At 64.4% G+C, this 52821-nt stretch carries 58 protein-coding genes; 43 read left to right on the forward strand and 15 right to left on the reverse strand.

What is annotated here, in order from left to right; all coding sequences use genetic code 11:
* From LCF60_RS14330 to LCF60_RS14365, 8 genes are all read left to right on the forward strand, one after another.
* Positions 1-273 (forward strand): phage major tail protein, TP901-1 family (locus LCF60_RS14330; protein ID WP_292292674.1); only part of this gene is annotated, 273 nt, incomplete at its 5' end.
* A gap of 2 nt (positions 274-275) precedes the next feature.
* The gene (locus tag LCF60_RS14335; RefSeq protein ID WP_292292676.1) at positions 276-596 is read left to right on the forward strand and encodes a gene transfer agent family protein; all 321 of its coding nucleotides are present in this window, start codon (positions 276-278) and stop codon (positions 594-596) included.
* Positions 593-787: a rcc01693 family protein gene (locus LCF60_RS14340; protein WP_292292677.1), complete on the forward strand. Its 195-nt coding sequence runs from the start codon at positions 593-595 to the stop codon at positions 785-787. The genes LCF60_RS14335 and LCF60_RS14340 overlap by 4 nt, the downstream gene beginning before the upstream one ends.
* Positions 780-1430 (forward strand): phage tail tape measure protein, encoded by a 651-nt coding sequence (locus LCF60_RS14345; protein WP_292292679.1) that lies wholly within the window; start codon positions 780-782, stop codon positions 1428-1430. The genes LCF60_RS14340 and LCF60_RS14345 overlap by 8 nt, the downstream gene beginning before the upstream one ends.
* A 12-nt stretch (positions 1431-1442) precedes the next feature.
* The gene (locus LCF60_RS14350) at positions 1443-2075 is read left to right on the forward strand and encodes a DUF2460 domain-containing protein (protein WP_292292680.1); all 633 of its coding nucleotides are present in this window, start codon (positions 1443-1445) and stop codon (positions 2073-2075) included.
* Positions 2072-2959, forward strand: coding sequence for a DUF2163 domain-containing protein (locus LCF60_RS14355; RefSeq protein ID WP_292292682.1), 888 nt, complete (start codon positions 2072-2074; stop codon positions 2957-2959). Before LCF60_RS14350 ends, LCF60_RS14355 begins: the two co-directional genes overlap by 4 nt.
* On the forward strand, positions 2956-3399 hold the full coding sequence (locus LCF60_RS14360) for a peptidase (RefSeq protein WP_292292683.1): 444 nt from the start codon (positions 2956-2958) through the stop codon (positions 3397-3399). The genes LCF60_RS14355 and LCF60_RS14360 overlap by 4 nt, the downstream gene beginning before the upstream one ends.
* A gap of 5 nt (positions 3400-3404) precedes the next feature.
* Positions 3405-7310 carry a glycoside hydrolase/phage tail family protein gene (locus LCF60_RS14365; RefSeq protein ID WP_292292684.1) on the forward strand — a complete coding sequence of 1302 codons (3906 nt, stop codon included), beginning with the start codon at positions 3405-3407 and terminating at the stop codon, positions 7308-7310.
* A 274-nt stretch (positions 7311-7584) separates the two neighbouring features.
* On the opposite strand, the gene LCF60_RS14370 is transcribed toward LCF60_RS14365, so the two are convergent.
* Entirely contained in the window at positions 7585-7923 is a 339-nt protein-coding gene (locus LCF60_RS14370; protein ID WP_292292685.1) for a TraR/DksA C4-type zinc finger protein, read from the reverse strand.
* An 83-nt stretch (positions 7924-8006) separates the two neighbouring features.
* On the opposite strand from LCF60_RS14370, the gene cysE reads away from it, so the two are divergent.
* Positions 8007-8816, forward strand: coding sequence for a serine O-acetyltransferase (cysE, locus tag LCF60_RS14375; protein WP_292292686.1), 810 nt, complete (start codon positions 8007-8009; stop codon positions 8814-8816).
* Between the two features lie 117 nt (positions 8817-8933).
* On the opposite strand, the gene LCF60_RS14380 is transcribed toward cysE, so the two are convergent.
* The 4 genes from LCF60_RS14380 to pdhA are packed head-to-tail and all read right to left on the reverse strand — an operon-like array spanning position 8934 to position 12883.
* The gene (locus tag LCF60_RS14380) at positions 8934-10235 is read right to left on the reverse strand and encodes a pyruvate dehydrogenase complex dihydrolipoamide acetyltransferase (protein ID WP_292292687.1); all 1302 of its coding nucleotides are present in this window, start codon (positions 10233-10235) and stop codon (positions 8934-8936) included.
* 1 nt (position 10236) lies between these two features.
* Positions 10237-10491 carry a hypothetical protein gene (locus LCF60_RS14385; protein ID WP_292292688.1) on the reverse strand — a complete coding sequence of 85 codons (255 nt, stop codon included), beginning with the start codon at positions 10489-10491 and terminating at the stop codon, positions 10237-10239.
* On the reverse strand, positions 10488-11870 hold the full coding sequence (locus LCF60_RS14390; RefSeq protein ID WP_292292689.1) for a pyruvate dehydrogenase complex E1 component subunit beta: 1383 nt from the start codon (positions 11868-11870) through the stop codon (positions 10488-10490). The genes LCF60_RS14385 and LCF60_RS14390 overlap by 4 nt, the downstream gene beginning before the upstream one ends.
* Complete coding sequence (gene pdhA, locus LCF60_RS14395) at positions 11870-12883, reverse strand: pyruvate dehydrogenase (acetyl-transferring) E1 component subunit alpha (protein ID WP_292292690.1); 1014 nt, start codon at positions 12881-12883, stop codon at positions 11870-11872. The genes LCF60_RS14390 and pdhA overlap by 1 nt, the downstream gene beginning before the upstream one ends.
* 280 nt (positions 12884-13163) lie before the next feature.
* On the opposite strand from pdhA, the gene LCF60_RS14400 reads away from it, so the two are divergent.
* Positions 13164-14933, forward strand: coding sequence for a hypothetical protein (locus LCF60_RS14400; RefSeq protein ID WP_292292691.1), 1770 nt, complete (start codon positions 13164-13166; stop codon positions 14931-14933).
* Between the two features lie 16 nt (positions 14934-14949).
* On the opposite strand, the gene LCF60_RS14405 is transcribed toward LCF60_RS14400, so the two are convergent.
* Together LCF60_RS14405 and LCF60_RS14410 are read right to left on the reverse strand one after the other, a co-directional pair.
* Entirely contained in the window at positions 14950-15252 is a 303-nt protein-coding gene (locus LCF60_RS14405; protein ID WP_292292692.1) for a septum formation initiator family protein, read from the reverse strand.
* A 140-nt stretch (positions 15253-15392) separates the two neighbouring features.
* Positions 15393-16568 (reverse strand): phosphoglycerate kinase, encoded by a 1176-nt coding sequence (locus LCF60_RS14410; RefSeq protein WP_292292694.1) that lies wholly within the window; start codon positions 16566-16568, stop codon positions 15393-15395.
* Positions 16569-16694: 126 nt separating this feature from the next.
* Between LCF60_RS14410 and LCF60_RS14415 the strand changes: the two genes are divergently transcribed.
* From LCF60_RS14415 to LCF60_RS14425, 3 genes are all read left to right on the forward strand, one after another.
* Complete coding sequence (locus LCF60_RS14415; RefSeq protein WP_292292696.1) at positions 16695-17201, forward strand: peptidylprolyl isomerase; 507 nt, start codon at positions 16695-16697, stop codon at positions 17199-17201.
* The gene (locus LCF60_RS14420; RefSeq protein WP_292292698.1) at positions 17194-17742 is read left to right on the forward strand and encodes a peptidylprolyl isomerase; all 549 of its coding nucleotides are present in this window, start codon (positions 17194-17196) and stop codon (positions 17740-17742) included. The genes LCF60_RS14415 and LCF60_RS14420 overlap by 8 nt, the downstream gene beginning before the upstream one ends.
* Positions 17743-17988: 246 nt before the next feature.
* A complete protein-coding gene (locus LCF60_RS14425; protein WP_292292699.1) occupies positions 17989-18954 on the forward strand; it encodes a DUF3179 domain-containing protein in 966 nt (321 codons plus the stop codon).
* On the opposite strand, the gene LCF60_RS14430 is transcribed toward LCF60_RS14425, so the two are convergent.
* Positions 18912-19775 (reverse strand): GNAT family N-acetyltransferase, encoded by an 864-nt coding sequence (locus tag LCF60_RS14430; RefSeq protein ID WP_292292700.1) that lies wholly within the window; start codon positions 19773-19775, stop codon positions 18912-18914. The genes LCF60_RS14425 and LCF60_RS14430 overlap by 43 nt on opposite strands.
* A gap of 81 nt (positions 19776-19856) precedes the next feature.
* Positions 19857-21107 (reverse strand): tyrosine--tRNA ligase, encoded by a 1251-nt coding sequence (tyrS, locus tag LCF60_RS14435; protein WP_292292702.1) that lies wholly within the window; start codon positions 21105-21107, stop codon positions 19857-19859.
* Between the two features lie 19 nt (positions 21108-21126).
* On the opposite strand from tyrS, the gene LCF60_RS14440 reads away from it, so the two are divergent.
* Positions 21127-22257: an anhydro-N-acetylmuramic acid kinase gene (locus LCF60_RS14440; protein ID WP_292292703.1), complete on the forward strand. Its 1131-nt coding sequence runs from the start codon at positions 21127-21129 to the stop codon at positions 22255-22257.
* Between the two features lie 220 nt (positions 22258-22477).
* Here the strand turns inward: LCF60_RS14440 and moaA are convergent, their stop codons facing one another.
* A complete protein-coding gene (gene moaA, locus LCF60_RS14445) occupies positions 22478-23482 on the reverse strand; it encodes a GTP 3',8-cyclase MoaA (protein WP_292292704.1) in 1005 nt (334 codons plus the stop codon).
* Positions 23483-23562: 80 nt separating this feature from the next.
* Between moaA and LCF60_RS14450 the strand changes: the two genes are divergently transcribed.
* Entirely contained in the window at positions 23563-24048 is a 486-nt protein-coding gene (locus tag LCF60_RS14450; protein ID WP_292292708.1) for a hypothetical protein, read from the forward strand.
* Here the strand turns inward: LCF60_RS14450 and LCF60_RS14455 are convergent.
* Genes LCF60_RS14455 through glmU form a run of 3 tightly spaced genes read right to left on the reverse strand, consistent with a single transcriptional unit; the run spans position 24037 to position 27890 of the window.
* On the reverse strand, positions 24037-24720 hold the full coding sequence (locus tag LCF60_RS14455) for a DNA alkylation repair protein (protein ID WP_292292709.1): 684 nt from the start codon (positions 24718-24720) through the stop codon (positions 24037-24039). The genes LCF60_RS14450 and LCF60_RS14455 overlap by 12 nt on opposite strands.
* Entirely contained in the window at positions 24717-26534 is a 1818-nt protein-coding gene (gene glmS, locus LCF60_RS14460) for a glutamine--fructose-6-phosphate transaminase (isomerizing) (protein ID WP_292292710.1), read from the reverse strand. The genes LCF60_RS14455 and glmS overlap by 4 nt, the downstream gene beginning before the upstream one ends.
* 6 nt (positions 26535-26540) lie before the next feature.
* Entirely contained in the window at positions 26541-27890 is a 1350-nt protein-coding gene (gene glmU, locus LCF60_RS14465; protein WP_292292711.1) for a bifunctional UDP-N-acetylglucosamine diphosphorylase/glucosamine-1-phosphate N-acetyltransferase GlmU, read from the reverse strand.
* A 104-nt stretch (positions 27891-27994) separates the two neighbouring features.
* On the opposite strand from glmU, the gene LCF60_RS14470 reads away from it, so the two are divergent.
* The gene (locus tag LCF60_RS14470; RefSeq protein ID WP_292292713.1) at positions 27995-28657 is read left to right on the forward strand and encodes an HAD-IA family hydrolase; all 663 of its coding nucleotides are present in this window, start codon (positions 27995-27997) and stop codon (positions 28655-28657) included.
* Here the strand turns inward: LCF60_RS14470 and LCF60_RS14475 are convergent.
* Together LCF60_RS14475 and LCF60_RS14480 are read right to left on the reverse strand one after the other, a co-directional pair.
* A complete protein-coding gene (locus LCF60_RS14475; protein ID WP_292292715.1) occupies positions 28654-29109 on the reverse strand; it encodes a CreA family protein in 456 nt (151 codons plus the stop codon). The two genes, LCF60_RS14470 and LCF60_RS14475, sit on opposite strands and share 4 nt — an antisense overlap.
* 8 nt (positions 29110-29117) lie before the next feature.
* Positions 29118-29588: a pyridoxamine 5'-phosphate oxidase family protein gene (locus LCF60_RS14480; protein ID WP_292292716.1), complete on the reverse strand. Its 471-nt coding sequence runs from the start codon at positions 29586-29588 to the stop codon at positions 29118-29120.
* A gap of 141 nt (positions 29589-29729) precedes the next feature.
* Here LCF60_RS14480 and LCF60_RS14485 point away from each other — a divergent pair, with 141 nt between their 5' ends.
* The 27 genes from LCF60_RS14485 to LCF60_RS14615 form a co-directional block, all read left to right on the forward strand.
* The gene (locus tag LCF60_RS14485; RefSeq protein WP_292292718.1) at positions 29730-30893 is read left to right on the forward strand and encodes an acyl-CoA dehydrogenase family protein; all 1164 of its coding nucleotides are present in this window, start codon (positions 29730-29732) and stop codon (positions 30891-30893) included.
* Between the two features lie 101 nt (positions 30894-30994).
* Positions 30995-31294 (forward strand): hypothetical protein, encoded by a 300-nt coding sequence (locus tag LCF60_RS14490; protein WP_292292719.1) that lies wholly within the window; start codon positions 30995-30997, stop codon positions 31292-31294.
* Positions 31291-32853, forward strand: a complete 1563-nt coding sequence (locus LCF60_RS14495; protein WP_292292720.1) for an AMP-binding protein — start codon at positions 31291-31293, stop codon at positions 32851-32853. The genes LCF60_RS14490 and LCF60_RS14495 overlap by 4 nt, the downstream gene beginning before the upstream one ends.
* On the forward strand, positions 32850-33338 hold the full coding sequence (locus LCF60_RS14500) for a lysozyme inhibitor LprI family protein (protein ID WP_292292721.1): 489 nt from the start codon (positions 32850-32852) through the stop codon (positions 33336-33338). The genes LCF60_RS14495 and LCF60_RS14500 overlap by 4 nt, the downstream gene beginning before the upstream one ends.
* Position 33339: 1 nt before the next feature.
* Positions 33340-34944 carry a carboxyl transferase domain-containing protein gene (locus LCF60_RS14505; protein ID WP_292292722.1) on the forward strand — a complete coding sequence of 535 codons (1605 nt, stop codon included), beginning with the start codon at positions 33340-33342 and terminating at the stop codon, positions 34942-34944.
* A 231-nt stretch (positions 34945-35175) separates the two neighbouring features.
* Positions 35176-37119: a biotin carboxylase N-terminal domain-containing protein gene (locus LCF60_RS14510; RefSeq protein WP_292292723.1), complete on the forward strand. Its 1944-nt coding sequence runs from the start codon at positions 35176-35178 to the stop codon at positions 37117-37119.
* Positions 37116-37790: a glutathione S-transferase family protein gene (locus LCF60_RS14515; protein ID WP_292292725.1), complete on the forward strand. Its 675-nt coding sequence runs from the start codon at positions 37116-37118 to the stop codon at positions 37788-37790. The genes LCF60_RS14510 and LCF60_RS14515 overlap by 4 nt, the downstream gene beginning before the upstream one ends.
* 47 nt (positions 37791-37837) lie before the next feature.
* Complete coding sequence (locus tag LCF60_RS14520) at positions 37838-38689, forward strand: hydroxymethylglutaryl-CoA lyase (RefSeq protein ID WP_292292726.1); 852 nt, start codon at positions 37838-37840, stop codon at positions 38687-38689.
* On the forward strand, positions 38686-39462 hold the full coding sequence (locus tag LCF60_RS14525) for a crotonase/enoyl-CoA hydratase family protein (protein WP_292292727.1): 777 nt from the start codon (positions 38686-38688) through the stop codon (positions 39460-39462). Before LCF60_RS14520 ends, LCF60_RS14525 begins: the two co-directional genes overlap by 4 nt.
* Positions 39459-39830, forward strand: a complete 372-nt coding sequence (locus tag LCF60_RS14530; protein ID WP_292292728.1) for a hypothetical protein — start codon at positions 39459-39461, stop codon at positions 39828-39830. The genes LCF60_RS14525 and LCF60_RS14530 overlap by 4 nt, the downstream gene beginning before the upstream one ends.
* A gap of 421 nt (positions 39831-40251) precedes the next feature.
* Positions 40252-40617: an NADH-quinone oxidoreductase subunit A gene (locus LCF60_RS14535; protein WP_292292729.1), complete on the forward strand. Its 366-nt coding sequence runs from the start codon at positions 40252-40254 to the stop codon at positions 40615-40617.
* Positions 40617-41141, forward strand: coding sequence for an NADH-quinone oxidoreductase subunit B (locus tag LCF60_RS14540; RefSeq protein WP_292292750.1), 525 nt, complete (start codon positions 40617-40619; stop codon positions 41139-41141). The genes LCF60_RS14535 and LCF60_RS14540 overlap by 1 nt, the downstream gene beginning before the upstream one ends.
* The gene (locus tag LCF60_RS14545; RefSeq protein ID WP_292292730.1) at positions 41138-41749 is read left to right on the forward strand and encodes an NADH-quinone oxidoreductase subunit C; all 612 of its coding nucleotides are present in this window, start codon (positions 41138-41140) and stop codon (positions 41747-41749) included. The genes LCF60_RS14540 and LCF60_RS14545 overlap by 4 nt, the downstream gene beginning before the upstream one ends.
* On the forward strand, positions 41749-41922 hold the full coding sequence (locus LCF60_RS14550; protein ID WP_292292732.1) for a hypothetical protein: 174 nt from the start codon (positions 41749-41751) through the stop codon (positions 41920-41922). Before LCF60_RS14545 ends, LCF60_RS14550 begins: the two co-directional genes overlap by 1 nt.
* Positions 41923-41995: 73 nt before the next feature.
* Positions 41996-42937, forward strand: a complete 942-nt coding sequence (locus tag LCF60_RS14555) for a sulfotransferase (RefSeq protein WP_292292733.1) — start codon at positions 41996-41998, stop codon at positions 42935-42937.
* A 230-nt stretch (positions 42938-43167) separates the two neighbouring features.
* Entirely contained in the window at positions 43168-44397 is a 1230-nt protein-coding gene (locus tag LCF60_RS14560) for an NADH-quinone oxidoreductase subunit D (RefSeq protein WP_292292735.1), read from the forward strand.
* Positions 44394-44681 (forward strand): hypothetical protein, encoded by a 288-nt coding sequence (locus LCF60_RS14565; RefSeq protein ID WP_292292736.1) that lies wholly within the window; start codon positions 44394-44396, stop codon positions 44679-44681. The genes LCF60_RS14560 and LCF60_RS14565 overlap by 4 nt, the downstream gene beginning before the upstream one ends.
* Positions 44678-44989, forward strand: coding sequence for a hypothetical protein (locus tag LCF60_RS14570; RefSeq protein WP_292292738.1), 312 nt, complete (start codon positions 44678-44680; stop codon positions 44987-44989). The genes LCF60_RS14565 and LCF60_RS14570 overlap by 4 nt, the downstream gene beginning before the upstream one ends.
* A gap of 8 nt (positions 44990-44997) precedes the next feature.
* Positions 44998-46251 carry an NADH-quinone oxidoreductase subunit E gene (locus tag LCF60_RS14575; protein WP_292292739.1) on the forward strand — a complete coding sequence of 418 codons (1254 nt, stop codon included), beginning with the start codon at positions 44998-45000 and terminating at the stop codon, positions 46249-46251.
* 50 nt (positions 46252-46301) lie between these two features.
* Positions 46302-47162 (forward strand): endonuclease, encoded by an 861-nt coding sequence (locus tag LCF60_RS14580; protein WP_292292740.1) that lies wholly within the window; start codon positions 46302-46304, stop codon positions 47160-47162.
* Positions 47163-47181: 19 nt separating this feature from the next.
* Positions 47182-47400 (forward strand): DUF5337 domain-containing protein, encoded by a 219-nt coding sequence (locus tag LCF60_RS14585; protein ID WP_292292742.1) that lies wholly within the window; start codon positions 47182-47184, stop codon positions 47398-47400.
* Positions 47401-47403: 3 nt separating this feature from the next.
* Complete coding sequence (gene nuoF, locus LCF60_RS14590; RefSeq protein WP_292292743.1) at positions 47404-48702, forward strand: NADH-quinone oxidoreductase subunit NuoF; 1299 nt, start codon at positions 47404-47406, stop codon at positions 48700-48702.
* 192 nt (positions 48703-48894) lie between these two features.
* The gene (locus tag LCF60_RS14595) at positions 48895-49227 is read left to right on the forward strand and encodes a hypothetical protein (RefSeq protein ID WP_292292744.1); all 333 of its coding nucleotides are present in this window, start codon (positions 48895-48897) and stop codon (positions 49225-49227) included.
* 98 nt (positions 49228-49325) lie between these two features.
* A complete protein-coding gene (locus LCF60_RS14600) occupies positions 49326-49721 on the forward strand; it encodes a DUF5333 domain-containing protein (RefSeq protein WP_292292745.1) in 396 nt (131 codons plus the stop codon).
* A 197-nt stretch (positions 49722-49918) separates the two neighbouring features.
* On the forward strand, positions 49919-51943 hold the full coding sequence (gene nuoG / locus LCF60_RS14605) for an NADH-quinone oxidoreductase subunit NuoG (RefSeq protein ID WP_292292746.1): 2025 nt from the start codon (positions 49919-49921) through the stop codon (positions 51941-51943).
* 44 nt (positions 51944-51987) lie between these two features.
* Positions 51988-52350 carry a hypothetical protein gene (locus LCF60_RS14610; RefSeq protein ID WP_292292752.1) on the forward strand — a complete coding sequence of 121 codons (363 nt, stop codon included), beginning with the start codon at positions 51988-51990 and terminating at the stop codon, positions 52348-52350.
* Between the two features lie 7 nt (positions 52351-52357).
* Positions 52358-52821: NADH-quinone oxidoreductase subunit H (locus tag LCF60_RS14615; protein ID WP_292292748.1), on the forward strand; the 464-nt coding region annotated here is incomplete at its 3' end.

The following is a 52821-nucleotide window of genomic DNA, read 5'->3' on the forward strand; positions in this document are numbered from 1 at the left end:
GGGTGGCGCGAATTGCTTGCGGGGGCCGGGGTGCGGAGTGTCGCGATCTCGGGGGCCGGGGTGTTCAAGGATGCCAGCACGGACGAGCGCGCGCGGCAGATCTTCTTCGACAGCCAGACGCCCGCGTTCCAGGTGATCATCCCGGATTTCGGCGTGGTGCAGGCACCGTTCCAGGTGACGGGGCTGGACTATGCCGGGTCGCATAATGGCGAGGCGACCTATGAGCTGTCGCTGGCCTCGGCCGGTGTCGTGGCGTTCACGGCGGCGGTCTGAGCATGGCGAACCCCTGGCGCGGAGAGGTGACGCTGGTGATCGACGGTGAGCCGCATGTGCTGCGGCTCACGCTGGGGGCGCTGGCGGAGCTGGAGGCGGGCCTCAAGGCCGATACGCTGGTCGATCTGGTGGCGCGGTTCGAGGGCAGCGCCTGTTCGAGCCGGGATGTACTGGCGCTGATCGTCGCCGGATTGCGCGGCGGGGGCTGGCGCGGGACGGCGGCGGATTTGCTGGCGGCGGAGATCGAAGGCGGGCCGCTGATGGCGGCGCGGGTGGCGGCGGAATTGCTGGCGCGGGCCTTTGTGCCGGTGGGTGAGGCGTGAGCCGGTTCGACTGGCCGTCGCTCATGCGCGCCGGAATGCGCGGATTGGGTCTGCGTCCGGCGGAGTTCTGGGCGCTGACCCCGGCAGAGTTGCATCTGCTGTTGGGAGGCGGGTCAGCGCCTTTGGGGCGAAGCGGGTTGGACGCGTTGATGGCGGCCTATCCGGACAAGCGGGGAAACCGAGATGATTGAACTTGACGGGATCGACGGCTTCGAGGCGCAGGTGAGCGCTTTGGAAGAGGCGCTTGCGGGTGCGTCGAGCATGGCGGGCGGGTTTCAGGCCGAGATGGCGAAGGTGCGCGGGGCGCTGTCGGAGACCGGCAAGGATGCGTCCAAGCTGGAAGGCGCGCTGAACCGGGGTTTGAGCCGGGCGATCGATGGCGTGGTGTTCGACGGGATGAAGCTGTCGGATGCGCTGGGTTCGATCGCGCAGTCGATGATCGGGGCGAGTTACCGCGCGGCGGTGAACCCTGTGAAGGAACACCTGAGCGGGATGGTCATGCAGGGGATCAGCAACCTGCTGCCCTTTGCCGATGGCGCGAGCTTTGCGCAGGGTCGCGTGATGCCGTTTGCGGATGGCGGCGTGATCAGCGGGCCGACCACATTTCCGATGCGGGGCGGTGTTGGGTTGATGGGCGAGGCCGGGCCGGAGGCGATCATGCCACTGGCGCGCGGGCCGGATGGCAAGCTGGGTGTGCGCGGCGGTGGCGGGGGGCGTCCGGTGAACGTGGTCATGAACATCTCGACGCCCGATGTGCAGGGCTTCCGGCGGTCGCAGAGCCAGATCGCGGCGCAGATGGGCCGGGTTCTGGGTGCTGGCCAGCGCAACCTGTAAGGAGGGAAGAGCATGCAGTTTCATGAGGTGCGGTTTCCGACGGCGCTGAGTTTCGGCTCCATTGGCGGGCCGGAGCGGCGGACGGACGTGGTCACTCTGGCCAGCGGGTTCGAGGAGCGCAACACGCCCTGGGCACATTCGAGCAGGCGGTATGATGCGGGGATCGGGCTGCGGTCGATGGACGACATCGACACGCTGATCGCGTTTTTCGAGGCGCGACGCGGGCAGATGTACGGGTTTCGCTGGAAGGACTGGGCGGATTTCAAGTCGTGCAAGCCTTCGGCGCAGGTGTCGGCCACGGATCAGGTGATTGGGACTGGGGATGGTTTGGTCACCGAGTTTGCGTTGCGAAAGGCCTATGTGTCGGGAGATGCGGTGTATCTGCGCCCAGTGGCCAAGCCAGTTGCGGGCAGCGTTATCGTTGCCTTGGGCGGGGTGCTTCAGGTCGAGGGGGCGGATTTTGCGGTTGATGCGGCGACAGGTGTCGTGTCGTTCTTTGCGGCACCTGCATCGGGTGTGTCGGTGACCGCAGGGTTCGAATTCGACGTGCCGGTGCGCTTTGACACGGATTGCATCCAGACCAGTGCGGCGACGTTTCAGGCGGGTGAGGTGCCGGATGTGCCGGTGGTGGAGCTGCGCGTATGAGTGGCGCAGAGGCGCTGGGCGCGCATCTGGCCATCGGGGTCACGACGGTTGCGCGGGCCTGGGAGGTCCGGCGCAAGGATGGGCGGCGGTTCGGGTTTACCGATCACGATCTTGACCTGAGCTTTGACGGCTTGGTGTTTCGCGCCGATACCGGAATGAGTGCCGCAGCGGTGCAGCAGGGGACGGGGCTTGCGGTGGACAATTCCGAAGCGGTTGGCGCGCTGTCCGATGCCAGCGTAACCGAGGCGGATATCGCTGCCGGGCGCTTTGACGGGGCCGAGGTGACGGCATGGCTGGTCAACTGGGCGGATGTAACGGCGCGCAAGGTGCTGTTTCGGGGATCGCTGGGTGAGATCACGCGGAGCGGTGGCGCGTTCACGGCAGAGTTGCGGGGGCTGACGGAATGGCTCAACCGGCCTGTGGGACGTGTTTACCAGGCGCCATGTTTGGCGGTGCTGGGCGATGCGGCCTGCGGGGTGGATACCGAGGCGGAGGGAATGTGGGCCGAGGCCATCGTGACCGAGGTCAGCGATCAGGGTGCGCTGATTTTGGCCGGAGCGTCGGGGTTCGAAGCTGCGTGGTTCCAGCGGGGGCGTTTGACGGTCTTGGATGGCTCTGCCGAAGGCTTGTGGGCAGCGATCAAGCGCGATGTGCTGTTCGAGGATGGCGCGCGCGCGGTTGATCTGTGGGAACCATTACGGGCTGCGGTGGCTGTCGGAGATCGGGTCAAACTGATCGTGGGGTGTGACAAGCGGTTCGAGACCTGTCGCGCCAAGTTCGACAACGTGGTGAATTTTCAGGGGTTTCCGGACATTCCGCAGGAGGAGTGGGTCTTGATCCATCCGACGGCCACCCGGTCACGCGGTGGTGGGAGCCTGCGATGACGGGGGATGTCATCGTGGCCGAGGCGCGGCGCTGGATCGGGACGCCTTACGTGCATCAAGCAAGCTTGCGCGGAGCGGGCGCGGATTGTCTGGGGCTTCTGCGTGGGGTTTGGCGTGGATTGTACGGCGCGGAGCCGGGCGATGTGCCGGCCTACACCCCGGATTGGTCGGAACCGCAGGGCGACGAAGCGCTGTGGCGCGGGTTGAGCGCGGTGATGGTGAGCAAACCCGTGGATGACGACGCGCGGGGCGATGTGATCCTGTTTCGGATGCGGGATCGCGGTGTTGCGAAACATTTGGGGCTTCAGGCGCGTGTCGGTGAGTTCGCAAGCTTCGTGCACGCCTATTCCGGGCACGGGGTCCTGGAAACGTCGCTCAGCGCGCCGTGGCAGCGGCGCATCGTGGCGCGGTTCGGGTTCCCGGCCCTTCAGGAAGGATAATTCTCATGGCAACTCTGGTTCTTTCTGCGGCGGGCGCGGCGCTGGGCGGCAGCCTTGGCGGATCGGTGCTTGGCCTGTCGATGACGGCGGTGGGCCGGTTCGCAGGCGCGACGCTTGGTCGGGCCATCGACCAGCGCATCCTCGGGGCCGGGGGACGCACGATCGAGACCGGGCGGCTGGACCGTCTGCGGTTGAGCACGGCGGGCGAAGGTCAGCCGATCCCGCAGATTTACGGACGCATGCGGGTCGGCGGGCACATCATCTGGGCGACGCAGTTCAAGGAGGCCGTATCGACCTCGGGTGGCGGCAAGGGGTTGTCGCAACAGCCGAAGATCAAGGAATACAGCTATTCGGTCAGCCTGGCGGTGGCGCTGTGTGAAGGTGAGATCACCAGCGTGAACCGGATCTGGGCCGATGGGGCCGAGATCTCGGTCTATGATGTGAACATGCGGATGTATCCGGGGTCGCGCGACCAGTTGCCCGATCCAAAGATGGAGGCGGTCGAGGGAGCGGGTACAGTGCCTGCCTATCGCGGAACCGCCTACGTGGTGTTCGAGGACCTCGATCTGGAGAGGTTCGGCAACCGGGTGCCGCAGTTTTCCTTCGAGGTGACGCGGCCGGTGCAGGACGATCCCGAGGATGTGCCGTTCAACATTCGCGCGGTGGCGATGATCCCGGGCACGGGGGAGTATTCATTGGCGACCGAGGCGGTGGCTTTGGACGGTGGCGCGGGCAAGTCCAGCGTCGTCAACGTGAACAGCCCGTCGGACCGGCCGGACTTCGTCACTTCGCTCAGGCATCTCCAGGACGAGGTGCCCGATTGCGGGGCCGCGTCGCTGGTGGTGAGCTGGTTCGGCAGCGACCTGCGGTGTGGCGATTGTGTGATCCAGCCGAAGGTCGAACAGACGACACTGGATTCAGCCGAGATGCCTTGGAGGGTCAGCGGTTTGGCGCGGGTTGATGCAGATGTGGTGCCGGTGGACGAAGGCCGTCCGGTCTATGGCGGCACGCCCTGCGACGCGTCGGTGGTGCAGGCGATCCGCGACATGACGGCCAAGGGGGTGGAGGTTCTTTATTACCCGTTCATCCTGATGGAGCAGATGCCGGGCAATGTGTTGCCCGATCCCTGGACCGGAGAAGTGGGCCAACCCAAGCTGCCTTGGCGGGGCCGGATCACGGCAAGCGTGGCACCGGGGCAGGTGGGGGATTTGACCGGGACCAGCATGATCGATGACGAGGTGGCGGCGTTCTTCGGGGCTGCCTTGGTTTCGGATTTTGCAATCGAGGACGGGGCGATCGTCTATTCCGGGCCGGAGGCGGAGTGGGGCTATCGGCGGTTCATCCTGCATCAGGCCCATCTTTGTGCGGTGGCAGGAGGTGTCAGCGCGTTTTGCATCGGGTCGGAGATGCGCAGCCTGACCCAGTTGCGCGGCGCGTCCGGTTTTCCGGCGGTCGAGGCGCTGCGGGTGCTGGCGGCGGAGTGTCGCGCGATCCTCGGGCCGGAAGTGAAGATCGGATATGCCGCCGACTGGTCGGAATATTTCGGGTATCATCCGCAGGATGGCAGCGGCGACGTGTATTTCCACCTCGACCCGCTTTGGGCCGATCCGAATATCGATTTTATCGGGATCGACAATTACATGCGGCTTTCGGATTGGCGGGATGGCGAAGACCATGCCGATGCGGGTTGGGGGGCGATCTACAACCTTGAATACCTGCGGGCGAATGTCGCCGGTGGCGAGGGCTATGACTGGTATTATCCGTCGCAGGAGGCGCGCGATCTGCAGGCGCGGGAGCCGATCACCGACGGCGCCCATGGCGAGCCTTGGGTGTACCGCTACAAGGACATCCGCAACTGGTGGTCGCAGCCGCATCACAACCGGATCGGCGGGGTCCGGCAAGCGGCTTCAACGGAGTGGGTGCCGGAAAGCAAGCCGGTCTGGTTCACGGAGATCGGCTGCGCGGCCGTCAACAAGGCGACGAACGAGCCGAACAAGTTTCTTGATCCCAAGAGCTCCGAGAGCACATTGCCGTCTTATTCCAACGGGTTGCGAGACGAATTGATCCAGCACCAATACCTGCGCGCGATGCTGTCGTATTGGGGGGATCCGGCGCATAACCCTGTGTCCGGTCTCTATGGCGACCCGATGATCGACATGGGGCGGGTATTTGTCTGGGCCTGGGATGCGCGGCCTTATCCGTGGTTTCCCAATGTGGACGAGATGTGGTCGGATGGGCCGAACTACCGGCGCGGCCACTGGATCAACGGGCGTGTGTCGGGGCGGACGCTGGCGTCTGTCGTCGCCGAGATCTGCGAACGGTCGGGGCTGCGCGATTATGACGTCAGCGCGCTGTACGGGTTTGTGCGCGGCTATCTCGCGCCGGATGTGGCGGATGCGCGGCGGGCTTTGCAGCCGCTGATGATCGCCTACGGGTTCGATGCGATCGAACGGGACGGGGTGCTGGTGTTCCGCAATCGCGACGGGGCGCGGGCGGTTTCCCTCGACATGGCGCAGTTGGCGCAACATCCCGAGCTTGGCAGCGAGATCACGCAATCGCGCAGCTCCGAGGCCGAGATGTCGGGCCGGGTGCGGTTGAATTTTGTCGAGGCGGATGGCGATTATCGCAATATTGCCGAGGAATCCGTGCTTCCGGACGAAGACACGCACGCCGTAGCCGAAAGCGAGGTGCCGCTCTTGTTGACGCGGCCCGAGGGGCGGCAGGCGGTCGAGCGCTGGCTGAGCGAAGCGCGGGTGTCGCGAGATGCTGTGCGCTTTGCCTTGCCGCTGTCGCAAAGTGCGCTGGGCGCAGGTGATGTCGTTCGGCTGCCGAATGAGGCCGGCGACATGACCGTGCGCATCGACCGGGTGGAGCAGACGACGCATCAGCTGATCGACGCGGTGCGAGTCGAACCGGAGGTGTACCATCCGGCGGATTTTCCCGACGATCCGACACCGTCGCGGCGGTTCGTGGCAAGTGGGCCTGTTCTCCCGCTTTTCCTCGACCTGCCGCTGATCCGGGGCGACGAGCTGCCCCATGCGCCGCATCTGGCGGTGACGGCCGATCCCTGGCCGGGCGATGTGGCGGTGTATGACGCGGCCGAGGATGCGGGCTATGTGCTGAACACGCTGATCGCGACGGCTTCGACCATCGGCGTGACAATGACCGCGGTGCCCCGGGCACGTGCAGGATTGATCGATCTCGGCACGCAGATCGAAGTGGCCTTGACCAGCGGTACTCTGGCGTCGGTGTCCGAGACGGGGCTGCTGGGCGGCGCAAACCTGGCCGCCGTCGGCACCGGTGAGCCGGATCAGTGGGAGGTATTCCAGTTCCGGACCGCCACGTTGATCGGGGACGGGCTGTGGCGTCTGGGCCAGCTATTGCGCGGACAGGTCGGTACGGATGCCCTGATGCCCGAGAATTTGCCCCCCGGAGCCTATTTCGTCTTGCTGGACGGCACGCCGCGCCAGATCGACCTGTCCTTGGCGCTGAGGGGACAGGAGCGGCATTTCCGGATCGGGCCTGCCGACAAGCCTTATGATCACGCGGCGTATGGACATAGCCTGCATGCGTTCACGGGAATTGGATTGCGGCCGTACAGCCCGGTGCATCTGTCCGTTGAACGCGACGCGGCGGGTCTCGCGGTCCGCTGGGTGCGTCGCGCGCGGATCGAGGCGGACGGCTGGGATTTGCCGGACATCCCCTTGGGGGAGGATACCGAGGCATATCGCATCGGGGTCGTGTCTGAGGGGGCACTGCTGCGCGAGGTCGAGGTCGGAACGTCAGCCTGGACCTATACGTCGGACATGCAAGCCGAGGACGGGATCGCAGGGAGTGTGGAATTCGAAGTCGCACAGGTGTCGTCGCGTTTTGGTCCCGGGCCAAAGGCAACGATCTCGGTATCGGTATGATGCCGGTGATCTACAATGATGTGCTGGCCGCCGTCGCGGTGGTGTCGGCGGTGCCGCCGGTCCTGCGGCACAAGACGATGGCCCGGCTGCTGCACGAGGCTGCGCTGGCCGAAGCGTATCGGCGAACACAGAATGCGGCGCATCCGATCTATGGTGATGGCAGCCTGCTGGCGAGTGCGCAGAGACATGCAGGCAAGGGGGATACGTCGTTCCAGACGCGTCACGCGCTGGGCGCCTGGGTATGTGTTCTGTCGGCGTTGCTGGAGAGGGTGGATCAGCCAGAGGCGCAGCTGATGCAGCGGGTGGCGGTCGGGTCGAGTTCGAGCCGCTTGGCGGCAATGTCTTCGCCACAGTCTTCACAATAGCCGAATTCGTCTTCGTCCAAGCGCACCAGAGCCGCCAAGAGCGCTTTGCGCTGACCGTCCCGGCGGGCTTGTGCGGCTTTGGCCATGGACTGGCTGAGCAGCGCATCCTGCCGCGAGAGCCGCCCCACCGCCTGCTGATCGAGCGAAACGACGGACTGGCTGTCGCGCCCGAGGTCGTCCTCGGCATCAAGCTCTTGCAGGCGTTTCAGGATCAGGCCCCGAAACCGGGTTCGGCCTTTTTCATTCAATCGGTTGATCCCTTCAATCACAGCTTTGCGTTTTCGCTCTTCGATCCTATCTGCTATATTCGGCACGTCAAAGGAGAGATGGCATGGCTGAAACGCGCGCAAAACTTGCTTCGGTGGACCCGGTCTGGGCCCGGATCGTCAGGGAAGCCGACGAGGCTGTGGCCAAGGAACCGCTTTTGGGCGGGATGATCCATTATTCGGTGCTGCACCATCCGAGCCTCGAGCGGGCGTTGAGCTACCGGATTTCGCTCAAACTGGCCAATGGCGAGATGACCGAGCAGATCCTGCGCGAGATTTGCGACGAGGCCTTTGCATCCGATCCAAGCCTTGCCATGGCGGCGCGGGCCGACATCGTGGCGGTCTACGAGCGTGACCCGGCCTGCCACCGGTTCCTGCAACCGCTCTTGTTCTTCAAAGGGTTCCAGGCGATCCAGTGTTATCGTCTGGGCAATTGGCTCTATCGGCAGGGTCGGCACGATCTGGCCTTTTTCGTCCAGATGCGCTGTTCCGAGGCGTTTGGCGTCGACATCCACCCGGCGGCGAAGATCGGGCAGGGGATCATGATCGACCACGCCCATTCCATCGTGATCGGCGAGACGGCCGTGGTCGGCGACAACGTGTCGATGCTGCATTCCGTGACGCTGGGCGGGACCGGCAAGGAAGAGGAGGACCGCCATCCCAAGATCGGCGACGGTGTGCTGATCGGGGCCGGGGCCAAGGTGCTGGGCAATATCCGCGTCGGCAATTGTTCGCGCGTGGCGGCGGGCTCCGTGGTGCTGGAGGAAGTGCCGCCCTGCAAGACCGTGGCGGGGGTTCCTGCGCGCATCGTCGGTGAGGCGGGCTGTTCGCAGCCATCGATCAGCATGGACCAGATTCTGCGCTCCGGCGCGTGAGGTGAGGGTGGCGATGCGGTGACGCATCGCCTGTTTCCGTTGACGGAAACAGGGGGCGCTGCCCCCGTCGCCCATGGGCGACTCCCCCGGGATATTTCTGAACCGGAGAAACCGGAATCAGGCCAGCATGGCCATCGGGTTTTCCAGGTTGTCGACGATGGCTTGCAGCAGCTCTGCGCCAAGCGCGCCGTCGATCACGCGGTGATCCACGGACAGGGTCATCGACATCATGGTTGCCACGGTAATGGTGCCGTCTTCGCCGACCACCGGTTTTTTCATCCCCGCGCCGACGGCGAGGATTGCCCCGTGCGGCGGGTTGATGACCGCGTCGAAATTCTCGATCCCGAACATGCCGAGGTTTGAAATGGCAAAGCTGCCGCCCTGGTATTCATGGGGTGCGAGCTTGCGGTCGCGGGCGCGGGTGGCCAGATCCTTCATCTCGGCGGAGAGGGCGGACAGGGATTTCTGGTGCGCGTCCTTGAGGACCGGCGTGAAGAGTCCGCCTTCGATGGCGACGGCCACTGCGACGTCGGACGGTTCCAGTTGCAGGAGGCGGTCACCGGCCCAGACGGCATTGGCGGCGGGCACCTTTTGCAGGGCCAGCGCGCAGGCCTTGATGATGAAATCATTGACGCTGAGTTTCACGCCGCGCTTTTCCAGCTGAGCATTGAGTTGCGACCGGAAGGCCATGAGCGCGTCGAGGGTCACGGACCGGCGCAGGTAGAAATGCGGGATGGTCTGTTTGGCCTCGGTCAGACGTGCGGCGATGGTCTTGCGCATCCCGTCCAGCGGCACTTCGGTATAGGCGCGGCCCTCGTACATGCGGGCCACGGCGCTGGCATCTGCGGGTTGGGGGGCCGTCGGGGCGGCGGATGTTGGAGCCGGGGACGCTGCGGAAGCCTGAGGCGTTGCCGCCTCGACATCCGCTTTGACGATCCTGCCGCGCGGGCCGGAGCCGTTGATCTGGGCCAGGTCAAGACCCTTGTCGGTGGCGATCCGGCGCGCCAGAGGGGAGGCGAAGATGCGATCGCCTGCAGGGCTTTGTGTCTGCGGAGCCGCGCCGCGGCCATAGCCCTGTGCCGGCGCTGTCGCCTCGGACGCCTCGGCGGGTGCGATGTTCGAAGAGGCGGGGGCCTCTTTCGGCGTGGCGGGCGCACCCAGATCATCGACGCTTTCGCCGTCTTCGAGCAGCATCGCGATCGGGGCGTTCACCTTGACGCCCTCGGTGCCTTCGGCCACCAGCAGCTTGCCGATCACACCTTCATCGACGGCTTCGAATTCCATCGTCGCCTTGTCGGTTTCGATCTCGGCGATCACGTCGCCCGAAGACACCGCGTCACCTTCCTTGACCAGCCATTTCGCCAGCGTGCCGTCTTCCATCGTGGGGGACAGGGCGGGCATGAGGATTTCGATGGGCATGTCAGGTCTCCTCGATCAGGGTGATGAGGTCATAGGGGTCCTTGGGCCTGCGCCCCGCCTTGAGCGCCGCGACCGCCCCGGTGATCTGACGCCGATGTGCGCCGATCCATTCATAGGCGGATTGATGCGATGGGCGCGCCTCGTTCGGGAACTTGTCCATCAGGCATTCCGGCACGAAGGCGGCCCCTGCTGGGGTTTCCACGTGATACGCCTCGCGGGCGACATCGCGGGTGCGGACGATCAGGTCATCACTCATCGGTAGCAGACCTTTTTCGCCGCCTCGACCACCTCGGACGTGGTCACCAGAGCGTGCTTTTCGAGGTTCGCCGCATAGGGCATCGGCACGTCCTTGCCGGTCAGGTTCAGCACCGGCGCATCCAGATAGTCGAAGGCGCGTTCCATGATCACCGCCGACAGGTGGTTGCCGATGGCACCGACGGGAAAGCCTTCTTCTACCGTGATGCAGCGGTTGGTTTTCTGGACCGACGCCAGCACCGTGTCATAGTCGATGGGGCGCAGGGTGCGCAGGTCGATCACTTCGGCCTCGATCCCGTCTTTTGCAAGCTTTTCAGCGGCTTCGAGCGCGTAGGCCATTCCGATGCCGAAGCTGACGATGGTCACGTCCGACCCTTCGCGCCAGATGCGAGCCTTGCCGAAGGGCACGGTGTAATTCTCGATCTCGGGCACTTCGAAGCTCTTGCCGTAGAGGATTTCGTTCTCGAGAAAGATCACCGGGTTCGGGTCGCGGATCGCGGTCTTGAGCAGCCCCTTGGCGTCCGAGGCCGAATAGGGCATTGCCACCTTGAGCCCGGGGATATGCGCGTACCACGCCGCGTAATCCTGTGAGTGCTGCGCACCGACGCGGGCGGCGGCGCCGTTGGGACCCCGGAACACCATGGGTGCGCCCATCTGTCCGCCGGACATATAGAGCGTCTTGGCGGCGGAATTGATAATCTGGTCAATGGCTTGCATGGCGAAGTTGAACGTCATGAATTCGACGATCGGGCGCAATCCGCCAAAGGCGGCCCCCACGGCAATGCCGGTAAAGCCATGTTCGGTGATCGGTGTGTCCATCACCCGGCGCGCGCCGAATTCGTCGAGAAGCCCCTGGCTGATCTTGTAGGCGCCCTGGTATTCGCCGACCTCTTCACCCATGAGGAAGACGTCCCCGTCGCGGCGCATTTCCTCGGCCATGGCGTCGCGCAAGGCTTCGCGGACGGTTGTCTGCCTGGTCTTGGTGCCCTCGGGCCATGGCGTCTCGGCCTTGGCGATGGCGCGGGCGGGTTCGGGGTGCGACATGCCCGCCGCCGCCTGATCTTCAGAGCTTTGCGCCTTGTCCTTTGCCACCAGTTGTTGTGGCGGCGCGGTCTGTTCCGCGTCTTCGACGCTTTCCCCTTCCTCGACCAGCACGGCGATGGGGGTGTTCACGCGCACGCCCTCGGTGCCTTCCGCGATCAGGATCTTGCCGACGATCCCTTCGTCCACAGCTTCGAATTCCATCGTGGCCTTGTCGGTTTCGATCTCGGCCATGATGTCACCGGCGGAAACGGTGTCGCCTTCCTTGACCAGCCACTTGGCCAATGTGCCTTCTTCCATCGTCGGCGAGAGGGCGGGCATGAGAACTTCGGTCGCCATCACACGGCCTCCTCGGCATAGATATCGGTCCACAGCTCATCGAGGCCGGGTTCCGGGCTTTCGCGGGCGAAATCGGCGCTGGCGTTGACGACGGCCTTGATCTCCTTGTCGATGGCCTTGAGGTCTTCCTCGGTCGCGTGGCCGCCCTGAAGCAGCATCTCGCGCACATGTTCGATGCAGTCGCGTTCCTCGCGCATTTTCTGGACCTCTTCGCGGGTGCGGTACTTGGCCGGGTCCGACATGGAATGGCCGCGATAGCGGTAGGTCTTGATCTCGAGGATATAGGGCCCCTTGCCGGAGCGGCAGTGTTTCACGGCCTTGTCGCCCGCCGCCTTGACCGCCAGCACATCCATGCCGTCGACCGCTTCGCCGGGGATGCCGAAGGCTTCGCCGCGGGTGTGCAGGTCGGGGGTCGAGGTCGAGCGTTTCTGGGCGGTGCCCATGGCGTACTGGTTGTTTTCAATGACGAAGATCACCGGCAACGCCCAAAGGGCGGCCATGTTGAAGGTCTCGTAGACCTGGCCCTGGTTGGCGGCACCGTCACCGAAATAGGTGAATGTCACGCGGTCGGTGCCCTTGTACTTGTCGGCAAAGGCCAGCCCGGCGCCCAGAGGCACCTGCGCGCCGACGATGCCGTGGCCGCCGTAGAAATCCTTTTCCTTGGAGAACATGTGCATGGAGCCGCCCTTGCCCTTGGAATAGCCGCCCTCGCGTCCCGTGAGTTCGGCCATCACGCCGTTCGGGTCCATCCCGCAGGCCAGCATGTGCCCGTGGTCGCGGTAGGAGGTGATGCGCTTGTCACCCTCCTCGGCGGCGGCCTCCAACCCGACGACGACCGCTTCCTGGCCGATATAGAGGTGACAGAACCCGCCGATCAGGCCCATGCCGTATAGCTGGCCGGCCTTTTCCTCGAACCGGCGAATGAGCAGCATGTCGCGGTAATATGCGGTCAGGTCCTCTGCCGAGACATTCGGCTGGCCGGTTGGCTTTGCCGATGTTTTGCGTGCCGCCATGGGGCGCCTCCCTGCAAGAAGTTTAGCGTTAAACCTTTTAGGGAAAGCCTACGATCAAGGCCCGGCGAAACGCAAGAGCCGATCTGCGCAACACAAGGCGATTCGGGGGAACCGGAGGAGCCCGGCGAGGTTATGTCAAAACAATGGCAGCCCTTGCCCCCGGACTGTTCCGAAGCACCGGACAATCATGGCCGAATTTGGGCGGGATTAACCAATTCTAGAGACATCAAGGCGGAAATAAGGACAGATTGGGGCCTCACCGTCTGCAAGGAACACATTCATGCCAGAAATCGCTGCATATGGATTCATGGGATCCGAGGCGTCTCAGGGCCTGTTCGGGGCGAATGTCCTTGCAACGCGGTCGACCCTGGAACAGGGCGGCGATTATGACCGGTTGATCGAGGAATTGGGCGTCGGTTCGTTCCGCTATCCGGGCGGGTCGCTGACCGAACGCTATTTCGACATCACCGATCCCAACGCATCGGTGGTCACCGACCGCGACACCGGCGAGACGCGCGACTTCATCCCGCTGAACGAAGCGCTGACCTATGCCGGAGAAGAGGGGCTGGCGGTCACCATCGTGATCCCGACGCGCAACCTGCTCTCGGACACCGCCGATACCAATGGCGACCGCTTTGCCGCCATCGACGAAGATGCGCTGCGCGGGTTTGTGCGCGACGTGGTGACCGGGGTGCACGGCGATGCCGAGGTCGAGGCTTTCGAGCTGGGCAACGAATACTGGGGCAGCGGCCAGATGTCCTCCGTGGAATACGGCCGCCTTGCCAGCGAAATGGCCGTGATCGTCAATGACGAGCTGGATGCGCAGAATTCGGATGCGGACATCATCGTGCAATCGGGCACGAACTTCAATTTCGCGCGCCTGTCGGACCTCTATGGCGATGACATGAGCAGCGCCGATATCCTTGCCGCGCTGAACGAAAGCCACGGCCTGTCGCTTGGCGAAGACAGCCTCTTCAGCTCGGGAGAGATCAACTGGACCCATGTCGCGAACGAGATGATCCTGTCAGAGTTCGACAGCGAGGCCGAACAGCAGGCGGTGGACCAGGTCGCGGTGCATGTCTATTCGCGCGGCCAGGTGAACGAGAGCCAGCGCAGTTTCTTCCTCAACAACACCGACGAGACATGGGGCGAACAGATCCCCGAGGCGCAGATCGCGGTGACCGAATGGAACACCGCCGGAAACACCGGATCGCTTGACCGCAACAGCGATTACGGGCTGCACCAGTCGCATGAAATGATCAATGTCATGGAAGAATTCCTGCGCTACGACGTTGAAAACGCGCATGTCTGGCCGCTCATCCAGAACACGCCCAACACGCTGAGCCTTGATGACGGTCAAGCCGACCTGACCCCCGGTGGCGCGATCTTCAACATGATGCAGCAGGCGCTTCCGGGCAAGACGACGCTTGATCTGACGCCCGAAGCCGGGGCCGATACCGAGGTCGAGGAAGACGGCATCGCCCTGCACGGCTTCTGGGAACCGGACGAACTCCTGTTCTACGTCGCCGCAACCGAAGCGGGCGGCGCGGACACGACGGTCGATTTTTCCGGCCTCGTGGCGGATGCGGGCAGGGTGGAAATCACGGTGCTGGGCGTGGCCGAGGGCGATGCCATCGGGTCGAACAGCTCGGACGCCCTGGTCGAAAGCATCGATCCGGCGTCCGTGATGGAGGGCACCAGCCTGTCAGTCCAGATGGACGAGGGCGAGATCATGCAGGTCCGCATGTTCGGCTTTACCCCGTCGCGCGACTTTCAGGACGTGATTTCCGAAGGCGCGGCCGACGAACTGCCGGCCCCGATCATCGATCCCTTCGCCGAAGACGCCCCGGTCGAGACAGAAGAAGCACCGGTCGAATCCGAAGAGGCCGAGTTTCCGTTCCCGACCGTGCCCGCCACGTCATTTGCGGATGAAATGCTCGCGGAAGAAGAGGCGGCGGCGATGGAGGATGAAGATAGTGCAGGCGATGACGGCATGGCCGACATCCTTGCGGCGCTGCCGTTCCTGGGGCTTCTGGCGATGTTCGCGTAAACCGCGCAGGTCCGCCTCAGCGCACCACGATCTCGTCAGTGCGCACCAGGCCCAGCATGTCGCGGGCGCGTTCGTCCAGCAAATCCAGATCGAGATAGGTGTCGGACAGGCGCCGCGTGAGGTTTTCCATCCGCGCCACCTCGACCCGGAGATCCGCCAGTTCTGCCTGAAGCTCGCGTGTTTCCACCACGATTTCGGCCCGGCGGAACACGCCGTAATCGCCCTGAACGGCGGCAAAGATGAAATAGGCCCCAACGCAGAACGAGCCTGCGAAGAACACAAGCCCCCCAAGGGCCGGTCGTGAGCGGTGTTGCGTCATCAGTTACCTCGAACCGCGCCTCTTGTCGGGCGCGTGGCGGAAGGATTGCACAGGGCAACCCCGGATGGAATTCCCCGCACCGGGTTTTGATGTGGCAAGCAGGCCAGTGTGGCTTTCAGGACTCGCCCGGCCGGCGGGCTTCAGCCCAAAGCGGCCACACCCGGCAAGGTCTTGCCTTCCATCCACTCCAGGAAAGCGCCGCCGGCGGTCGAGATATAGGTGAAGCTTTCCGACGCATCCGCCTTGTTGAGCGCAGCCACCGTGTCGCCCCCGCCCGCCACCGAGACCAGCTTGCCGGAACTGCTCAGCCCGGCGGCATAGGCGGCGGCGGCGTTGGTCGCCGCATCGAAGGGTGCGATTTCGAAGGCGCCCAGCGGACCGTTCCAGATCAGGGTTCTGGCCCGATCGAAGGCCTGGCAGATATGCGCGACGCTGTCGGGGCCGGCATCGAGGATCATCGCGTCGGCGGGGCAGTCCTCGGTCTTGACGGTCTCGGACTCTGCGCCTTCCTTGAATTCGCGGGCCACGACCACGTCGCGGGGCAGCAGCAATTCGCAGCCGGTCGCCACGGCCTTGTCGGCAATCTCGCGCGCAGTGTCGGCAAGATCATGCTCGCACAGCGACTTGCCGACGTCGATGCCCTGGGCGGCAAGAAAGGTGTTGGCCATGCCGCCGCCGATGATCAGCATGTCGACCTTTTCCACCAGGTTCGACAAAAGATCGAGCTTGGTCGACACTTTCGCGCCGCCGACGACCGCCACCACGGGGCGCACCGGATCCCCCAGCGCCTTTTCCAGCGCGCGCAGTTCCGCCTCCATGGAGCGCCCGGCGCAGGACGGCATCAGATGCGCCACGCCCTCGGTCGAGGCATGCGCGCGATGGGCTGCCGAAAAGGCATCATTGCAATAGACATCCCCCAACGAGGCCAGGAACTGGGCCATCTTGGGATCGTTCGCCTCTTCCATCGGGGAAAAGCGCGTGTTTTCCACCAGCACCACCGCATTGGTCGGCAAGGCGTCGATCGCATCGCGGCTGGGGCGTTCCATGAAGGTGACGTCGCGGCCAAGCGCCTCTTGCAGGGCCGGCAGCACCAGTTTCAGGCTCATTTCGGGGTCCGGTTTGCCCTTGGGCCGACCGAAATGCGCCAGAAGGATCGGCGTGCCGCCCTTGTCCAGGATGTCGGTGACCGTGGGCAGGATCCGGGTGATCCGCGTCGCGTCGGTGACGCGTCCCTTGTCCACCGGAACATTGATATCGACCCGCGTCAGCACGCGCTTGCCCGCAAGGTCCATGTCGTCGAGCGTTTTCCAGGCCATGTGCCCCTCCTGATCTGCTGGTCTCCCTGTGATGGCCGTGCAGCGTGCAGAGGTCAATGCGGTCCTTGGCAATCGGCGGGACGCACTTTAAGTCTTGCGCCAAGTTTCAATGCAAAGGAAAGCCACATGGCCGAGATCAAAGACCCCGAAAACACGATCCTGATGGAACTCAAGGATGGCACCGTCATCATCGAACTGTTGCCGGATGTGGCGCCGAAACATGCCGAGCGGATGAAGGAACTGGCCCGGTCGGGCGCCTATGACAACGTGTGTTTCCACCGCGTGATCGACGGCTTCATGGCCCAGACCGGCGATGTCGAGCATGGCGACATGGAGGACGGGTTCAACATCCGCCGCGCCGGCACGGGCGGGTCGGACCTGCCCGACCTGCCAGCCGAGTTTTCCAAGCTGCCGCATGATCGCGGTACGCTGGGCGCGGCGCGGTCGCAGAACCCGAATTCCGCCAATTCGCAGTTCTTCATCAACTTTTCCGACAATCATTTCCTGAACGGTCAGTACACGGTCTATGGCCGGGTCATGTCCGGCATGGAGCATGTCGATGCGATCACCCGCGGCGAGCCGCCTGCAAACCCGGACCGGATGATCTCGGTCAAGGTGGCGTCCGATGCGTAATCTGGCGTTTGTCTTTTCGCTCTTGGCGTCCCCGGCGCTGGCCACCGGATTGCAGATCGAGGTCGCCGGCGAGGCCAATGGCACCGTGACCATCGACCTGTTCGAGGACGTGGCACCGCAGCACGTCGAACGGATCACGACCCTGGCGGAAGAGGGTGCCTATGACGGCGTCGTCTTTCACCGCGTGATCGACGGCTTCATGGCGCAGACCGGCGACGTGGAGTTCGGCAAGCTTGACGGTGGTGACATGGGCATGGCCGGGCGTGGCGGGTCGGACCTGCCGGACCTGCCGGCGGAGTTTTCCGACCTGAGCTTTGATCGGGGTGTCGTTGGCATGGCGCGCTCGCAGAACCCGAACTCGGCCAATTCGCAGTTTTTCATCATGTTCCAGGAAGGTGCTTTCCTGAACGGTCAATACACGATTGTTGGCGAAGTCACCGAAGGCATGGACGTGGTGGACGCCATCAAACGGGGCGAAGGCCGCAATGGTGCGGTGGTCGGTCAGCCTGACGTGATGGCGGACGTGACGGTGATCGAGTGATCTGAAGGTGCGTGGCCCTGCGGGGCCACGCGCAGTTTGAGCCGCCGCCGCCTTCGGGCGGCATCGGCGATGGGCGCGGGGTGCACCGGAGCGCGTCTGTCCGGACGGTTTGCGTGTTTGCAGCGTCGTGTTTGCATATTTGCAAAGAGAAGAAGCAGGGGATCGCGCGCTGTCACAGCTGCGTGTGACGGGCTGTGCAGGGCGGCCTGTTTGCGGCAAGCTGATCGCATCAGAGGGAGTGTTCCGATGCGTGTTCCGGTCTTGTCGTTCTTTCTTGCGGTTTTTCTAGCCTCGGCGGCTCTGGCCAGTCCCGAATTCTGGCGCAACGAGTGGCCGGAGACGGATTTCGAAAAGACCACCGTGCCGAACTGGGTCGAGATCATATCGGGCGGGCCGCCGAAAGACGGCATCCCCGCGATCAGCGATCCGTCCTTCGTGCGCGCCTCCGGCAAGACCGGAATCGACCCGGCCGAGCCGGTCATCACGCTGGAGATGGGCGGACAGGCGCGGGCCTATCCGATCCGGTATCTGACATGGCATGAGATCGTCAACGATGTGGTGGGTGGCGTGCCGGTGGCGGTGACGTTCTGTCCCCTGTGCAATTCGGCCCTGAGTTTTGACCGACGGGTGAATGGCCGGGTTCTGAGTTTCGGCGTGTCGGGCAAGCTGCGCAATTCGGACATGATCATGTATGACCGCGAGACCCAGAGCTGGTGGCAACAGGCCATCGGCGAGGCCATTGTCGGCGATCTGACCGGTGTCGAATTGAAGACGCTGCCAAGCTGGATGGAAAGCTGGGCCGAGTTCACCGCGCGCCATCCTGACGGGCTGGTGATGGCGGAGCCGGATTTCAACCGCGATTACGGGCGCAATCCGTATCGCGGCTATGACAGTTCAACGCGACCGTTCCTGTATTCCGGTGAGATGCCGCCACATGGGATCGACGCGCTCGAGCGGGTGGTGCGGGTTGGAGACCGCGCCTGGCCGATGGCGCGTCTGGCGCGCGAAAACGAGGTGCGCGAAGCCGGAGTGGTGATCTCGTGGCGGGCCGGTCAGGCATCCGCCTTGGACACCGGCCGGATTGGCGACGGGCGCGATGTCGGGTCGATCCGGGTGCGCGACGCGCAGGGTCGGGATGTGCCGCATGACGTGCTGTTCGCCTTTGCCTATCACGCCTTCTGGCCGGACGGGGAATGGATGCTGGGGAACTGACGACGGAACGGGCGCGGCAGGCGGAGCCATGTGCCGCCGAGGTGCTGTTTCGTGGCACCGGTGCGGAGTTTGAACCGGTCGAGGCTGTCCGGACCGGTGAGCAGGCCCAGATCGAGCATGTCGAAGCCGCGCCGTGCCAGCCAGGACATCGCATGCCAGAGGGTCAGGTTGTGGGCCTTCGCCTTGCGCCCGGCATCGGTGGTGACGCCCAGATGGTAGGTCGCCCAGGGACGGTGGCAGAGGATCAGCATTGCGGCGACAGGTGTCTTGCCCGCGCAGGCAGTGACGACGCGTGCCTGGCCGGGGTTTTCAGAAGCGAAGATGTCGAGCAGTCGCCTGGGCCAGTTGCGGAAGCGGTTGGCCTTTTGTTGTGCGTGCTCGGCGTCGATCAGCCATGCATGCTGAATCGGGTGGTACGGCGCATTGGTGATCCGCAGGGTGCCGCGTTCGGCCCGTTTCAGCGCGTTGCGCCAGTTCTGGTGCAGATTTGTGCGCATTTGGCGCGGTTCGGAGAGCGGCAAAAGGGCCACGGTTCTGGGCGCGATAAGGCGGATATGCCCATTTGAAGCGAGACCGGTGTCTGCGGTGTTCACGACAAGCGGACCCTTGAGCGCAAGGTCGCTCAGGTAATTTGCAGTGTCCGACGGGCAAAGCCCAACGGGCCCGCGCGAAATCAGGTTGACCGGACCCAGAAGCGGCAAGTGGCGCGTCTGGATCAGGCAGCGGCCCTGATCGCCGACATGGTCGATCCGTACCCGCGTGCCAAGGGCGCGCAGGGTGTTGGCGTAGGCGTCGGATTGGGCGAGCGGGCAGGGCGTCATGCCCGGAGCATGGCAAGGCCGGGTTGCCGATTGATTAACGCGCGCCCGGCACCATCAAGGCCCCGGGTGCGGCGTATCGCGTCAGCCCATCTTCACCAGCGCGTGGCGTTTCTTTCCGGCGCTGAGCTTGATGGGGGTGGACAGCGCGCCAGCGTCGATCATCAGCCCCGCATCGGTCAGCGGTGCGTCGTCGATCCGCGCGCCGTTTTCGGCGATCAGGCGCTTGGCCTCCTTGCCGGTCCTGGCCAGACCTGAGCGCACGATCAGTTGCACGATCGAGATGCCGCTGCCGATGTCCTCGGCGGTAAGGGTCACGGTGGGCAGGTCATCCCCGATGCCGCCTTTCTCGAACACCTCGCGCGCCGTGGCCTCTGCCGCTGCTGCGGCCTCGGCCCCGTGGCAGAGGGTTGTCACGGCGTTGGCAAGGACGATCTTGGCGTCGTTGATCTCGGACCCGGCAAGCGCACCAAGGCGCACACATTCCTCGATCGGCAGTTCTGTATAGAGCTTGAGGAACCGGCCCACATCGGCATCGGTGGTGTTGCGCCAGAACTGCCAGAATTCGTAGGGCGAGCGCATGTCGGCATTCAGCCAGACCGCGCCATCGGCGGATTTGCCCATCTTCTTGCCGTCGCTCGTGGTCAAGAGCGGCGAGGTCAGGCCGAAAATCTGGTGATCGAGCACCCGGCGCGTCAGGTCGATCCCGTTGACGATATTGCCCCATTGGTCCGATCCGCCGAACTGGATCAGACAGCCGTAACGGCGGTTCAGTTCAAGGAAATCATAAGCTTGCAGGATCATGTAGTTGAATTCGAGGAAGCTGAGGCTTTGCTCGCGGTCGAGGCGCGATTTGACCGACTCGAAGGACAGCATCCGGTTGACGCTGAAATGCCGCCCGATGTCGCGCAGGAAATCGAGGTAGTTCAACCCGTCCAGCCATTCGGCGTTGTTGAGCATCAATGCGCCGGTATCGCTGTCATCATACGAAATGTACTTGGCGAAGACTTGCTTGATCCCGTCGATATTGTCGTCGATCTGGGCAGGCGTCAGCAGCGGGCGCTCGTCCGCGCGGAAGCTCGGGTCGCCTACCTTGGTTGTCCCGCCGCCCATCAGCGTGATCGGCTTGTGGCCGGTCTTCTGAAGCCAGCGCAGCATCATGATCTGGATGAGACTTCCCACATGCAGTGACTTGGCCGTCGCGTCGAACCCGATATAGCCCGGCACCACCCCTTGCATCAGCGCCTCGTCGAGCCCCTGATAATCGGTGCAATCGGCCAGAAAGCCACGCTCCATCATGACGCGCATGAAGTCCGATTTGGGATGGTAGGTCATGGGGTTGCCTCGTTATAGAATGGTGAGGGCAGCTATACGCAGGGCAGGGGAAAAGGTGAAGGGCAAGTTGGCAGATCCGATCTGGGCCTTGGGGGCGATGTCGGGCACGTCTCTGGACGGGGTCGATGCGGCGCTGGTCCTGACGGACGGGGTGACGATTTCGGAGTTCGGGTCATCAGGCTATCGCGGCTATTCCGAGGCTGACCAGGCTGTGCTGCGCGCGGCGTTGGGCAAATGGCCGGGCGACGATCTGGACGACGCGGCGCAGGTTGTGCTGGAGGCGCATGTTGCAGCGCTGCAGGGGTTTGACGCGGACGTGGTCGGGTTTCACGGCCAGACTTTGGCGCATGACCCGCAAGGGCGCGGAACACATCAACTGGGCGATGGCGCAGCACTGGCCGAGGCGCTGGGGCGCACGGTGGTCTGGGATTTCCGGTCAACGGATGTCGAGATGGGCGGCGAGGGGGCCCCGCTTGCGCCGTTCTTTCACTGGGCCTGTGCCAAATGGATCGGGGCAACCGCGCCTGTGGCCTTCCTGAACCTTGGCGGTGTGGGCAACCTGACATGGGTCGATCCCCTGTCTGACAAGCCAGATGCGCCGGGGGCCTTGCTGGCCTTCGACACCGGGCCCGCCAATGCGCCCATCAACGACCTGATGATGGAGCGGCGCGGGCTGGCCTATGACAAGGGCGGCGCGCTGGCCGCACAGGGGCAGGTGGTGGACGGCGCGCTTGAGCTGTTCCTCGAAGAAGGCTATTTCCGCAAGATGCCGCCCAAGTCTCTGGACCGGAACGACTTTTCCCTGATGCTCGATCTGGTGCGCGAATTGGAGGACGCCGATGCGGCCGCCACGATGACGGCGATGGCGGCGGCGGCGGTGATGCAGGGGATGGAGCATTGCCCGGTGCCGCCGGACCGGGTGCTGGTCACGGGGGGCGGGCGGTTGAACCCGGTGACGATGGCGATGCTCACCTCCGCGCTGGATTGCCCGGTAGAGCCAGTCGAGGCGGTCGGGCTTAACGGCGACATGCTCGAGGCGCAGGCCTTTGCCTATCTCGCGGTGCGGGTGATGCGGGGCTTGCCGACCTCTGCGCCCGGCACGACCGGGGTGCGCGCGCCGGTTGGCGGTGGGCAGATTTCACGGGTCTGACGATCTCGGGCACCTTCGGCGCATGGCCTGTGCGTGCCGCGCTTGCGCGCGGCACCCGGTTGGGGGCTCTGCCCCCAAACCCCCGGGATATTTCGAAACCAGAGAAGACGTGAACACGGGCGGTTGACCGAGACCGCGCTGTGCGGCTTTGGTCGATGCTTCTCTGGTTCAAAAATATCCCGGGGAGCGCGAGGGGCTGGCCCCTCGCTGGCGCGACGGTTCAGCCGCCGGTATGGCTCATGTGACGCGACACGCGGCCATCCACGGACTGGCGCGAATAGTCGAAATCGTGACCCTTGGGTTTGAGCGTGATCGCGTCGCGGATCGCCTGTTCCAGCGGCGCATCGCTGTGCGGGTGATTGCGCAGGGCCGAGCGCAGGTCGGCATTGTCTTCCTGACCGAGGCACATGAAAAGCTCGCCGGTGCAGGTCAGGCGCACGCGGTTGCAACTTTCGCAGAAATTATGCGTGAGTGGCGTGATGAAGCCGATCTTCTGGCCGGTTTCCTCGATCCGGACATAGCGGGCGGGGCCGCCGGTGCGTTCGGGCAGGTCGGTCAGGGTATATTCCTTGCGCAGGTCGTCGCGCAGGTCGCTGAGTTTCCAGTACTGGCCCAGACGGTCCTCATTGCCGATATCGCCCATCGGCATGACCTCGATGAAGGTGAGATCCATGTCGCGGCTGTGGCACCATTCGGTCAGGGTGAAAAGCTCGTCTTCGTTGAAACCCTTGAGCGCGACGGTGTTGATCTTGACCCGGAGCCCGGCCTTTTGCGCCGCATCGATCCCCCTGATCACCTGCGGCAGCCGGCCCCAGCGGGTGATGTCGGCGAATTTCTGCTCGTCCAGCGTGTCGAGCGAGATGTTCACGCGGCGCACGCCGGCATCGTAGAGATCGTCCGCGAAGCGTTCGAGCTGCGAGCCGTTGGTCGTCAGGGTCAGTTCCCTGAGCGACCCGGCGTCCAGATGCCGCGTCATCGACCGGAAGAAGGTCATGATGTCGCGCCGCACCAGAGGTTCGCCGCCGGTGATCCGGAGCTTTTCCACGCCCAGCCCGATGAAGGTCGAACACATGCGATCGAGTTCTTCCAGCGTCAGAAGTTCCTTCTTGGGCAGGAAGGTCATGTTTTCCGACATGCAATAGACGCAGCGAAAATCGCAGCGGTCGGTGACGGAAACGCGCAGATAGGTGATCGCGCGCTGGAAGGGATCAATAAGCGGTGTCATGCCCATGAACCTAGTCTTTCGGCAGAGACTCAGCAAGTATGGTCGCGAGATGATTTACGGGACGAAGGTCGGAGGCAAGAGTGCATAAGACATTGGGAATTCTGGGAACCTGCCTCGTGCTGGCGGGCTGCGGGCAAATGGGCCTCGACATGCGGGTGCCGTCAGGCCCGGGCGACGGGCAGACGCGGCCGCAATCCCGCCCGGACGCGATGGATGCCGGGGCGCGGCGTCCACCGGCAACGGCGCGCACGGCCGAGGAGTTCGACACCACCACCGCAGAAGAGCGTCAGGCGGCGGCGGCTCCGGCGTCAGAGGCGCAGGCGCGATCCCTGGGCCTGACGGTGGTATCGCTGGGCGATCCGGCCCGGCCCGGTTTCTGGATCGAAACGCCGCTGGCGACCAGCGTGGGGCGCGGGCGCGTGATCAACCCGGAGACCGGGCAATCGGTGCAGCTCGATCTCATTCCCGTCGATGGCTCGGGCAGTCGCATGTCGCTTGCGGCCCTGCGGGTGATCGGCGTTCCCCTGACCGGTTTGACCGAGGTCGAAGTGGTTTCAGGCGGGTAGGTGCCGCGCGGCCTCTTTGCGGGCAAAGGGTTTCATCTGTGCGCCATGGGCTGCCAGAAAGGCGCTGGTGCGGTCCGGGTCGTGTTTGGACAAGTCGCGCAGCCACCATGCCACGGCTTTCTGGATGAACCAGTCGGGATCGGTCACGTATCCTGCCGCCCAGCCTAGGATGCGGTCGCGGGCCGCGGTCTCATCGGCGTCTGGATGGTTCTGCCTGGTCCAGGGCAGGGTGATGACCAGGGCTGCGCGCCGGGTCCACATATGGTCGCTTGTTGTCCAGGTCTCGATCCTGTCGAGGCGGGTCGGATCGGCGGTCACGCGGCGTTGCCCGGCCATGCAGGCGTGATCGGCGATGGCCCAGCTGTCGAATTCGGGCACCCAGGACGTGATGAGCCGCCAGGCGCCCGAGTCCGACGGCTTGATCCGTGCCTGTGTCAGCAGTTTCGCCGCGCCAACCCGCGCTTCGAAGATATTCGTCTGCCAGAGTGCCTCTGCCAGTTTCAGCCGCGTGTCGAGGTCCAGTTTCTGTCGCCAGTCGCGGACCAGGATATCGGTGTCGGGATTGGCGACGCCAAGGTAGGGCCGGTCGATCTTGTGATAGGTCGCCATCTGCTGCGCCCGCGCCGGATCCGCCTTTGCCCGCAATTGGCCGAGGGCGTCGTCGAGTGTCATTCCACGGTGACGGATTTGGCGAGGTTGCGGGGCTGGTCGACATCGGTGCCCTTGGCGATCGCGGCGTGATAGGCGATCAACTGCGCGGGCAGCGCATAGAGCAGCGGCGTCAGGACAGGATCGACCTCGGGCAGGATGATCGTGCGCCAGACATCCGACCCCGCCGCTTCGGCACCGGCGGCATCGGTGACAAGGCAGACCTTGCCGCCGCGCGCCATGACTTCCTGCATGTTCGACACGGTCTTTTCGAACAGCGCGTCGCGCGGCGCCATGACGATGACCGGCACGGTCTTGTCGATCAGCGCGATGGGTCCGTGCTTGAGTTCGCCCGATGCATAAGCTTCGGCGTGTATATAGCTGATTTCCTTTAGCTTCAACGCGCCTTCTAGGGCGAGTGGAAACATCAGGCCACGGCCGAGGAACAGCACGTCGCGGGCTTCGGCGATCTTGCGGGCGGCGTCCTCCATGACGTGACCGCGTTCCAGCGTCGCGTTGAACAGGCCGGGCAAGGCGCGCAGCTTTTCCAGCTTGTCGGCTAGCGCCTCGGGCGTCATCGTTGTGCGCTGGACGGCGGCGTGCAGGGCCAGCAGGAGCAGGGTGTTGAGCTGGCAGGTGAAGGCTTTGGTCGAGGCGACACCGACCTCGACCCCGGCATGGATCGGCAGGGCCACATCGCTGTCGCGGGCGATCGAGCTTTCGTCGACGTTGACCACCGACAGGATGTGGTCTGCCTTGCCCTTGCAATAGCGCAGCGCGGCCAGCGTGTCGGCTGTTTCGCCCGACTGGGACACAAACAGGGCCGTGGTGCCCGGGGTCACGGGCGGTTCGCGGTAGCGGAATTCGGAGGCGATATCGACCTCGACAGGAAGCCGGGCCAGTTGCTCGAACCAGTATTTCGCCGTCAGGCAGGCATAGAAGGCGGTGCCGCAGGCGACCATCGTCAGGCGCTCCACCTTCGAGAAATCGGGCAAGGCGTGCGGGAACACGATGCTGTTGCCATCGAGATAGCCGCGCAGCGCGTCGGCCAGCACCGTGGGCTGTTCGGCGATTTCCTTGGCCATGAAGTGCTTGTAGCCGGCCTTGTCGACACGCGCGGCGTCCATGCTGATCTGGCGCGGGGCGCGGGTCACGCGCGCGCCGCTCTCGTCGAAGATGTCCAGCGTCTCGCGGGTCAGGACGGCGCAGTCACCCTCTTCGAGATAGGTGATGACGTTGGTCAGCGGTGCCAGGGCGATGGCGTCCGATCCGACATACATCTCGCCGTCGCCATGGCCGACCGCCAGCGGGCTGCCTTTGCGCGCGGCGACGATCAGGTCGTCCTGCCCATCGAACAGGAAGGCCAGCGCGAAGGCCCCTTCGAGCCGGGCAAGACAGGCGCGGGCGGCGTCGACATGGCTCATGCCCTGCGTCAGGTAATGATGCGTCAGCAGCGCGATGGTCTCGGTGTCGGTATCGGTTTGCGGCAGGATCTGGTGCCTGGCCAGTTCGGCGCGCAGGTCCTTGAAATTCTCGATGATGCCGTTGTGGACCACTGCCACCGGGCCGGACTGGTGCGGATGCGCGTTGACCGTATTGGGCGCGCCATGGGTGGCCCAGCGGGTGTGACCGATGCCGGACTTGCCCGGAAGGGGATCGTGCACCAGCAGGTCGGACAGGTTGACGAGCTTGCCCACGGCGCGGCGGCGGTCCAGTTTTCCCTCGCTGACCGTCGCGATGCCCGCGCTGTCATAGCCGCGATATTCGAGACGCTTGAGCGCTTCGACCAACAGGGGGGAGACCTCGTGTTTCCCCAGGACGCCGACGATACCGCACATGTTATCCTACCCTTTACCCAGCTTTGCCTTCTTCGCGCGCAGCATGCTGAAAAGCTTGCGGGCGAAACCGTCCTTGTTCACCTGATCGGCCCGGCCGATGGCCATCGCACCCTCGGGCACGTCTCTGGTCACCACGGTCGAGGTGGCCGTCATCGCCGCGTCGCCGACCGTCACCGGGGCGACCAGCATGGTGTTCGACCCGATGAAGGTGTCGCGGCCGATGGTGGTCTTGTGTTTCATCACGCCGTCATAGTTGCAGGTGATCGTGCCCGCGCCGATATTGCTGCGCGCGCCGACCTCGGCATCGCCGACATAGCTCAGGTGATTGACCTTCGCGCCTTCGTCGATCCTGGCGTTCTTGATCTCGACGAAATTGCCGATATGCACCTGCTCGGCCAGTTCCGCGCCGGGGCGCAGGCGCGCGAACGGTCCGACGATGGCGCCGCGGCTGACATGCGCGCCTTCGAGGTGGCTGAACGCCCGGATGCGCGCGCCGGATTCCACGGTGACGCCGGGGGCGAAGATCACGTTCGGTTCGATCTCGGCGTCGCGTCCGATCACCGTGTCGAAAGACAGGAACACGGTGTCCGGGGCCTGCATCTGCACGCCGCTGTCCATCAGCGACACCCGCATGCGCGCCTGAAACGTCGCCTCGGCCGCGGCCAGTTCGACACGGGAATTGATGCCGATGGTTTCGGCCTCGTCGCAGGTGACGGCGGTGGATTTCAGACCTCGGTCGCCGGCGATCCCGACGATATCGGTGAGGTAGTATTCGCCGGACGCGTTGTCGTTGCCCACGGCGTCGACCAGATCGAGCAGCGTTTCGGCATCCGCGCAGACAACGCCGGAATTGCAAAGGGTTACGGCGCGTTCCGCGTCGGTTGCGTCCTTGTACTCGACAATCCGGGACAATGTGTTCCCCTCCATGACGAGGCGGCCATACCGTCCGGGATCGGCGGCCTGAAAGCCCAGAACCACCACGTCATTCGACGCACGCGCGGCCCGCATCGCGTCGAGCGTGTCGGTCGAGATGAACGGCGTGTCGCCATAAAGCACGATGACATCGCCTTCGAACCCGGCAAGCGCCTGTTTCGCCTGTCGGACGGCATGGGCCGTGCCAAGCTGTTCGTCCTGGCGTACCGCCACCGCGTCGGCGTCGAAGTCCAGCGCCGCCGCTTCGACCAGTTCCGCGCCATGCCCGGTCACGACGATGGTGCGTTCGGGTTCCAGCGCCGATGCCGACAGCATCGCGTGATGCAAGAGCGGCGCGCCGCCGATCTTGTGCAGGACCTTCGGCAGGTCGGAGTCCATCCGTGTCCCCTTGCCCGCGGCAAGAATGACCAAGGCTATGCTCATCGGGTTTCTCTTTGTCTTTTGTTCTAGGACCTTTTATCCGTCTGGTACTTTGTCGCAAGGCACCTAATCTCACACTTGATTGCGACTTGTGACAGGAGACGACGATGCGCGCGGTTATCTTTGACCTGGACGGCACCCTTGCAGACACAAGCGGCGATCTCATCGTGGCAGCCAATCACTGTTTCGACCGGATGGGTGTCGAGACCCGACTTGATCCGCGCACCGATGCCGGAACCGCGCTGCGGGGGGGCAGGGCGATGCTGACGCTCGGGCTCGAACGGGCCGGACAGTATTCCGCCGAACTTGTGGATCAATGGTATTCCGAACTGCTTACGGCCTATGGCGATGCGCTCGATGTGCACACGGTGCTTTATCCCGGCGCGATGGAGGCGGTCGAACTGCTGAAGTCCAGCGGCATGGTCGTGGGGATCTGCACGAACAAGCCCGAAGCCCTGGCGCAGACGCTGATGACACGGCTTGGCGTCCGGGACATGTTCGGGTCGCTGGTGGGGGCCGATACCCTGCCGACGCGCAAACCGGATGCCGCGCCCTACGTGGCGGCGGTCGAGCGGGCCGGCGGGATCGTGACCCGAAGCTGCCTGATCGGAGATACCAAAACCGACCGCGACACCGCCCGCGCGGCCAAGGTCGGCTGCGTGCTGGTGGGGTTCGGCCCGTCCGGGGAGGACATGGTCGCATTGGAGCCGGACGCGATCATTCAGCATTTCGATGAGCTTCCCGAGGTTGCAACGCGGCTTCTGGGCTAGTCTGGCTGATAGAGCGGCACGGTGGACATCGACACCTTTGCCGATCCGTCCGTCAGTTCCGCCGCATGGGCGATGTAGATCAGCGTCTGGTTCGCCTCGTCGAAGATGCGCTTGACCCGCAAAGACTTGAGGACGATCGACCGCGACGCGCGGAACACGTCTTCTCCGGTCGACCCCCGGTCGATATCGCCGATCTCGATCGGGCCGGTCTGGCGGCACGAGATCGACGCGTTCGACGGGTCTTCGAACCAGTTGCCCTTGCTGAGCCGGTCGAACAGCCCGCGTTCGAAATAGGCGATGTGGCAGGTCACACCCGACACGTCGGGGTCCGCGATCGCTTCGACGACGATGTCATTGCCAACCCAGTCGACCCCGACCTCGCCGACCTGTTCGGCCTGCGCCGATGCCAGGCAGAGCACGGCAAAGGCGCAGGCGGCCCCGATGTATTTCATATGTGACCTCAGAAGTGGATCATGCCGTATTCGCCGGTATCCGGTGTGCTTTCCGAGACATTGGCCTTTATCGTTTCGAAGAGATATTTCGCCGTTCCGTCATCGACCCAGATCTCGGCTTCGCGCGGGACGTATTTCATCAGGCGCACCGCGTCATCCTCGCGTCCGTTTTCAAACCACGCCGCCGCCATCGGGGACCAGATGTCATCAAGCTTGTCCGTATCGTCCGAGGCCTCCAGGTGCCCCGTGACCGTACCGTACAGATGTCCGGACGAATCGGCCACGTAGATCTTTGCGTCGCTTCCGGTCCGGGCGGCCTTGAACGTGTCGTGTTCGACCGAGGTGATGAACCAGATCGCGCCGTCATTTTCCCGTGCGATCGGCGCCATCGGAACCGGGGTTCCGCTGCCTGCGCCCAACAGGACGACCCGCACCTTGCCCATGTTATTCCAGAAGGTTTCCTTGAGATTGGCTGCCATGGTGGTGTCCTTTCCATCTGCTATGACTTTGTCCCAACCCCAACGCCGGGGACCATGCGCAGTTCCTTGCGCTTGACCTTCCACGGGAAGTTCCTCTAGGATCTGAACAACTGTTCAATAAACCGCTCTGGGGAGAAGCGCATGTTCACCGCCTCGATGCAGTTTGATCTTGGGGAAGACGTCAATTCCCTGCGCGACATGGTTCACCGCTGGGCGCAGGAACGCGTCAAGCCGATGGCCGCCGAGATCGACACTTCTAACGCCTTTCCGCCCGCCCTCTGGACCGAGATGGGTGAACTTGGCCTGCTCGGCATCACCGTCGACGAGGAATACGGTGGCGCGGGCATGGGATACCTCGCACATACCGTCGCGGTGGAAGAGGTGGCGCGGGCCTCGGCCTCGGTGTCGCTGTCCTACGGCGCGCATTCGAACCTCTGCGTCAACCAGATCAAGCTGAACGGCAACGCCGACCAGAAGGCGAAGTACCTGCCGGGGCTCATTTCCGGCGAGCATGTCGGCGCGCTGGCCATGTCCGAAGCGGGGGCCGGGTCGGACGTGGTGTCGATGAAGCTGCGCGCGGAAAAGCGGAACGACCATTACAAGCTGACCGGCAACAAGTACTGGATCACCAATGGCCCGGATGCCGACACGCTGGTGGTCTATGCCAAGACCGATCCCGATGCCGGGTCCAAGGGGATCACGGCGTTCCTGATCGAAAAAACGATGACCGGCTTCAGCAGCTCCCCGCATTTCGACAAGCTGGGGATGCGCGGATCGAACACGGCCGAATTGATCTTCGACGATGTCGAGGTGCCGTTCGAGAACGTATTGGGCGAGGAGGGCAAGGGCGTGCGCGTCCTGATGTCCGGTCTCGACTATGAACGCGTCGTGCTGGCGGGCATCGGGTTGGGCATCATCGCCGCCTGTCTGGACGAGATCATGCCCTACATGGCCGAGCGCAAGCAGTTCGGCCAGCCGATCGGCAGCTTCCAGCTGATGCAGGGCAAGATCGCCGACATGTACACCGCAATGAACTCCGCCCGCGCCTATGTCTACGAGGTGGCCAAGGCCTGTGACCGGGGTGACGTGACCCGTCAGGACGCAGCCGCCTGCTGTCTTTACGCCAGCGAACAGGCGATGGTGCAGGCGCATCAGGCGGTGCAGGCGATGGGCGGCGCGGGGTTCCTGTCGGACGCGCCGGTGAGCCGCATCTTCCGCGATGCCAAGCTGATGGAGATCGGCGCGGGCACCTCCGAGATCCGGCGCATGCTGGTGGGCCGCGAGATGATGTCGGCGATGGGGTGAAGCGCGATCCGAAAAGGGAGTACCGGTTTTCGGAATGAATTGCGCGTCGTCGAAAATGCAAAGAGGATCGCAGTGATGACATTTGGAAAGTCGATCCCCTGATGCCACGCTGGGTCTGGTGGGTGCCGCTTGGCCTTGCCACTCTGGTCGGCGCGCTGTTGGCGTTCCGCTATGGCTGGATCGCCGCCACGATAACGGAGACGGATGTGATCAACGCCTTTGCCAATCGCTATGTGACGCAGGACGGCGGCGCGGCGGCGCAGGTCGCCGATTGCGTCGGGCTGGCCGGTCAGATCGACGGCGCGTGGATCACGGTGCGCTGCGCTGACCTGCTTTATCATGTAAACCGGTTCGGCGGTCTGATCTCGACCGGGACCCCGTCCGGGCGGCCCTCGATATGAAGACCCGTCCTATGCTGCGCCCGGCGCCTTACGACGTCCTGTCCAAGCGGTTCGACTGGGACCTGCCCGGATCGCTGAACATGGCGCATCAGGTCTGCGACGGCTGGGCGGCGACCGAGCCGGACCGGCTGGCGATCCTCGAGGTGACATCCGAGCGGGTGCGCCCGGTGACCTATGGCGACCTGTGGTATCGGTCGCGGCAGGTGGAAACCGCGCTGATCGAACGCGGCGTGATGAAGGGTGATCGGGTCGGGATTCTGCTGTCGCAATCGCCGCTTTGCGCCGCCGCACATATCGCGGCGTGGCGGCTGGGGGCGATCTCGGTGCCGCTGTTCAAGCTGTTTCGCACCGATGCGCTGAAATCCCGGATCGAAGACGCGGGGCTGGGGGTTGTCGTGACCGACCTAGAAGGCGTCGTGCAACTGACCGGTCTGGGCGTTGCCACGATCACCCGAAGCGATCTGGGCGCGTCCTCGGGCACCCGCGCGTCGGTCGAAACCGGACCGGACGACGCCGCGGTGCTGATCTATACCAGCGGCACCACCGGCGCCCCCAAGGGTGCGCTGCACGGCCATAGGGTGCTGACCGGCCATCTGCCCGGGGTCGAGATGAGCCATGATTTCCTTGGCCAGGACGGCGATGTTATCTGGACACCGGCAGACTGGGCCTGGATCGGCGGGTTGTTCGACGTGCTGATGCCGGGCCTGGCCCTCGGCGTGCCGGTCGTGGCCGCGCGGATGCCGAAATTCTCGGTCGAAGAGACCATCAGGATTTGCCGTGAAGGCACTGTGCGCAATGTGTTCTTTCCGCCGACCGCCCTGCGGATGCTGAAGGCGGCGGACGCGCGCATCGACGGGCTGCGGTCGGTTGCCAGCGGGGGCGAGCCATTGGGGGCCGAGATGCTGTCATGGGGGCGCGCGGCGTTTGGCGTGACGATCAACGAGTTCTATGGCCAGACCGAATGCAACATGATCGTGTCCTCCTGCGGCGCGTCCTTTGACGCGGTGCCGGGGTCGATGGGCCGCGCGGTGCCGGGGCATCAGGTGGCGGTGATCGGGCCGGATGGCCTTTTATGCGAAGGCGAAGGCGACATCGCCGTGCGGCGCGGATCGGCGTCGATGATGCTGGAATACTGGCGCAAGCCCGAGGCCACCGCCGCAAAGTATCGCGGGGACTGGATGCTGACCGGGGATCGCGGTGTGCAGGCCGGCGATACGATCACCTTTCTGGGCCGCGAAGACGACGTGATCACGTCTGCGGGCTATCGGATCGGCCCGGCCGAGATCGAGGATTGCCTGCTCACCCATCCCGGCGTTGCAACCTGCGGTGTGGTGGGCAAGCCCTGCGCGCTCCGAACCGAGATCGTGAAGGCGTATGTCGTGCTGAAGGAAGGCGTTGACGTGCCGGTAACGGATCTTCAGGCATGGGTCCGGGAACGGCTTGCAGGCCATTCATATCCAAGGGAAATCACGTTTCTGGATGCCTTGCCGATGACGGTCACCGGGAAGGTGATCCGCAAGGAATTGAAAGCCCGCGCCAGCAAGGAGGCTCAGCCATGAAACAGGGTTTGATGATCGTCACATTGGTCTGCATGCCGCAGATCGTGGCCGCGCAGGAGTTGCGGATCGACCCGCAGATCGTTCGGTCATGTTTTGCCACCACGGAGATCGGCGCGATGTATCCGCCCTGTCTCGGGCAGGCGTCCGGCCAGTGTCAGGCCCAGCCGGGCGGGTCGACCACGATCGGGATCACCGATTGCATCCTGGCCGAAACGAGAGAGTGGGACGCGATCCTGAACGAGCAATACCAGGCGACCCAGGCGCATGCCGCCGAGATGGACGCGGCGGTCCCGTCCAGCATGATGGACCGCAGCGATGCGCTGCGCGACGCACAGCGGGCCTGGATCGCTTTTCGGGATGCCGATTGCGGGGCGCGCTATGCGATGTGGCAGGACGGCACGATCCGGACCATCGTCGGTGCGAATTGCCAGATGACAATGACGGCGCAACGGGCCATCGAATTGCGCGATATGCGGGGACAGTGAAATGAAGCTTCAGTCACAGGCGATTGCATCGTCCGAACAATTCAAGACCAACCAGACCGCCCATGAAGCGGCGTTGCGCGTGGTGCGCGAGGCGGCGGATCTTGCGGCGGCAGGCGGTGGTGAGCGGTCGCGCGAGCGGCATGTGTCCCGGGGCAAGATGCTGCCCCGCGACCGGGTCGCGAACCTGCTCGATCCCGGATCGCCTTTCCTCGAGGTCGGCGCGGTGGCGGCGCATGGCCTTTATGAAGGTGCGGCCCCGGCGGCGGGGGTGATCGCTGGCGTCGGCCGGGTGAAGGGCCGCCAGGTCATGGTGGTGTGCAACGACGCCACGGTGAAGGGCGGCACCTACTATCCGATGACCGTCAAGAAGCACCTCCGCGCGCAGGAGATTGCCGAGGAAAACCATCTGCCCTGCGTCTACCTGGTCGACAGCGGCGGCGCGAACCTGCCCAACCAGGACGAGGTGTTCCCGGACCGCGACCATTTCGGACGGATCTTCTACAATCAGGCGCGCATGTCGGCCAAGGGCATCGCGCAGATCGCGGTTGTGATGGGGTCCTGCACGGCGGGTGGCGCCTATGTGCCGGCGATGTCGGACGTTACCATCATCGTCAAGGAGCAGGGTACTATCTTTCTGGCCGGGCCTCCCTTGGTCAAGGCGGCAACCGGCGAGGTGGTGACAGCCGAGGATCTGGGCGGCGGGGACGTGCACACGCGCCTGTCGGGGGTGGCGGATTACCTGGCCGAGGATGACGGGCACGCCCTTGCCCTGGCGCGGCGCGCGGTGGGATCGCTGGGGGGTGCGTGCACAGCACACACCCTACGGGTGACGGCAGAGGCTCCGGCATATGATCCGGACGAGATCTTCGGCGTCGTGCCCGGCGACCTGCGCACGCCTTACGACATCCGCGAGGTGATCGCGCGGGTGGTGGACGGGTCGTATTTCGACGAGTTCAAGCCGCGCTTCGGGGAGACCCTGGTGACCGGTTTTGCCCATGTCGATGGCTGGCCGGTCGGGATCGTCGCCAATAACGGCGTGCTGTTTTCCGAGGCCGCACAGAAGGGCGCGCATTTCGTCGAGCTGTGTTCGCAGCGCAAGATCCCGCTGGTCTTCCTGCAGAACATCACGGGGTTCATGGTCGGGCGGCGCTATGAGAACGAAGGCATCGCGCGGCACGGGGCCAAGATGGTCACGGCGGTGGCCTGCACAAGCGTGCCGAAGATCACCATGCTGGTCGGCGGATCGTTCGGCGCGGGCAATTACGGCATGGCCGGGCGGGCGTACCAGCCGCGTTTCCTGTGGACCTGGCCGAACAGCCGGATTTCGGTGATGGGTGGCGAACAGGCGGCGGGCGTGCTGGCGACGGTCAAGCGCGATGCGATGGAGAAGCGCGGCGAGGCCTGGTCGGTCGAGGACGAGGCGGCGTTCAAGAAACCCACGGTCGAGATGTTCGAGGAACAGGCGCATCCGCTTTACGCCTCGGCGCGGCTTTGGGACGACGGGATCATCGACCCGCGCAAGACCCGCGCGGTGCTGTCGCTGTCGCTGGAGGCGGCGCTGAACGCGCCGATCGAGGAGACGCGCTATGGCGTGTTCCGGATGTGACCGTCGCGAAAGCCCCGTCTTTCGCGACGTGTGGGCAAGGTCATATCCACGAAGCGGATGTGACGGCCCACTGGGTAGTTGTGCCGGGCGCGTCGCGACGAAACGATGTGGGGGCCAGCCCCCGAACGCAGGCCGGATTGGGGGCCAGCCCCCAAACGCAGGCCGGATTGGGGGCCAGCCCCCAAACCCCCGGAGTTTACCGGGCAAGATGAAAAGGAGCAGGGGCGCGAGATGTTTGACACGATCCTGATTGCGAACCGGGGCGAGATTGCCTGCCGGGTGATCGACACCTGCCGCCGGCTGGGGGTGCGGACGGTGGCGGTGCATTCCGATGTGGATGCGACGGCGCGCCATGTGGACATGGCCGATGTGGCCGTGTCGCTGGGCGGGGCGGCGCCTGCGGACAGCTACTTGCGCGGCGATGCGATCATCGCGGCGGCACAGGCCACGGGCGCGCAGGCGATCCATCCGGGATATGGGTTCCTGTCCGAGAACCCGGACTTCGTCGACGCGGTCGAGGCGGCGGGGCTTGTGTTCATCGGGCCATCGGCGCGGGCGATCCGGGCAATGGGGCTCAAGGATGCGGCCAAGGCGCTGATGTCGCAGGCGGGTGTTCCGGTCGTGCCGGGCTACCAGGGTGCCGAGCAGTCGCCGGACATGCTGGCGACCGAGGCCGAGGAGATCGGTTATCCGGTGCTGATCAAGGCGGTTGCCGGGGGTGGCGGCAAGGGAATGCGGCTGGTGGAGGCGCCTACGGCGTTTGCCGATGCGCTCGCTTCGGCGCAATCGGAGGCGCAGACCGCGTTCGGCAACAGCCACGTGCTCATCGAGAAATACATCACCAGCCCGCGCCATATCGAGGTGCAGGTATTCGGCGACGGGGAGCGCGCGGTGCATCTGTTCGAGCGGGACTGTTCGCTCCAGCGCCGTCATCAGAAGGTGATCGAGGAAGCGCCGGCGCCCGGCATGACGCCCGAGATGCGGGCCGCGATGGGGCAGGCGGCGGTACGCGCGGCTGAGGCCATCGGGTACAAGGGCGCGGGCACGGTCGAGTTCATCGTCGATGGCTCGGACGGGCTGCGCCCTGACGGGTTCTGGTTCATGGAGATGAACACGCGGCTCCAGGTGGAGCACCCGGTGACCGAGGCGATTACCGGCGTCGACCTGGTGGAATGGCAGTTGCGGGTGGCGTCGGGCGAGTCGCTTCCCTGCGCCCAGGAGGATCTCACGATCACCGGGCACAGTTTCGAGGCGCGGCTCTATGCCGAGGACGTGCCAGCGGGGTTCCTGCCCGCCACGGGACGGCTGGCGCATCTGGCCTTCCCGGCGGAGGCGCGGGCCGATACCGGGGTGCGGACAGGCGACGTGATCAGCCCGCATTACGACCCGATGATCGCCAAGGTGATCGTGCACGGGTCGTCGCGGGCGGTTGCCCTGCGCAAGCTGCGGCGGGCCCTGGCCGAAACACAGGTGGCGGGCACCGTGACCAACCTCGCCTTTCTGGGCGCCCTGGCCCGGCATGACGGGTTTTCGAACGGTGAGGTCGATACCGGGTTGATCGGGCGCGATCTGGAGGCGCTGACGGCGGTGCAGGCACCCGCACCGGCCGCGATGGCCCAGGCGGTAATGGCGCTGACGGGGCTTGACCATGCGCCGGGGCCGCTCGACGGGTTTGCGCTTTGGCAGCCTTTGGCGCAGGATGTGACGGTAGAGGCCGCTGGGGATATGCTGGCCTGCCGGATCGTCACCCGCGCGCCAGGTACGGTCGATGTCGCGGTGCAGGATGCTGTGGTCGCAGCGTGCTTCGGGGCAAATGGCTGGCGTTTCGACGGGCAGCCCGCCTTTGCGCTTCACGTCGAGGGCGCCAGCGCGACGGTCTTCGGCGATCCGACCCTTGTGGTGACCCGGATCGATCCGCTGGATGTCGAGGCGGGCGCGGGTGCCTCGGGTGCGCTGGTGGAGGCGCCGATGCCGGGCCTTGTGCGGCAGGTCTATGTCGCCGCCGGGGACGCCGTGAGCAAGGGCCAACGGCTTGCCGTGCTGGAGGCGATGAAGATGGAGCATTCCCTGCTGGCGGCGCGCGATGGCGTGGTGGCCGAGGTGATGGCCGAAGCCGGTGCCCAGGTCGAGGCCGGGGCGGCTCTGATCCGGCTGGAGGAAGAGGACGAGACATGATCCGATTGCATCACTGCCCGCAGACCCGCTCGATGCGGACGCTCTGGCTCTTGCACGAACTGGAGGTCGAGTTCGAGGTCGTGCTGCGCGCCTTCGACCGCAGCCTGCGCGACCCGGAATACCTGTCGCTGTCGCCGGCGGGGCGGGTGCCTGCGCTCGAGATCGACGGCGAGCGGATGTTCGAGACCGGGGCGATCACGGAATACCTTTGCGAGCGCTTTCCGCAGGCCAATATGGGGCGCGGGCCGAGTGACCCGGACCGGATGGCCTGGCTGGTCTGGGTGCATTTCGCCGAAACCATCAGCCAGCATGCGGCGGCGCTGACCCAGCAGCATATCATGCTTTACGAAGACGCGATGCGGTCGCCCGTCGTGATGAAGCTCGAGGCGGCGCGGCTGGGCAAGTGTTACGACGCCATCGAGGCGCGGCTGTCGACGCCGGTCGAGAACCGGGATTACCTGTTGACGAGCGGGTTTTCGGCGGCGGACGTGTCGGTCGGCCAGGCGGTCTACATGGCGAAGCATTTTGCCACGCTGGACCGGCACCCGGCAGTGGCGGAGTGGTACGAGCGGATCACCGAACGGCCAGAGTTCCGGAAATCCCTGCCGGATGGTGAGGGGGCACGGCTTTATGCGCGGGACTTCTACCCGGCGTGGGAGCCAGGTGCCTGAGCGGTGTCTTGGCATATTTGAAAAGAGAAGAAGCAGGGGGCAGCGCATTGGCTGAACGGGTCGAGATATTCGAGGTGGGGCCGCGCGACGGGTTGCAGAACGAGGCGCGGCTGATCCCGGTGGAAGAGAAGATCGCGCTGGTGGATTGCCTGTCGCGCGCCGGGTTCCGGCGGATCGAATGCGCCAGTTTCGTTTCTCCGAAATGGGTGCCGCAGATGGCGGACTCGGGCACTGTGCTGGCGGGGATCACCCGCGTGCCGGGCGTGTCCTATGCGGCCCTGACGCCGAACATGCGCGGCTTCGAGGACGCGGTGGCGGCGCGGGCCGATGAGGTGGCGATCTTTGGATCGGCCTCGGAAGGGTTTTCCCGCGCCAACATCAACGCGACCATCGCCGAAAGCCTCGAGCGGTTCGCGCCGGTGGCCGAAGTGGCCGCTGCGGCGGGCATTCCGGTGCGGGGCTACGTGTCCTGCGTGGTGGAATGCCCCTATGACGGGGCGGTTGCGCCTGCGGATGTGGCGCGGGTGGTGGCGGCGCTGCGGGACATGGGGTGTTATGAAGTGTCCCTGGGCGACACGATCGGACGGGCGAGGCCCGAGGGGATCGTGGCGATGCTGGAGGCGGTGCTGGGCGAGATGCCGGCGGACCGGCTTGCGGGCCATTACCATGACACGGGCGGGCTTGCCTGCGACAATATCGAGGCGTCGCTGGGGCTTGGGCTGCGGGTGTTCGACGCGGCGGTCGGTGGTCTTGGCGGGTGCCCCTATGCGCCGGGGGCGGCGGGCAATGTCGCGACCGAGGCGGTGGCGGCGCGGGTGGCCGCGCTGGGATATGCACATGGGCTGGACATGGACGTGGTGGCCGAGGCCGCCGATATGGCACGGGAGATGCGGGGATGAACGTGATCCGGGTGGAGACCGATGCGCGGGGCGTGGCGACGCTGACGCTGGCGCGGGCCGAGAAGCACAACGCGCTGTCGGCGCAGATGATGACCGAGCTGGAGCAGGCAGCGCGGGATCTGGCGGCGGACCGCGCGGTACGTGTGGTGGTGCTGGCCGCCGAGGGCAGGAGTTTCTGCGCAGGTGGCGATCTGGCCTGGATGCGCGCGCAGTTCGACATGGACGCGGATACGCGCAGGGTGGAGAGCCGCCGGATCGCGACGGTTCTGGGCGCCTTGTATGACCTGCCGCAACCGCTGATCGGGCGGGTGCAGGGCAATGCGCTTGGCGGCGGCGTGGGGCTTGTATCGGTCTGCGACGTGGCGATCGGCGTGCCGTCGGCCAAGCTGGGGTTGACCGAAACGCGGCTCGGGCTGATCCCGGCCAATATCGGGCCCTACGTGCTGGCGCGCATGGGCGGCACGCGGGCATCCGAAGTGTTCATGTCGGCGCGTGTGTTCGACGCCGACGAGGCCGTCCGGTTGAACCTGCTGAGCCGGACCGTTGACGCGGACGGGCTGGACGCGGCGGTCGAGGCCGAGATCCTGCCCTACCTGTCCTGCGCGCCGGGAGCCGTGGCCGAGGCCAAGGCGCTGATGCGCGACCTGTCGGGGCGGGTGAGCCACGCGCAGGTCGACATGGCCATCGACGCGCTGGCGGCACGCTGGCAGTCGGACGAGGCGCGCGAGGGCGTGGCCGCGTTTTTCGACAAGCGCGCGCCCGGCTGGCAGTGACGGTTCAGATCGCGCATCTTTACGCGTCGGCCTGTCTGGCCATCGTTTTCTTTCAGATCGCTCTGATCGTCGGGGCCCCCTTGGGAGCCTATACCCAGGGCGGCAGGTTCGAGGGCGCCTTGCCGCTTGCGGGGCGCATCGCGGCAGCGGTGTCGATCCCGGTGGTCCTGTTCCAGGCGCTGGCGATCCTGTCGGCGGCAGGGTTTCCCGGGCTTGGTTGGCCGGCCTGGACCGGTTGGGTCGCCTTTGCAGTGCAGGTCGCGACCACGGGTCTCAACTGGATCACGCCATCGAAACCGGAACGCGCGGTCTGGGGTCCGGTGACATCGGTCATGTCGGCAATGGCTTTGGTGGTGTTGACCGCGTGAGGCATCGGACATGCCGCGCGCCGGGACAGGGCGTGCAGGGGGCAACGGCTTGCCATGGTGGCGCGGGTGGTGCGCGATCGGGACTTGGGTCTGGTTCTCCGAGCGCCCGGCACGGGGACGAAGGCGTCTGCTGCCGCCAGGGGACTGACAAGGCCTGTGCGGAGCGACTGGACCGAACGGTGAACACGATCCCGCGACGCAACGGCGCGGTGCGGGGAGGCCGGTGGATTCGGCGGATTGCCGCATCCTGTTCTAATCGGGACGAAAAATGCGGCAAACGCCAAGAAAACATGCAAAATTGACAGGGCCTAAGATCTCGCGCCGCGGTTGACCCTTCCGGGGTACGGGAGTACATCAGCCCCAAGTCAACCTCGCCACTTGACGGCGCGCGTCGTCGCGCGATGGGAAAAGGAGCCTCGTCTTGGAAGACATGCTGCGGGAATACCTGCCGATCCTCGTGTTTCTGGCCATAGCCATCGGGCTGGGTCTCGTGTTGATCCTTGCCGCCGTGGTGATCGCGGTGCGCCGTCCCGACCCCGAAAAGGTGTCGGCCTACGAATGCGGCTTCAACGCGTTCGATGATGCCCGGATGAAATTCGACGTGCGGTTCTACCTCGTGTCGATCCTCTTCATCATCTTCGACCTGGAAATCGCGTTCCTGTTTCCGTGGGCAGTGGCCTTTCAGGACATCAGCATGACCGCCTTCTGGTCGATGATGGTGTTCCTTGGCGTGCTGACCATCGGCTTTGCCTATGAATGGAAGAAGGGAGCTCTCGAATGGGAGTGATGACCGGAGCCAATACAGCCCAGGCGGACAAGGAAACCGCGACCCAGGCGCTGAACGCGGAACTGTCGGACAAGGGCTTTCTGCTGACCTCGACCGAGGACATCATCAACTGGGCGCGCACCGGGTCGCTGCACTGGATGACCTTCGGTCTGGCCTGCTGCGCGGTCGAGATGATGCACACCTCGATGCCGCGCTATGACCTTGAACGCTTTGGCACCGCGCCGCGCGCATCTCCGCGCCAGTCGGACCTGATGATCGTGGCAGGCACGCTGACCAACAAGATGGCGCCGGCCTTGCGCAAGGTCTACGACCAGATGCCGGAGCCGCGCTACGTGATCTCGATGGGCAGCTGCGCCAATGGCGGGGGCTATTACCACTACAGCTACAGCGTCGTGCGCGGCTGTGACCGGATCGTGCCGGTCGATGTCTATGTGCCGGGCTGCCCGCCGACGGCAGAGGCGCTGCTTTACGGGATCATGGCGCTGCAACGCAAGATCCGCCGGACGGGGACGATTGTACGATGAGCGACGCGCTGAATGAACTTGGTCAGCATATCGAGCTGAAGCGCCCGGATTGCGTGATCGCCTGGGATGTGACGTTCGGAGAGCTGAACGTCGATGTGGCGCTGCCGAACATCGTCGGGTTCGTCGAGTTTCTGAAGACCGACCCGACATGCCGGTTCTCGACCCTCGTGGACATCACCGCGGTGGATTACCCGGAGCGGGCCAAGCGCTTCGACGTGGTGTACCACTTCCTGTCGATGTACCAGAACCACCGCATCAGGCTGCGCGTCGGTGTGCGCGAAGAAGAGATGGTGCCTTCGGTGACGGGGGTGCATCCCAGCGCCAACTGGTTCGAGCGCGAGGTGTTCGACATGTTCGGCATCCTGTTCTCGGGACATCCGGACCTGCGTCGGATCCTCACCGATTACGGCTTTCGCGGCTATCCGCTGCGCAAGGATTTTCCGACCACGGGCTATACCGAAGTGCGCTACGACGAAGAGAAGAAGCGCGTGGTCTACGAACCGGTGAACCTTGTTCAGGAATATCGCCAGTTCGATTTCATGTCGCCGTGGGAAGGTGCGCAATACGTGCTGCCGGGTGACGAGAAGCAAGACGGGAAGTCGGGCTGATGGAGTTCATCATCTGGCTGGTCGTCACGGCGGCGACGGTTGTCCCGATGTTGAAACTTTTGCCCCATTTCGGGGTTAACAAGAACTGGGCTTTCGCTGCGGTGATCCCGCTTGGAGCGCTTGTTCTGCTCTGGGTCATGGCGATGAAGCTGCAAGAGTTGGAGAAACGGTAATGCGCGCGTTTTCCCATGAAGCAACGGGAAACACGGTCGGAATGGCGGCGACGCCAGTTCCGGGAGGCATGGCATGACCCAGCCCGCGGCGCATACCAGGACATTCGACAGTTTCGACGGGTTGAAGAGGTTCTTCTATTGCGTCGGCGCGCAAAAGACTGCCACGACCTGGCTTTACGTGATGCTGCGGCATCATCCCGACTGTCACATGGCGCCGACCAAGGAAGTGCGCTTCTGGGACAATTTTCGCCGCGAGGGCGGCAACCCATATGCGCCCGGCGCAGCAGCACGATGGGCTGAAATGTCCCGCGAGCAGCTTCGAGACGCGGCCAGACGGCTGCAATTGCAAAAGCTACCGGAGGCCTTTGCCGAGAAAAAGCGCGCCGATGCCTTTTCGGATCTTGTCGCGAACCCCTCTATTGCCGCCTATGTGGAATTCGTGATGATGGGCTACAAGGGGCAGGCCGTTGCAGGCGAGATGACGCCGGCCTACGCGCTGCTCGAAAGTGCGGTCTTTGCGGAAATGGCAGAGCTTCACCCCGACAGCCGGTTCATTTTCATCATGCGTGATCCTGTCGACCGCCTCTGGTCCGGCGTGCGGCATCGTCACAAGCTCGACGCGCGCGACAAGGGGATCGCGGTGGAAAGCGATGGCTTGCTCGCGTCGTTCGAGACCGCCGTCGAGGATGGCGACAACGTTGCGTTGGCGCAGAGCGATTACACGCGGACGATCCGCAAATTGGAAGCTGCCGTGCCGCGCGATCGGATCCTGTATCTCTTTTACGAAACCCTGTTCGAGCAAGACGAGCTTGCGCGGCTGAAGGATTTTCTGGGATTCGAGGAGATGCCTGTGGATTCCGACCAGCGGTACAATGTCGGGATCAGCCAGGAACTCGAGCTGCCGCAGCCGCTTCGGGCGCGCGCGCGGCGTGTTCTTGCTCCGGTTTATGAATTCGCGTCCGACCGGTTCGGTGACGACCTGCCGCGCGAATGGCATCAGCTTGATGCGGCATGACGGATGAGGGCTGACGACATGATGAGCGCAGTGCAGTCAAGACAGGCAGCCGGAGCGGATGCGCGGTTGGCACCGGCCCGGACCGCGGCGAAGCCCTGTGCGCGCGGACACGGCCTTGGCACGGGTCGCGCAACTTCTTGGGTTCGTCCATCAGGGCGGATCATAGACATTTTTGACCAATGTGGACCGGACGGAACCCCGTCCGGATGCGGAGGGATGAGGAGAGCATGATGGACGGCTCCAAATTCGACGATGGCAGCATCGACGCGGTCTCTGGCGAACAGAGCATCCGCAACTTCAACATCAACTTCGGCCCGCAACACCCTGCGGCGCATGGTGTTTTGCGACTGGTCCTTGAACTGGACGGCGAGATTGTGGATCGCTGCGATCCGCATATCGGCTTGCTGCACCGGGGCACCGAAAAGCTGATGGAAAGCCGGACATACCTGCAGAACCTGCCGTATTTCGACCGGCTGGATTACGTCGCGCCGATGAACCAGGAACATGCGTGGTGCCTCGTGATCGAGAAACTTACCGGTGTGCAGGTGCCGCGTCGCGCCTCGTTGATCCGGGTGCTGTATTCGGAAATCGGCCGCATCCTGTCGCATCTGCTGAACGTGACGACGCAAGCGATGGACGTGGGCGCGCTCACACCGCCGCTCTGGGGCTTCGAAGAGCGCGAAAAGTTGATGATCTTCTACGAACGGGCCTGTGGCGCGCGCCTGCATGCGGCCTATTTCCGGCCCGGCGGGGTGCATCAGGACCTGTCCGCAGATCTGCTCGACGACATCGAGGAATGGTGCGAGACCTTCCCCAAGGTGCTTGACGACATCGACGGGCTGCTGACCGAGAACCGGATCTTCAAACAGCGCAACGCGGATATCGGCATCGTGAGCGAAGAGGAGATTCAGGAGTGGGGCTTTTCGGGCGTGATGGTGCGCGGCTCTGGCCTTGCCTGGGATTTGCGTCGCGCGCAGCCCTATGAATGCTACGACGAGTTCGACTTCCAGATCCCCGTGGGCAAGAACGGCGATTGCTACGATCGCTACCTCGTCCGCATGGCGGAAATGCGCGAAAGCGTGAAGATCATGATGCAGGCGATCGAAAAGCTGCGCGCGCCCGAAGGGCAGGGTGAAATCCTGTCGCGTGGCAAGATCACGCCGCCGAAGCGATCCGAGATGAAGACCTCGATGGAAGCGCTGATCCATCACTTCAAGCTCTATACCGAAGGCTTCCATGTGCCCGAGGGCGAGGTCTATTGCGCGGTCGAGGCGCCGAAGGGCGAATTCGGCGTCTACCTCGTGGCCGATGGCACCAACCGACCCTACCGCGCCAAGCTGCGCGCGCCGGGCTTCCTGCATTTGCAGGCGATGGATCACGTCGCCAGCGGTCATCAGCTTGCCGATGTGGCGGCGATCATCGGCACGATGGATGTGGTGTTCGGAGAAATCGACAGATGAGCCCACGTGTTTTCGCCGCGCTGGCCGCATCGGGCCTGGTGTCCGCCTGTGCCCTGCCACCCGAAGGTGTGGGCCAGGAAGAGCTTGCGGCCTTCGACGAGGCCGTGGCCTCGATCGGGTGCGATCTGGTGGGCGAAACCGATTACCTCCCGGTCGAGCTTCAGACCGGGTTGACACGCGAGCAGGTGATCGAGGTCGCCGAGTTTCGGCTGGCGTCGGAACAGGCCGTGTCGCTGTCGAATGGCGGCATTCGCCTGATCACCGGAGAATGTGCGCCGGAATGAACCAGACGAGCTGGATATCCGCCGCACTGGTGTGCATGGCGTCGGTCGCGCCCGCGTTGCAGCGGGGCGAGTCGGATTACATGTTCTCGTCCGACCTGTTGGCCGTAGGGTTCGCGCCCTTCGGGACCGGTGGGGCCGGCAATACGCTTTACGGCATGACCGACGGGTCCGACATCTACCTGTGTTTCCTGTTCGACACGCCGGAGGATCAGGCCGCACGTCAAACCGCGCTTCTGGCCGAACTGGCCGGTGAGGCCGCTGACCGCACCATTCCGAATATTCCCGTTGTCTGCGTGATGACGCAATAGGATCTGATATGTTACGACGCCTTCACTCCGAACAACCCGAGAGTTTCGCCTTCACCCCGGCCAACCAGGCCTGGGCCGAGGCGCAGATCACCAAGTATCCCGAGGGCCGGCAGGCCAGCGCGATCATCCCGCTGTTGTGGCGCGCGCAGGAGCAGGAGGGCTGGTTGTCCCGCCCGGCGATCGAATCCGTCGCGGACATGCTGGGCATGGCCTATATGCGGGCGCTCGAAGTCGCTTCGTTCTACTTCATGTTCCAGCTGCAACCGGTTGGGTCTGTTGCGAATATCCAGATTTGCGGTACCACGTCCTGCATGATCTGCGGCGCCGAGGATCTGGTTGCGGTGTGCCGTGACAAGATCTCGCCAAAGCCGCATATGCTGTCTGCCGATGGCAAGCTGAGCTGGGAAGAAGTCGAATGCCTTGGTGCCTGTGCCAACGCGCCGATGGCGCAGATCGGCAAGGATTACTACGAAGATTTGACCGCCGACCGACTGGGCGAGATACTCGATGCGCTGGTCGCGGGCGAGGTGCCGGTTCCGGGTCCGCAGAACGGGCGCTACGCCGCCGAGCCGAAATCCGGGTTGACCAGCCTGACGGAATTCGCCGCCGACCGGCATCAGTACAACGCGTCGGTGCAGCTGGCGACGGATATCGGCGACACGGTCAAGCGCATCGATGGGACCGAGGTGCCTCTGTTGGCGCCGTGGCAGGGCGACGCGGCCAACAGGCCGGCACCGCCAGAGCCCGGTCCGGACAACCTGATGCCCCCGGCCGGCCCCGACGGGCCGCAGGGCGGCCGCTCCAAGGCGGACGCGGCGGCACCGCGTGACGTCGGCGAAGCGTCAGACAAGCGTTCCGAAGCTCCCGGCGAGGCCCCCGACGTGAAGGCGAAGGCCAAGCCGCGACCGGACGTGACCGCGAACCGGCACCCGGACGAGACCGCCGCGTCCAGTGCCGACGCGGCACCCGGCCTCAAGCCCGCGACGCTGAGCGCGCCCAAGGATGGCAAGGGTGACGACCTGAAAAAGATCAAGGGGATCGGTCCCAAGCTCGAGGCGCTGTGCAACCGGCTGGGCTTTTATCATTACGATCAAATCGCAAGCTGGACGGCTGAAGAAGTGGCATGGGTCGACCAGAATCTTGAAGGTTTCAAGGGCCGCGTGTCCCGCGATAATTGGGTCGATCAGGCCAAGACACTTGCCTCAGGCGGCGAGACGGAGTTTTCTGCACGTGTCGAGAAAGGTGATGTCAACGACAAGTGACATCCGGAACACGGACAGGGAGAGTACGAATGCAACAACGGAATTCCGGCATGAGTTGCCAGGTTGGGTCTTGGGCCTTGGCCGCAGGGGTGGGGCTGCTTGTCCTGGTCCTTCTGCTTGTGATCGGGGATTGGGCCGTGATGGCCGCGATCTTCATGGCTGGCTTGGCATTCCTGGTGCTGGGCGGGGTGTTCAGCTGGCTGTTCTGCCGCGATCTGCCCGCTCCGCGCGGACCCGGCAACATCGACACCAGCAAGGCGCGCGACACGTCGGCTCCGGCGCCGAAGACGGCGGCCCCCGCTGCGCCTGCAACGTCCAGCCCGACCGCGGCTGAATCCCCCGCGCCATCTTCGACTGTCGAAGTCGTGCCGCCTTCCGAGTCGGCCCCGTCCAGCGCGGACGCGCTGCCCGACGTCAGGACGGCATCGGCCTCGGCGGATGCCGAAGCGGGCGCGCAGGTCAAGCCGTCGACGCGGCTGGCCGGTGAGGAAGACCTGGCCTCGCGCAAGGGTGAATGGAAATACGATGGCGAATCCGGCACGTCTGCCGCCGCCGCACCGACCAGCGCCGCGATGGCGACGCCCGATGGCGACAAGAGCGGCGCCACCGAAGGCGGTGCCGAGGGCTCCAAGCCCGAGACCCTGTCTGCAGCGCGCGAAGGCGGGCCGGACAATCTCAAGGAAATCAAGGGTGTCGGCCCCAAGCTCGAGCAGTTGCTGCACTCGATGGGGTTCTATCATTTCGACCAGATCGCCAATTGGACGCCGGACGAGGTGGCCTGGGTCGATGACAACCTGCAAGGCTTCAAGGGCCGGGTGACCCGGGACAACTGGGTCGCGCAGGCAAAGACCCTCGCCGATGGCGGGGATACGGAATTCTCCAAGCGCGTCGGCAAGGGCGACGTGTACTGACGGGGGCGGAGACCGCATCATGAGCCGGGATTCGGAAGTGTCGCGCAAGGGACGGCGCACCGCGCTGTTCATCGCGGGCGTCGGCGTCTTCTGGATCCTGGCGACCGCCATCGGATCCCAATATGGCTGGAGCCAACGGATCCGGGCGCTGTTCGACCTCGCTGCACTGGCGGGGTTCGGGGCAGGACTTTGGATGACATACCAACTCTGGCGTGCGCGCCAGGCTGACAAGGATTGAGCAATGCTGAGCGATCAGGACCGGATCTTTACCAATATCTACGGGATGCATGACCGGACCCTCAAGGGAGCGCAGGCGCGCGGCCATTGGGATGGCACGGCCAGGCTTATCGAAAAGGGGCGCGACTGGATCATCGACGAGATGAAGGCGTCGGGTCTGCGCGGCCGCGGCGGCGCCGGGTTCCCGACAGGCCTCAAGTGGTCCTTCATGCCCAAGGAAAGCGACGGGCGGCCGGCCTACCTCGTGGTCAATGCCGACGAATCCGAACCGGGCACCTGCAAGGACCGCGAGATCATGCGCCACGATCCGCATACGCTGATCGAGGGCTGCCTGATCGCGTCCTTCGCGATGCAGGCGCATGCGTGCTACATCTACATTCGCGGCGAATACATCCGCGAGAAAGAGGCGCTTCAGATCGCCATCGACGAGGCCTACGAGGCCGGTCTGGTGGGCAAGAACGCCTCGGGGTCGGGCTGGGATTTCGACATCTACCTGCATCACGGCGCCGGCGCCTATATCTGCGGCGAGGAAACAGCCCTGCTGGAAAGCCTCGAAGGCAAGAAGGGCATGCCGCGCATGAAGCCGCCATTTCCGGCGGGCGCGGGGCTTTATGGCTGCCCGACCACGGTGAACAACGTGGAATCCATTGCCGTCGTGCCGACGATCCTGCGGCGCGGCGGGGAATGGTTCTCGGGCTTCGGCCGTCAGAACAACGCGGGCACAAAGCTGTTTGCGGTGTCGGGCCATGTGAACAATCCCTGTGTCGTCGAAGAGGCGATGAGCATTTCCTTCGAGGAACTGATCGACAAGCATTGCGGCGGCATTCGTGGCGGCTGGGACAACCTCAAGGCGGTGATCCCCGGCGGATCGTCTGTGCCCTGCGTGCGCGGCGAGAACATGCGCGATGCGATCATGGATTTCGATTACCTGCGCAGCGAACTGGGCTCGGGCCTGGGTACGGCGGCGGTGATCGTGATGGACAAGGACACCGACATCATCAAGGCGATCTGGCGTCTGTCGAAATTCTACAAGCACGAAAGTTGTGGCCAGTGCACGCCCTGTCGCGAAGGCACCGGCTGGATGATGCGGGTGATGGACCGGCTGGTGCGCGGCGAGGCCGAGGTCGAGGAAATCGACATGCTGTTCGACGTGACCAAGCAGGTCGAGGGCCACACGATCTGCGCGCTTGGCGATGCGGCGGCCTGGCCGATCCAGGGTCTGATCAAGAACTTCCGCGACGAGATCGAGGACCGGATCAAGGCGCAGAAGACGGGCCGGGTCAGTGCGGTGGCGGCGGAGTAGGCGGCAAGCCGTTTCGAAACGGCTTGTTCACGCGGTTTCGAAACCGCGTAGCCAAGGCCGTTCGAACGGCCTTGCGGAAAGGCGCTTCGAAGCGCCTTTTTTCGTCCCTGGAACCGCAAACCGGTCTCGGGGCTTGCAAGCGCATCGCGTCTGGGCGCATGGTGCCGCCAAGATTTCTGAAAGGGGAACACCATGAAAAAAGCATGGGTTTCGAGCACGCTCCTGGTTTTGCTGGCCGCCTGTGGCAGCAGCGATCTGGACACCATCACCTTTGAAGGCGCGCGATTCACCGGCGACTATCGCGTCGACCGCAGCGACCGCGCGGCTTTTGTCGCCCGTGGTGGTCCGGCCTCGGTCAGTCTTGACGGCGCGCGGCAGGCGGCAAAGTTCCAGGCTGTCCAGCACTGTATTTCCTATCTCGGAACGTCCGACGTGGCGTGGGTCAACGGGCCGGATGTCGCGGATGCCGCGCTGGTTGTCGAAGACAACGAGGTCGTGCTGTCGGGACGTTGCCGCGAACCCTGACCTGCCGTCACGTGACAGCAATTGACGGGTGATATTGAATATCGCTCCGGAGCCGCCCCATATTCATCTGGACGCAAGCAGGGAGATCCGACGATCCGATGCGACTTCTGACGACGACAGTGGCGGTGTTGCTGATGGCCGCCTCGACCGGACTTGCCAAGCCGCCCCTGCGGGATGTGGCCGAGATCGACGATGCGGTGATGGCCGTGGCCATTGCCGACGCCATCCGGAAATCCTGCGACGACATCAATGCGCGGTTGCTCCGGGCCTACACGACGCTCAATGGCCTCAAGTCGGACGCCCGTGCGCGCGGGTATACCGACGAAGAGGTCGAGGCCTACGTCACCTCGAAGTCGGAAAAAGCGCGCATGAAGGCCAAGGCCGAGCGGTTTCTTCAGGCCAACGGTGTCCGCCCCGACGATATCCCGGCACTGTGCCGGTTCGGCAAGGCGCAGATTCGGTCCCGGACCGAGATTGGCGAATTGCTCAGATAAACGCCGGATCGGCGCGGAACCGCCCGCCGGCGCGGCACTGCGAATCGTGGAACGCCGCGTCGATATTTCCCGTTATCTTTTTACGTGAACATCTGGCCTATTCGAGAGAGCCACGTTAGAAGGCGGGCGACGTCAGCCGATCGCCTCTTCGCCACGGCATCGACTGCGCCAGCCAAATGGGAACAAAGGGCTCGGGCATGTCTGACTTGCGCAAGATCATCATTGATGGAAACGAAGTTGAAGTAGAAGGCGCGATGACGCTGATCCAGGCCTGTGAACAGGTCGGGATCGAAGTGCCGCGATTCTGCTACCACGAGCGTCTGTCGATCGCGGGCAATTGCCGGATGTGTCTTGTCGAAGTCGTCGGTGGCCCGCCCAAGCCCGCAGCCAGCTGTGCGATGCAGGTCAAGGATCTGCGCCCCGGCAAGGATGGCGAACCGCCCGTGGTCAAGACCAATTCTCCGATGGTCAAGAAGGCGCGCGAAGGGGTGATGGAGTTCCTGCTCATCAACCATCCGCTGGATTGCCCGATCTGCGATCAGGGCGGCGAATGCGACCTGCAGGACCAGGCGATGGCCTATGGCGTGGATTTCAGCCGCTTCCGCGAGCCCAAGCGTGCGGTCGAGGATCTTGACCTTGGCCCGCTGGTCGAAACCCACATGACACGCTGCATTTCCTGCACCCGCTGCGTGCGCTTCACCACCGAGGTGGCGGGCATCAGCCAGATGGGCCAGACCGGCCGGGGTGAGGACAGCGAGATCACGTCCTATCTCGGCGAAACGCTCGATTCCAACCTTCAGGGCAACATCATCGATCTGTGCCCGGTGGGCGCATTGGTGTCCAAGCCCTATGCGTTTACCGCCCGTCCGTGGGAACTGTCGAAGACCGAATCCATCGACGTGATGGATGCGCTTGGGTCCAACATCCGTGTCGATACCAAGGGCCGCGAAGTCATGCGGTTCCTGCCGCGGAACCATGATGGCGTGAACGAGGAATGGATTTCCGACAAGACGCGTTTTGTCTGGGACGGTCTGCGCAAGCAACGCCTCGACAAGCCCTATGTGCGTGAAAACGGAAAGCTGCGCCCGTCCACATGGCCCGAGGCGCTGACCAAAGCCGCCGAGGCGATGAAGGGCAAGAAGATTGCCGGTCTCGTGGGTGATCTCGTCCCGGTCGAGGCGGCCTATGCGCTGAAATCCCTGATCGAGGGGCAGGGCGGCAGCGTCGAGTGCCGGACCGATGGGGCAAAGCTGCCCGCGGGCAACCGGTCGGGCTATGTCGGCACGGCGGCCATCGAAGACATCGACGATGCCGACATGATCCTGCTGATCGGCACCAACCCGCGCGATGAGGCGCCGGTGCTGAACGCACGCATCCGCAAGGCCTGGGCCGCGGGAGCACAGGTTGCCGTGATCGGGGAAGCGGTTGATCTGACCTATGACTATTACCATGCAGGCACCGATCGCGCCGCGTTGCAGGCGATGATCGACAAGGGTGTGTCGGACGAGACACGTGACGAAAAGAACACAATCGTGATCGTCGGTCAGGGCGCGCTGCGCGAAGCCGATGGCGCGGCGGTTCTGGCGGCGGCGCAGAAGATGGCCGAGATCTCGGGCGCGGGTTTCCTGGTGTTGCACACTGCCGCTGGCCGTGTGGGCGCGATGGATGCGGGCTGCACCACCGAAGGCGGCATGGACGCGGCGATCGACGGGGCCGAGGTGATTTACAACCTTGGGGCCGACGAGGTCGAGATCGCGACGGGTGCCTTTGTCATCTACCAGGGCAGCCACGGGGATCGCGGCGCGCACCGCGCCGACATCATCCTGCCGGGCGCCGCCTATACCGAGGAGCAGGGCCTGTTCGTCAATACCGAAGGCCGCCCGCAACTGGCACTGCGCGCCAGCTTTGCACCGGGTGAGGCCAAGGAAAACTGGGCGATCCTGCGGGCCTTGTCGGCGGAACTGGGTGCGACGCTTCCTTTCGACAGCCTTGCGCAGTTGCGACAGAAGCTGGTCGCGGACGCGCCGCATCTGACGCAGATCGACCAAGTGCCGGAAAACGACTGGCAGGCAGAGCCGACGGGCAAGCTGGGCGAGGCGGCTTTCCGCAACGCCATTCAGGATTTCTATCTGACCAATCCGATTGCGCGGGCCAGTTCCCTGATGGCCGAGTTGTCTGCGGGCGCGCGCGCCCGCAAGGACACCAAGATCGCGGCGGAGTGAGCGGGGTGCGCCACCCGGCGGTCATAACAACTGTTGCTCTGGCGATGGCGGGCGGTTTGTCGGGGTGTGACGCCGCGCAGCCCATGGATCAGAGGTTCGCGCCCGAGTACAAGGGGGTTGCGACCACCTTGCTGGACGGTGACCTGGTGCAGTTCGATGTGGCGATGCGCGGCGCGCGCGGCGCGTCGGATGTCGAAGACTATGCCGAATGTGCGGCGGCGCAATACGCCCTGATCCGGGGCTACGGGTTCGCGCGGCATTTGCGCACAAATGTATACGAAGAGGCTGGCCTCTGGCGAGGAGATGCGGTTTACACCATCTCGCCGGCGCTGCCCCGTGGGGTGCGGACCCTCGACGCCGAAGTCGTGACCGCCTCCTGCGTTGAAAACGGAATACCGATGGTTTGAGGACGTGATGGCTGATTTCTTTAACACCAACGCCGGGATCGGCTTGATCATCGTGGCACAATGCCTTGCGGTAGTGGGCTTCGTGATGATCAGCCTTCTGTTCCTCGTCTATGGCGACCGCAAAATCTGGGCGGCCGTCCAGATGCGGCGCGGACCCAACGTCGTGGGGGCCTACGGCCTGCTGCAAACGGTGGCTGACGCGCTGAAATACGTGGTGAAAGAGGTCGTCGTGCCTGCGGGGGCCGACAAGCCGGTCTTCATGCTGGCCCCGATGACATCCTTCGTGCTGGCGATGATGCTCTGGGCGGTGATCCCATTCAACGACACTTGGGTTCTGGCAGACATCAACGTGGCGATCCTCTACGTTTTCGCGATCTCGTCGCTCGAAGTTTACGGCGTGATCAGGGGCGGATGGGCCTCGAACTCGAAATACCCGTTCCTCGGGTCGCTGCGGTCGGCGGCGCAGATGAT

The sequence above is a fragment of the Marivita sp. genome (assembly GCF_020055635.1).
Classification (GTDB): domain Bacteria; phylum Pseudomonadota; class Alphaproteobacteria; order Rhodobacterales; family Rhodobacteraceae; genus Marivita.

Bases quoted from the DNA above. Each gene is read 5' to 3' on its own strand.
- LCF60_RS14335 (WP_292292676.1), top strand. From the start codon at position 276: ATGGCGAACCCCTGGCGCGGAGAGGTGACGCTGGTGATCGACGGTGAG.
- LCF60_RS14345 (WP_292292679.1), top strand. From the start codon at position 780: ATGATTGAACTTGACGGGATCGACGGCTTCGAGGCGCAGGTGAGCGCT.
- LCF60_RS14350 (WP_292292680.1), top strand. From the start codon at position 1,443: ATGCAGTTTCATGAGGTGCGGTTTCCGACGGCGCTGAGTTTCGGCTCC.
- LCF60_RS14355 (WP_292292682.1), top strand. From the start codon at position 2,072: ATGAGTGGCGCAGAGGCGCTGGGCGCGCATCTGGCCATCGGGGTCACG.
- LCF60_RS14360 (WP_292292683.1), top strand. From the start codon at position 2,956: ATGACGGGGGATGTCATCGTGGCCGAGGCGCGGCGCTGGATCGGGACG.
- LCF60_RS14365 (WP_292292684.1), top strand. From the start codon at position 3,405: ATGGCAACTCTGGTTCTTTCTGCGGCGGGCGCGGCGCTGGGCGGCAGC.
- cysE (WP_292292686.1), top strand. From the start codon at position 8,007: ATGGCTGAAACGCGCGCAAAACTTGCTTCGGTGGACCCGGTCTGGGCC.
- LCF60_RS14380 (WP_292292687.1), bottom strand. From the start codon at position 10,235: ATGCCCATCGAAATCCTCATGCCCGCCCTGTCCCCCACGATGGAAGAC.
- LCF60_RS14385 (WP_292292688.1), bottom strand. From the start codon at position 10,491: ATGAGTGATGACCTGATCGTCCGCACCCGCGATGTCGCCCGCGAGGCG.
- LCF60_RS14390 (WP_292292689.1), bottom strand. From the start codon at position 11,870: ATGGCGACCGAAGTTCTCATGCCCGCCCTCTCGCCGACGATGGAAGAA.
- pdhA (WP_292292690.1), bottom strand. From the start codon at position 12,883: ATGGCGGCACGCAAAACATCGGCAAAGCCAACCGGCCAGCCGAATGTC.
- LCF60_RS14400 (WP_292292691.1), top strand. From the start codon at position 13,164: ATGCCAGAAATCGCTGCATATGGATTCATGGGATCCGAGGCGTCTCAG.
- LCF60_RS14405 (WP_292292692.1), bottom strand. From the start codon at position 15,252: ATGACGCAACACCGCTCACGACCGGCCCTTGGGGGGCTTGTGTTCTTC.
- LCF60_RS14410 (WP_292292694.1), bottom strand. From the start codon at position 16,568: ATGGCCTGGAAAACGCTCGACGACATGGACCTTGCGGGCAAGCGCGTG.
- LCF60_RS14415 (WP_292292696.1), top strand. From the start codon at position 16,695: ATGGCCGAGATCAAAGACCCCGAAAACACGATCCTGATGGAACTCAAG.
- LCF60_RS14420 (WP_292292698.1), top strand. From the start codon at position 17,194: ATGCGTAATCTGGCGTTTGTCTTTTCGCTCTTGGCGTCCCCGGCGCTG.
- LCF60_RS14425 (WP_292292699.1), top strand. From the start codon at position 17,989: ATGCGTGTTCCGGTCTTGTCGTTCTTTCTTGCGGTTTTTCTAGCCTCG.
- LCF60_RS14430 (WP_292292700.1), bottom strand. From the start codon at position 19,775: ATGACGCCCTGCCCGCTCGCCCAATCCGACGCCTACGCCAACACCCTG.
- tyrS (WP_292292702.1), bottom strand. From the start codon at position 21,107: ATGACCTACCATCCCAAATCGGACTTCATGCGCGTCATGATGGAGCGT.
- LCF60_RS14440 (WP_292292703.1), top strand. From the start codon at position 21,127: ATGGTGAGGGCAGCTATACGCAGGGCAGGGGAAAAGGTGAAGGGCAAG.
- moaA (WP_292292704.1), bottom strand. From the start codon at position 23,482: ATGACACCGCTTATTGATCCCTTCCAGCGCGCGATCACCTATCTGCGC.
- LCF60_RS14455 (WP_292292709.1), bottom strand. From the start codon at position 24,720: ATGACACTCGACGACGCCCTCGGCCAATTGCGGGCAAAGGCGGATCCG.
- glmS (WP_292292710.1), bottom strand. From the start codon at position 26,534: ATGTGCGGTATCGTCGGCGTCCTGGGGAAACACGAGGTCTCCCCCCTG.
- glmU (WP_292292711.1), bottom strand. From the start codon at position 27,890: ATGAGCATAGCCTTGGTCATTCTTGCCGCGGGCAAGGGGACACGGATG.
- LCF60_RS14470 (WP_292292713.1), top strand. From the start codon at position 27,995: ATGCGCGCGGTTATCTTTGACCTGGACGGCACCCTTGCAGACACAAGC.
- LCF60_RS14475 (WP_292292715.1), bottom strand. From the start codon at position 29,109: ATGAAATACATCGGGGCCGCCTGCGCCTTTGCCGTGCTCTGCCTGGCA.
- LCF60_RS14480 (WP_292292716.1), bottom strand. From the start codon at position 29,588: ATGGCAGCCAATCTCAAGGAAACCTTCTGGAATAACATGGGCAAGGTG.
- LCF60_RS14485 (WP_292292718.1), top strand. From the start codon at position 29,730: ATGTTCACCGCCTCGATGCAGTTTGATCTTGGGGAAGACGTCAATTCC.
- LCF60_RS14490 (WP_292292719.1), top strand. From the start codon at position 30,995: ATGCCACGCTGGGTCTGGTGGGTGCCGCTTGGCCTTGCCACTCTGGTC.
- LCF60_RS14495 (WP_292292720.1), top strand. From the start codon at position 31,291: ATGAAGACCCGTCCTATGCTGCGCCCGGCGCCTTACGACGTCCTGTCC.
- LCF60_RS14500 (WP_292292721.1), top strand. From the start codon at position 32,850: ATGAAACAGGGTTTGATGATCGTCACATTGGTCTGCATGCCGCAGATC.
- LCF60_RS14505 (WP_292292722.1), top strand. From the start codon at position 33,340: ATGAAGCTTCAGTCACAGGCGATTGCATCGTCCGAACAATTCAAGACC.
- LCF60_RS14510 (WP_292292723.1), top strand. From the start codon at position 35,176: ATGTTTGACACGATCCTGATTGCGAACCGGGGCGAGATTGCCTGCCGG.
- LCF60_RS14515 (WP_292292725.1), top strand. From the start codon at position 37,116: ATGATCCGATTGCATCACTGCCCGCAGACCCGCTCGATGCGGACGCTC.
- LCF60_RS14525 (WP_292292727.1), top strand. From the start codon at position 38,686: ATGAACGTGATCCGGGTGGAGACCGATGCGCGGGGCGTGGCGACGCTG.
- LCF60_RS14540 (WP_292292750.1), top strand. From the start codon at position 40,617: ATGACCGGAGCCAATACAGCCCAGGCGGACAAGGAAACCGCGACCCAG.
- LCF60_RS14545 (WP_292292730.1), top strand. From the start codon at position 41,138: ATGAGCGACGCGCTGAATGAACTTGGTCAGCATATCGAGCTGAAGCGC.
- LCF60_RS14550 (WP_292292732.1), top strand. From the start codon at position 41,749: ATGGAGTTCATCATCTGGCTGGTCGTCACGGCGGCGACGGTTGTCCCG.
- LCF60_RS14555 (WP_292292733.1), top strand. From the start codon at position 41,996: ATGACCCAGCCCGCGGCGCATACCAGGACATTCGACAGTTTCGACGGG.
- LCF60_RS14560 (WP_292292735.1), top strand. From the start codon at position 43,168: ATGGACGGCTCCAAATTCGACGATGGCAGCATCGACGCGGTCTCTGGC.
- LCF60_RS14565 (WP_292292736.1), top strand. From the start codon at position 44,394: ATGAGCCCACGTGTTTTCGCCGCGCTGGCCGCATCGGGCCTGGTGTCC.
- LCF60_RS14570 (WP_292292738.1), top strand. From the start codon at position 44,678: ATGAACCAGACGAGCTGGATATCCGCCGCACTGGTGTGCATGGCGTCG.
- LCF60_RS14575 (WP_292292739.1), top strand. From the start codon at position 44,998: ATGTTACGACGCCTTCACTCCGAACAACCCGAGAGTTTCGCCTTCACC.
- LCF60_RS14580 (WP_292292740.1), top strand. From the start codon at position 46,302: ATGAGTTGCCAGGTTGGGTCTTGGGCCTTGGCCGCAGGGGTGGGGCTG.
- LCF60_RS14585 (WP_292292742.1), top strand. From the start codon at position 47,182: ATGAGCCGGGATTCGGAAGTGTCGCGCAAGGGACGGCGCACCGCGCTG.
- nuoF (WP_292292743.1), top strand. From the start codon at position 47,404: ATGCTGAGCGATCAGGACCGGATCTTTACCAATATCTACGGGATGCAT.
- LCF60_RS14595 (WP_292292744.1), top strand. From the start codon at position 48,895: ATGAAAAAAGCATGGGTTTCGAGCACGCTCCTGGTTTTGCTGGCCGCC.
- LCF60_RS14600 (WP_292292745.1), top strand. From the start codon at position 49,326: ATGCGACTTCTGACGACGACAGTGGCGGTGTTGCTGATGGCCGCCTCG.
- nuoG (WP_292292746.1), top strand. From the start codon at position 49,919: ATGTCTGACTTGCGCAAGATCATCATTGATGGAAACGAAGTTGAAGTA.
- LCF60_RS14610 (WP_292292752.1), top strand. From the start codon at position 51,988: ATGGCGGGCGGTTTGTCGGGGTGTGACGCCGCGCAGCCCATGGATCAG.